51 protein-coding genes and 1 tRNA gene (1 of these 52 only partly in view) are annotated in these 57,671 nt (G+C 63.8%); 31 read left to right on the top strand and 21 right to left on the bottom strand.

Annotated elements, in window-relative coordinates; all coding sequences use genetic code 11:
• The first annotated feature begins 5 nt into the window (after window positions 1-5).
• A tRNA-Thr gene (locus tag NKH42_RS03825) sits at window positions 6-81 on the top strand.
• A 192-nt stretch (window positions 82-273) separates the two neighbouring features.
• Here the strand turns inward: NKH42_RS03825 and NKH42_RS03820 are convergent.
• From NKH42_RS03820 to NKH42_RS03800, 5 genes are all read right to left on the bottom strand, one after another.
• Window positions 274-1,863: an indolepyruvate oxidoreductase subunit beta family protein gene (locus NKH42_RS03820; RefSeq protein WP_352752114.1), complete on the bottom strand. Its 1,590-nt coding sequence runs from the start codon at window positions 1,861-1,863 to the stop codon at window positions 274-276.
• A complete protein-coding gene (locus tag NKH42_RS03815; RefSeq protein ID WP_352752113.1) occupies window positions 1,856-4,009 on the bottom strand; it encodes a thiamine pyrophosphate-dependent enzyme in 2,154 nt (717 codons plus the stop codon). Before NKH42_RS03815 ends, NKH42_RS03820 begins: the two co-directional genes overlap by 8 nt.
• A 42-nt stretch (window positions 4,010-4,051) precedes the next feature.
• The gene (locus NKH42_RS03810) at window positions 4,052-4,531 is read right to left on the bottom strand and encodes a MarR family winged helix-turn-helix transcriptional regulator (protein ID WP_352455076.1); all 480 of its coding nucleotides are present in this window, start codon (window positions 4,529-4,531) and stop codon (window positions 4,052-4,054) included.
• Entirely contained in the window at window positions 4,531-6,102 is a 1,572-nt protein-coding gene (locus NKH42_RS03805; protein ID WP_352752111.1) for a phytoene desaturase family protein, read from the bottom strand. Before NKH42_RS03805 ends, NKH42_RS03810 begins: the two co-directional genes overlap by 1 nt.
• A gap of 306 nt (window positions 6,103-6,408) precedes the next feature.
• The gene (locus NKH42_RS03800; RefSeq protein ID WP_254816222.1) at window positions 6,409-7,200 is read right to left on the bottom strand and encodes a cyclase family protein; all 792 of its coding nucleotides are present in this window, start codon (window positions 7,198-7,200) and stop codon (window positions 6,409-6,411) included.
• A gap of 117 nt (window positions 7,201-7,317) precedes the next feature.
• Between NKH42_RS03800 and NKH42_RS03795 the strand changes: the two genes are divergently transcribed.
• The 16 genes from NKH42_RS03795 (at window position 7,318) to NKH42_RS03720 (ending at window position 24,280) form a co-directional block, all read left to right on the top strand.
• On the top strand, window positions 7,318-8,892 hold the full coding sequence (locus NKH42_RS03795) for a phytoene desaturase family protein (protein WP_352752109.1): 1,575 nt from the start codon (window positions 7,318-7,320) through the stop codon (window positions 8,890-8,892).
• A gap of 107 nt (window positions 8,893-8,999) precedes the next feature.
• A complete protein-coding gene (locus tag NKH42_RS03790) occupies window positions 9,000-10,526 on the top strand; it encodes an ABC transporter substrate-binding protein (RefSeq protein ID WP_352476014.1) in 1,527 nt (508 codons plus the stop codon).
• A gap of 64 nt (window positions 10,527-10,590) precedes the next feature.
• Window positions 10,591-11,598: an ABC transporter permease gene (locus NKH42_RS03785; protein WP_352506097.1), complete on the top strand. Its 1,008-nt coding sequence runs from the start codon at window positions 10,591-10,593 to the stop codon at window positions 11,596-11,598.
• Window positions 11,591-12,439 (top strand): ABC transporter permease, encoded by an 849-nt coding sequence (locus NKH42_RS03780; protein WP_352506096.1) that lies wholly within the window; start codon window positions 11,591-11,593, stop codon window positions 12,437-12,439. Before NKH42_RS03785 ends, NKH42_RS03780 begins: the two co-directional genes overlap by 8 nt.
• On the top strand, window positions 12,436-13,326 hold the full coding sequence (locus tag NKH42_RS03775; RefSeq protein WP_352506095.1) for an ABC transporter ATP-binding protein: 891 nt from the start codon (window positions 12,436-12,438) through the stop codon (window positions 13,324-13,326). The genes NKH42_RS03780 and NKH42_RS03775 overlap by 4 nt, the downstream gene beginning before the upstream one ends.
• Window positions 13,319-14,149, top strand: coding sequence for an ATP-binding cassette domain-containing protein (locus NKH42_RS03770; RefSeq protein WP_352506094.1), 831 nt, complete (start codon window positions 13,319-13,321; stop codon window positions 14,147-14,149). Before NKH42_RS03775 ends, NKH42_RS03770 begins: the two co-directional genes overlap by 8 nt.
• Before the next feature lie 80 nt (window positions 14,150-14,229).
• Window positions 14,230-14,829: a VOC family protein gene (locus NKH42_RS03765; RefSeq protein WP_352506093.1), complete on the top strand. Its 600-nt coding sequence runs from the start codon at window positions 14,230-14,232 to the stop codon at window positions 14,827-14,829.
• 143 nt (window positions 14,830-14,972) lie between these two features.
• Window positions 14,973-17,267: a bifunctional salicylyl-CoA 5-hydroxylase/oxidoreductase gene (locus tag NKH42_RS03760; RefSeq protein WP_352506092.1), complete on the top strand. Its 2,295-nt coding sequence runs from the start codon at window positions 14,973-14,975 to the stop codon at window positions 17,265-17,267.
• Window positions 17,264-18,037, top strand: a complete 774-nt coding sequence (locus NKH42_RS03755) for an SDR family NAD(P)-dependent oxidoreductase (RefSeq protein ID WP_352506091.1) — start codon at window positions 17,264-17,266, stop codon at window positions 18,035-18,037. The genes NKH42_RS03760 and NKH42_RS03755 overlap by 4 nt, the downstream gene beginning before the upstream one ends.
• Complete coding sequence (locus NKH42_RS03750) at window positions 18,031-18,501, top strand: MarR family winged helix-turn-helix transcriptional regulator (protein ID WP_254816232.1); 471 nt, start codon at window positions 18,031-18,033, stop codon at window positions 18,499-18,501. The genes NKH42_RS03755 and NKH42_RS03750 overlap by 7 nt, the downstream gene beginning before the upstream one ends.
• Entirely contained in the window at window positions 18,498-19,310 is an 813-nt protein-coding gene (locus tag NKH42_RS03745; protein ID WP_352506090.1) for an enoyl-CoA hydratase family protein, read from the top strand. The genes NKH42_RS03750 and NKH42_RS03745 overlap by 4 nt, the downstream gene beginning before the upstream one ends.
• A 237-nt stretch (window positions 19,311-19,547) precedes the next feature.
• Window positions 19,548-20,696: an acyl-CoA dehydrogenase family protein gene (locus tag NKH42_RS03740; RefSeq protein WP_352506089.1), complete on the top strand. Its 1,149-nt coding sequence runs from the start codon at window positions 19,548-19,550 to the stop codon at window positions 20,694-20,696.
• Between the two features lie 73 nt (window positions 20,697-20,769).
• Complete coding sequence (locus tag NKH42_RS03735) at window positions 20,770-21,165, top strand: RidA family protein (protein WP_352506088.1); 396 nt, start codon at window positions 20,770-20,772, stop codon at window positions 21,163-21,165.
• A 176-nt stretch (window positions 21,166-21,341) separates the two neighbouring features.
• Window positions 21,342-22,133, top strand: coding sequence for an ABC transporter substrate-binding protein (locus tag NKH42_RS03730; protein ID WP_352506087.1), 792 nt, complete (start codon window positions 21,342-21,344; stop codon window positions 22,131-22,133).
• A gap of 108 nt (window positions 22,134-22,241) precedes the next feature.
• A complete protein-coding gene (locus NKH42_RS03725) occupies window positions 22,242-22,916 on the top strand; it encodes an amino acid ABC transporter permease (RefSeq protein ID WP_292656040.1) in 675 nt (224 codons plus the stop codon).
• Window positions 22,917-22,987: 71 nt separating this feature from the next.
• Complete coding sequence (locus NKH42_RS03720; protein ID WP_352506086.1) at window positions 22,988-24,280, top strand: cysteine desulfurase-like protein; 1,293 nt, start codon at window positions 22,988-22,990, stop codon at window positions 24,278-24,280.
• On the opposite strand, the gene NKH42_RS03715 is transcribed toward NKH42_RS03720, so the two are convergent.
• Window positions 24,211-25,083, bottom strand: a complete 873-nt coding sequence (locus tag NKH42_RS03715) for an NAD(P)H-dependent oxidoreductase (protein WP_352506085.1) — start codon at window positions 25,081-25,083, stop codon at window positions 24,211-24,213. The two genes, NKH42_RS03720 and NKH42_RS03715, sit on opposite strands and share 70 nt — an antisense overlap.
• Window positions 25,084-25,176: 93 nt before the next feature.
• On the opposite strand from NKH42_RS03715, the gene NKH42_RS03710 reads away from it, so the two are divergent.
• Complete coding sequence (locus NKH42_RS03710) at window positions 25,177-26,097, top strand: LysR family transcriptional regulator (protein ID WP_352506084.1); 921 nt, start codon at window positions 25,177-25,179, stop codon at window positions 26,095-26,097.
• 22 nt (window positions 26,098-26,119) lie between these two features.
• On the opposite strand, the gene NKH42_RS03705 is transcribed toward NKH42_RS03710, so the two are convergent.
• The 6 genes from NKH42_RS03705 to NKH42_RS03680 form a co-directional block, all read right to left on the bottom strand.
• A complete protein-coding gene (locus tag NKH42_RS03705; protein ID WP_352506083.1) occupies window positions 26,120-26,950 on the bottom strand; it encodes a dipeptide ABC transporter ATP-binding protein in 831 nt (276 codons plus the stop codon).
• Window positions 26,947-27,822, bottom strand: coding sequence for an ABC transporter ATP-binding protein (locus NKH42_RS03700; RefSeq protein ID WP_352506082.1), 876 nt, complete (start codon window positions 27,820-27,822; stop codon window positions 26,947-26,949). The genes NKH42_RS03705 and NKH42_RS03700 overlap by 4 nt, the downstream gene beginning before the upstream one ends.
• Before the next feature lie 4 nt (window positions 27,823-27,826).
• Window positions 27,827-28,744, bottom strand: coding sequence for an ABC transporter permease subunit (locus NKH42_RS03695; protein ID WP_023676823.1), 918 nt, complete (start codon window positions 28,742-28,744; stop codon window positions 27,827-27,829).
• Between the two features lies 1 nt (window position 28,745).
• Window positions 28,746-29,753 (bottom strand): ABC transporter permease subunit, encoded by a 1,008-nt coding sequence (locus NKH42_RS03690; RefSeq protein WP_352506081.1) that lies wholly within the window; start codon window positions 29,751-29,753, stop codon window positions 28,746-28,748.
• 58 nt (window positions 29,754-29,811) lie between these two features.
• Complete coding sequence (locus NKH42_RS03685) at window positions 29,812-31,404, bottom strand: ABC transporter substrate-binding protein (protein ID WP_254816244.1); 1,593 nt, start codon at window positions 31,402-31,404, stop codon at window positions 29,812-29,814.
• Window positions 31,405-31,569: 165 nt separating this feature from the next.
• Complete coding sequence (locus NKH42_RS03680) at window positions 31,570-31,845, bottom strand: hypothetical protein (RefSeq protein WP_352506080.1); 276 nt, start codon at window positions 31,843-31,845, stop codon at window positions 31,570-31,572.
• A gap of 39 nt (window positions 31,846-31,884) precedes the next feature.
• On the opposite strand from NKH42_RS03680, the gene NKH42_RS03675 reads away from it, so the two are divergent.
• Window positions 31,885-33,846 carry a long-chain fatty acid--CoA ligase gene (locus tag NKH42_RS03675; protein WP_352506079.1) on the top strand — a complete coding sequence of 654 codons (1,962 nt, stop codon included), beginning with the start codon at window positions 31,885-31,887 and terminating at the stop codon, window positions 33,844-33,846.
• A gap of 86 nt (window positions 33,847-33,932) precedes the next feature.
• Window positions 33,933-34,589, top strand: coding sequence for a class I SAM-dependent methyltransferase (locus tag NKH42_RS03670; protein WP_352506227.1), 657 nt, complete (start codon window positions 33,933-33,935; stop codon window positions 34,587-34,589).
• On the opposite strand, the gene NKH42_RS03665 is transcribed toward NKH42_RS03670, so the two are convergent.
• The 3 genes from NKH42_RS03665 to NKH42_RS03655 all read right to left on the bottom strand — a co-directional run bounded on the left by NKH42_RS03665 (window position 34,573) and on the right by NKH42_RS03655 (window position 37,193).
• Window positions 34,573-35,295, bottom strand: coding sequence for an HAD family hydrolase (locus NKH42_RS03665; protein WP_352506078.1), 723 nt, complete (start codon window positions 35,293-35,295; stop codon window positions 34,573-34,575). The two genes, NKH42_RS03670 and NKH42_RS03665, sit on opposite strands and share 17 nt — an antisense overlap.
• A gap of 5 nt (window positions 35,296-35,300) precedes the next feature.
• Window positions 35,301-36,944, bottom strand: coding sequence for a glucose-6-phosphate isomerase (gene pgi / locus NKH42_RS03660; RefSeq protein ID WP_352686912.1), 1,644 nt, complete (start codon window positions 36,942-36,944; stop codon window positions 35,301-35,303).
• A 93-nt stretch (window positions 36,945-37,037) separates the two neighbouring features.
• Window positions 37,038-37,193, bottom strand: coding sequence for a hypothetical protein (locus NKH42_RS03655; RefSeq protein WP_254816186.1), 156 nt, complete (start codon window positions 37,191-37,193; stop codon window positions 37,038-37,040).
• A 5-nt stretch (window positions 37,194-37,198) separates the two neighbouring features.
• Here NKH42_RS03655 and pdxR point away from each other — a divergent pair, with 5 nt between their 5' ends.
• Window positions 37,199-38,692, top strand: a complete 1,494-nt coding sequence (gene pdxR, locus NKH42_RS03650) for a MocR-like pyridoxine biosynthesis transcription factor PdxR (protein ID WP_352506076.1) — start codon at window positions 37,199-37,201, stop codon at window positions 38,690-38,692.
• 191 nt (window positions 38,693-38,883) lie between these two features.
• The gene (locus NKH42_RS03645; protein ID WP_352506075.1) at window positions 38,884-40,473 is read left to right on the top strand and encodes a trimethylamine methyltransferase family protein; all 1,590 of its coding nucleotides are present in this window, start codon (window positions 38,884-38,886) and stop codon (window positions 40,471-40,473) included.
• A 3-nt stretch (window positions 40,474-40,476) separates the two neighbouring features.
• Here the strand turns inward: NKH42_RS03645 and chrA are convergent, their stop codons facing one another.
• The 4 genes from chrA to NKH42_RS03625 all read right to left on the bottom strand — a co-directional run bounded on the left by chrA (window position 40,477) and on the right by NKH42_RS03625 (window position 46,197).
• Window positions 40,477-41,865 (bottom strand): chromate efflux transporter, encoded by a 1,389-nt coding sequence (gene chrA / locus NKH42_RS03640; protein WP_352506074.1) that lies wholly within the window; start codon window positions 41,863-41,865, stop codon window positions 40,477-40,479.
• Window positions 41,862-42,701 (bottom strand): chromate resistance protein ChrB domain-containing protein, encoded by an 840-nt coding sequence (locus NKH42_RS03635; protein WP_352686918.1) that lies wholly within the window; start codon window positions 42,699-42,701, stop codon window positions 41,862-41,864. Before NKH42_RS03635 ends, chrA begins: the two co-directional genes overlap by 4 nt.
• A 271-nt stretch (window positions 42,702-42,972) precedes the next feature.
• Window positions 42,973-44,778, bottom strand: coding sequence for an IlvD/Edd family dehydratase (locus tag NKH42_RS03630; RefSeq protein ID WP_352506072.1), 1,806 nt, complete (start codon window positions 44,776-44,778; stop codon window positions 42,973-42,975).
• 234 nt (window positions 44,779-45,012) lie between these two features.
• Window positions 45,013-46,197 carry an Mrp/NBP35 family ATP-binding protein gene (locus tag NKH42_RS03625; protein ID WP_352476039.1) on the bottom strand — a complete coding sequence of 395 codons (1,185 nt, stop codon included), beginning with the start codon at window positions 46,195-46,197 and terminating at the stop codon, window positions 45,013-45,015.
• A gap of 196 nt (window positions 46,198-46,393) precedes the next feature.
• Between NKH42_RS03625 and NKH42_RS03620 the strand changes: the two genes are divergently transcribed.
• Window positions 46,394-46,771: a VOC family protein gene (locus tag NKH42_RS03620; RefSeq protein WP_352506071.1), complete on the top strand. Its 378-nt coding sequence runs from the start codon at window positions 46,394-46,396 to the stop codon at window positions 46,769-46,771.
• A gap of 41 nt (window positions 46,772-46,812) precedes the next feature.
• Here the strand turns inward: NKH42_RS03620 and NKH42_RS03615 are convergent, their stop codons facing one another.
• Both NKH42_RS03615 and NKH42_RS03610 read right to left on the bottom strand, forming a co-directional pair.
• A complete protein-coding gene (locus NKH42_RS03615) occupies window positions 46,813-47,817 on the bottom strand; it encodes an inorganic phosphate transporter (RefSeq protein WP_352506070.1) in 1,005 nt (334 codons plus the stop codon).
• Window positions 47,817-48,458: a DUF47 domain-containing protein gene (locus NKH42_RS03610; protein WP_254816177.1), complete on the bottom strand. Its 642-nt coding sequence runs from the start codon at window positions 48,456-48,458 to the stop codon at window positions 47,817-47,819. The genes NKH42_RS03615 and NKH42_RS03610 overlap by 1 nt, the downstream gene beginning before the upstream one ends.
• 193 nt (window positions 48,459-48,651) lie before the next feature.
• Between NKH42_RS03610 and NKH42_RS03605 the strand changes: the two genes are divergently transcribed.
• From NKH42_RS03605 to NKH42_RS03570, 8 genes are all read left to right on the top strand, one after another.
• Window positions 48,652-49,551, top strand: coding sequence for a LysR family transcriptional regulator (locus NKH42_RS03605; RefSeq protein ID WP_254816176.1), 900 nt, complete (start codon window positions 48,652-48,654; stop codon window positions 49,549-49,551).
• 133 nt (window positions 49,552-49,684) lie between these two features.
• Window positions 49,685-50,164: a formate dehydrogenase subunit gamma gene (locus tag NKH42_RS03600; protein ID WP_352506069.1), complete on the top strand. Its 480-nt coding sequence runs from the start codon at window positions 49,685-49,687 to the stop codon at window positions 50,162-50,164.
• Window positions 50,161-51,717: a formate dehydrogenase beta subunit gene (locus NKH42_RS03595; RefSeq protein WP_352506068.1), complete on the top strand. Its 1,557-nt coding sequence runs from the start codon at window positions 50,161-50,163 to the stop codon at window positions 51,715-51,717. Before NKH42_RS03600 ends, NKH42_RS03595 begins: the two co-directional genes overlap by 4 nt.
• Window positions 51,718-51,730: 13 nt before the next feature.
• Entirely contained in the window at window positions 51,731-54,643 is a 2,913-nt protein-coding gene (fdhF, locus tag NKH42_RS03590; protein ID WP_352506067.1) for a formate dehydrogenase subunit alpha, read from the top strand.
• Window positions 54,644-54,646: 3 nt separating this feature from the next.
• A complete protein-coding gene (gene fdhD, locus NKH42_RS03585; protein ID WP_352455049.1) occupies window positions 54,647-55,477 on the top strand; it encodes a formate dehydrogenase accessory sulfurtransferase FdhD in 831 nt (276 codons plus the stop codon).
• On the top strand, window positions 55,467-55,775 hold the full coding sequence (locus tag NKH42_RS03580; RefSeq protein WP_352506066.1) for a formate dehydrogenase subunit delta: 309 nt from the start codon (window positions 55,467-55,469) through the stop codon (window positions 55,773-55,775). Before fdhD ends, NKH42_RS03580 begins: the two co-directional genes overlap by 11 nt.
• Before the next feature lie 105 nt (window positions 55,776-55,880).
• The gene (locus NKH42_RS03575; protein ID WP_352686927.1) at window positions 55,881-57,434 is read left to right on the top strand and encodes an alpha/beta fold hydrolase; all 1,554 of its coding nucleotides are present in this window, start codon (window positions 55,881-55,883) and stop codon (window positions 57,432-57,434) included.
• Between the two features lie 111 nt (window positions 57,435-57,545).
• A protein-coding gene (locus NKH42_RS03570) for a carboxymuconolactone decarboxylase family protein (RefSeq protein ID WP_352506919.1) crosses the window boundary here: on the top strand, window positions 57,546-57,671 show its beginning. 348 nt of this gene lie beyond the right edge of the window; only the first 126 of its 474 coding nucleotides appear in the window; the start codon lies at window positions 57,546-57,548; its stop codon lies beyond the right edge, outside the window.

Genomic DNA, 57,671 nt, shown 5'->3' with positions numbered 1-57,671 from the left:
CCCGGGCCGCTTTAGCTCAGTTGGTAGAGCACATCATTCGTAATGATGGGGTCGCGTGTTCGAGTCACGCAAGCGGCACCAGTTATCCTTGGAATTGCCGGCAAATTTAGCCTGTCTGTTAGAAAGTTATTTGGACGCAAGCCCAAATAAGCGAAATCCATGTCCGTAACCGACACGTCGGGCAGTCCGGATTTCCAGGGTGCCCTTCGTAGACTGCCGCGTCGAAGGCGACATGGACGACAGACTGAGTTGCAGCCGGGTCGAAGGAGCGCCTCACCTCACCGGATTGTCGCCCAGCGACGCCACGGTCTTCAGCGCGCCGTCGAGCATGTCGCCCTTCTCGTCCTTCAGCGCCGCTTCGCGCAGGCGCCGGATCCAGTCGGCGGCGTCCGGGCGGCCCTTGACCAGGTCGAGCGCCGACAGCACCCGGTCGAATTTCGACTGCGCGCGGGCGTGGGTGTCGCTGTAACCCTTGATCAGCCGGCGGCAGTTGAGGATCTCCGTACCAAGCGCGTAGTCCTGGCCGACTTGGCCCAGCGCCAGCGCATACCAGCGATCGAGATGCGCGGTCTCGACCTTGTGGCGCAACAGGCGGCGGCGCCAGCGGCGCAGGCCGCCGATGAACCACAAAGCGGCAAAGCCGGCGAAACTGTCGGTGCGGATGTGGCGGCCGCGATTGATGCGGCGGTCGAGAAAGGCGGCGAGCTTCGGCCGGTCCTCGATGTAGCTGCCGAGCCCGGCCGGCAGCGTGCCGCAGAATTCCTCGATGCGCGGATGGAAATATTCGGTCACCTGCAGGACTGAGCCTTGCTTGACACCGACTTCGCGGCGTACGCGCTGGTCGCGCGTCGAGCGTGTCTTCAGATCGGCGACGCGGATCATGTCATCGTAGCACATGGCGTTGGCCAGATGCTTGGCCGCGGCGATCGACAGCACGTAGTCATGTTCGGCATTGTCCAGGACGACCGCCCGGTCGAGCCGGTCGAGATACTCGCCGCCATAGGCGATGTCCTGGTAGTCGACGACTTTTTTCAGGCCGCGAAGCGCCATGTCGTGCACGGGTAAAGGCAAAGCAGCGACGCGCGCCGCCAGTTGTTGCCAGCCCTTCAACAGGCTTTCCGGGCCGCTGACATTTGTCGCCGCGGCCGAGCGGGTTTCAGCGGCCGCCGGCTGTGCAGTCTTGTCGCCCGAAGGCGCACTCGCGATGGCGCGCGCCCGATCGTAGGCGGCGGCGAAGGCGGCGAGGCTTGCCTTGACGCCGCGGCCGCCGGCGCCGATGGCCTGCTCATAGCTCTCGCGTGTGAACGGCAAGGCATCGGACCCGGCCAGCGCGCCGAGCAGGCTGGCCGAGATCATCGAGCCGTTATCGACGGCGATCTTCTCCATGTCGAAGGCGATGAAGCGCTTGGCCGCGGCTTCAGCCGTGGCGTGCACCTTCGAGGACGATGCGCGGCCGTCGCCGGGTTCGATCTTCTCGGAGACCGCTGCGATGCGGTGCGACGAGGCGATCAGCGCGGTGCGCTCCGGCGTGACGAACCCGCGGATGATGGCGCGGCCGGCTTCCATCAGTTCGGCGGCGATCAATATATCGACGTCGCCCTGCGACGGCGACAGCGCGAAGACCGGCAGCCGGCCGGTGTCGCGGCACATTTCGACATAGTAGATGGTGGCGCCGGTGCGCTGGGCGACGCCGGCAACCGAGGTCGATTGGGCGACGTAGCCGTTGCGCTCGGCGACGTCGGTGATCCAGTCGGCCAGCACGCCGCCGCCCTGGCCGCCGACCGCCAGCACGGCAAGCTTTATGACGCGCCCGTCGTCCAGCGCGCCGGCCTTGGAACGGGTTGATGGGACAGCGTCAAGCATCGGCAAATATCAGCCGCCGGCTTTCGCGGCGGCGCTGCAAGAGGCGGATCGTGGCGCGCCGCGCGGCTTCAAGCAAACGGTCCCAGCGGCTTGGATTATGCACCACGTCGGCGCGGTAGAAGGATGGGCACAGCACCGCCGCATCGGCAACCTCGCCGCAATTGCCGCAGCCGACGCAGCTCTGGTCGATATGCGCCACCGGATCGTCGCGCAGCGGGTCATCGAGCGACTTCACCGAAAGCGACGGACAGCCGGAGAGCCGCATGCAGGCATGGTCGCCGGTGCAGATGTCCTCGTCGACGCCGAATTTCGGCTTGACGACCCGCTCACCGCCCTTGATCGCCTTGTCGACCAAAGGCTTCTCGCGACGCTGGCGGTTGAGCATGCATTCGGACGAGGCGACGATGACCTTCGGGCCCTTCTCGTCCGTCGTCAGCGCCTCGCGCAGCGTGTCCTGCATCCTGGTCACATCATAGGTGCGGTCGATGTGGCGCAGCCATTTGACGCCCATGCCTTTCACCGCCTCGGTGATCGGATGCTTGGTCGACTTGGTCTTGTTGCCGGCGCGGGAGGAAAGGATATCCTGCCCTCCCGTCGCCGCCGAATAGAAATTGTCGACGATGACGATGACGCCATCGTTCTTGTTGAACACGGCATTGCCGATCGAGGACGTCAGGCCGTTGTGCCAGAAGCCGCCGTCGCCGACGAAGGAGATCGAGCGGCGCTTGGCATTGGGCGAGTTGAACGCCGAGGCCGAGGCCGGCCCCAGCCCGTAGCCCATCGTGGTGGCGCCGAGCTCGAAAGGCGGCATGATCGAGAACAAATGACAGCCGATGTCGGAGGCGATGTGGTGCTTGCCCAATTCCTGCTCGACCAGCTTGGTCGCGGCGAAGATCGGCCGCTCCGGGCAGCCGACGCAGAAGCCGGGCGGGCGGCCCGGGACGACGTTGATCAGGTCGGCGGTATCGAGCCCGTCGCCGATCTTGTTGGGCGCGCGGACCTCGCTTGGCAGCAGATGCGGGATGGTGGCGCGCAGGAACGATCCGATGCCGTCGAGCATCACCTGGCCGGTGTATTCGCCGGCCATAGGCAGATGTTCCTTGCCGACGAGCTTGGTGCCGCGGCCGGCCTTGTGCAGCATCGCGGCAAATGCCTGTTCGATGTAGTTGGGCTGGCCTTCCTCGACGACGAGGACGGCGTCCTTGCCTTCGCAGAAAGACAGGAACTCGTCATCGACTAAGGGATAGACGGCGTTGAGCACATACAGCGGCACGTCGGTGTCGCCATAGGTGTCGGCGAGGCCGAGCCGCTGCAGCGCCCGGATGACCGAATTGTACATGCCGCCCTGCATGACGATGCCGACCGAGCCGTGCTCTGGGCCGAAAAACTCGTTGATCTTGTTAGTGCGGATGAAGTCGACCGCCGCCGGCCAGCGTTTCTGCACCTTTTCCTTCTCGTGCAGGAAGGACGCGGGCGGCAGCACGATGCGGCCGGTGTCGCGGCGCGGCGCCTCGAGCGCATCGGCCACTGTCATTGCCGGGCGCTTGTTGTCCTTGGCGATGAAATGGCCGTGGACATGGCAGCAGCGAATGCGGACCTGCAGCATGACCGGCGTGTTGGAAACCTCGGACAGCTCGAAGCCGTCCTCCACCGCCTTGACGATCGACGGCAGGTTCGGGCGCGGGTCGAGCAGCCAGACCTGGCTCTTCATGGCGAAGGCATGGCTGCGCTCCTGCATGATCGAGGAGCCCTCGCCGTAATCCTCGCCAACGATGATCAATGCACCGCCGGTGACGCCGCCGGAAGCGAGATTGGCGAGCGCGTCGGACGCGACATTGGTGCCGACCGTCGACTTGAAGGTGGCCGCGCCACGGATCGGATAGTGCACCGATGCCGCCAGCATGGCGGTGGCGGTGGCTTCCGAGGCGCTTGCCTCGAAATGCACGCCGAGCTCGCCCAGAATATCCTGCGCGTCGGCCAGCACGTCCATCAAATGGCTGATCGGTGCACCCTGATAGCCGCCGACATAGCCGACGCCGCATTGCAGCAGCGCCTTGGTGATGGCGAGAATGCCTTCGCCGGAAAACTCCTCGCCGGCGCCGAGCCTGAGCTTTTCGACTTCCTTGGCAAAAGACCGTTCGGCCATTTTGGGCTCCTTCCGTTACCGCCCCGATGGCGGCGCGTAAGATCAGATGTCGTGCTTGCGAATGTTCTTCAGCATCTTCTGCAATGTCGCGATCAGCGCCGCGTATTCGGCATCGTCGACATCGTCGAACATTGCCTCGAAAGCATCGTGCATGGCCGGCCAGGCGCGCGCGAACTCGGCGCGGCCATCGTCGGTCAGGAACACATGGCGGATACGGCTGTCGGTGACCCCCTGCTCGCGCCGAACAAACCCTTGTCCCTCCAGCGTGTCGAGCGTGCGGCTCAAGGTCGACTGCTCGATGACGGTATAGACCGAGAGATCATTGACGGTGACGCCATCGGTGACCGACAACACGGCCAGCGTGCGCACCTGCGGAATGGTCAGGCCTTGCTTGCGGAAATTGTCGCGCAGCGTGGCGTTGTAGCGGCCCATGATGCGGTTCATCAGATAGGGCGCGAATTGCTGCAGGCCGATCTGGCCCAAAGTCGAGATGCGCTGGCGTTTTTCAACCTTCTGTTCCATCACAGCCTCCCCGCCAGGAGAAAGCCGGAGCCGCCGCCCAAGCCAGCACCCGGATGGGTCGAGGCGCCGATGTGGTAGAGACCCCTGACCCCGGTTTCGTGATTGCGGCTCGTCTTGAGCGGCCGCCACAGAAACGACTGGTCGATGGTCGAGGAACCGCCATAGGGGTCGCCGCCGACCAGATTGATGTTCATCGCTTCCAGGTCGGCCGGCGAACAGGCGCGGCGTGCGATGACGCTATTCTTGAACTCATCGATATGGCTGGCGAGGATCGCTTCGGCACGGTCGGCATAGGCTTCGCGCAGCGCCTCGGTCCAGCGACCGTCTGCCGGTGTTTGCAGTTTGCCGGCGGCATCGCCCTTGATATGGCGTGGCGCCTCGGGCAGTTGCAGCCACAGGACCGCCTTGCCGTCCGGGCAGCGCGATGGGTCGAGTACGTGCGGCTGGCCGACGCAGATGGTCGGCACCTCCGGCAGCATGCCGCGCACGGCTTCGTTGCAGGCCTTCGAGACGCCGTCGAGCCCCGGCGTCAGATGCAGCAGCGCGACCTTGTCCAGGCCCTCGCCGCGCCATGCCGGCGGCTTGTCCAAGGCATAGTGGATCTGGAAATTGCCCTTGCCATAGCGGTATTTTTGCGCTGCCTCGACGTCGGCTTTCGGCGCCGCGTCGCCGAGCAGCCGCCCGTAGAGCTGGGTCGGCGTGACCGAGCAGATGACGCTCTTGTTCACGCTGATCGTTTCGCCCGAAGCCAGCCGCACGCCGGCGGCGCGGCCTCCGCTTTGGACAATAGCCGCGACGTCGGCGCCGGTGCGGATTTCGCCGCCACGTTCCCTGATCAGGGCTTCGAACGCGGACAGCAGATTCCTGGCACCGCCCTTGACGATCGGCGCGCCGGCCGCTTCAAGCGCGAAGGCGATGACCTTGGCGATCTGGCCGGAGAACGCGTCCTCAGGCCCGAGGCCGGCATGCAGCACCCAGGGCGCCCACAGCGCGCGCATCGTTTCCGACCGGTAGGTGCTTTCCAGCCAACTGCGCGCCGGCACCAGCGCGCTGCCGACAAAGGCGGCAAGGCCGCGCGGGCCGCGCCGCCAGGCCTCGCCCGCCAGCAGCCTGGCCGTCGGGTAGGACCACAGGCTGCCGCCGAGCAGACCGAACAGCAGACCGGCGTTGCGCTCGATCTCGCCGACATCGTTTGCGTGCCGGTCGCCGTCACCCGCGGCAAGCGCATTGGCCGCCGTGACATTGGCGATACGATCGGTGCGCAGGATGGCGTGGCTGTCGTCCGGGCGCAGCACGCCTGTCGGCGTGGAGGTGTTGCAAAACTCCAGGCCGTGCCGCGCCAGATCCTTGCCCAGCGCCGCATAGGCCGGTGAGGTGATGAACAGGACGAAGGTCGTCGCCATCACGTCGTGGATGAAGCCGGGCGCGGTGATCTCTTCGGTGCGCATGCAACCGCCGATGCGGTCGTTGCGCTCGAGCACCAGCACCTTCGCCCCCTTGCCGCCAAGCATCGCCGCGCAAACCAGCGCGTTGATGCCGCTTCCGACGATGATGTGATCGATATCGCTCATCGAGGGTTGCTCCTAACCGGCAGGAGTCCAATTGCAGAGATTGGCGCTCTACGGCGCCCCCCTCTGTCCTGCCGGACATCTCCCCCACTTGGGGGGAGATCGGCTGTCACCGCGGCCTTCGCCACTCTCCAACGCCGCAGGAATGAGCGAGGCGCCGAAACTGCCAATCTCCCCCCAAATGAGGGAGATGTCCGGCAGGACAGGGGAGGGCGCCGTAGAGTCGCAGCCTTGCAAGACTGCCGCTCCCAACCCGTCACCACAGCATTGCCTGCAAGCATGATCTTCTCCCGAAGACCGCCAGTTGCCCTATTGTCTCGGCACGAGCGCCAGTGCGCGGATCGGGCTGCCGGTGCCGTGCTCGATCTTGAGCGGTGCGGCGATCAGGATCGCGCCCTTCGGCGGCAGCCGGTCGAGGTTGCACAGGCTGGCGAGCCCATAGCGGTTGGCCTTGTGCATCAGGCTGTGCGCCGGGAATGGCGGCTCCATTCCCCCTGCTTTGCCAGCATCCGTGCCGATCGTCTCGCTGCCCCAGCCCTTGATGTCCTTGCTGATCAGATACTGGATGGCCTCGGCCGTCGGTCCGGGCGTGTGCGGTCCGGTCTCATTGGCGTTGAGGAACTCGGCTTCCGAGCCGTTGCGCTTGTACCAGTCGGTGCGCATCACCACCCATTCGCCCGCGTTGATAGCGCCATGTTCGGCTTCCCAGGCCTTGATGTGGTCGACGGTGAGCAGGAAGTCGTGATCGGCGGCGGCTTGCTTCGAGCAGTCGATGACATTGACCGGGCCGACGAAATTCTGAACCGGAATGGTGTCGGTGGCACCGTCCGGATAATCCTTGCCGGTGATCCAGTGCTGCGGCGCGTCGAAATGCGTGCCCGAGTGTTCGCCGAGCTTCAGCCAGTTCCAGGCCCACCACGGACCGTTCTTGTCATAGTGGGAGATGGCGTGGATCTCGACCTTCGGCGTGTCCACCGCCAGCTCCGGCGGCAGCTTGATCAGCGGCGTGTTGGGTCCGAGCGGCGCCGTCAGGTCGACCACCTGGATGGCGCCTGAAAGAAGCTGGCCGGCGACGTCGCCGAGGAGTTGTTGTGTGTCCATGGTCTCTGTTCCCTCTTTCTCAATGGTGCTGAAGGCTCTCGCGGCCCTTAATATCCTACTAGACGAAAACATATGCATCTGCAATTATCTTTAAGCATAAAGGAAATGGGACGGGGCGTGAGCGAGTTCGACGCCATATTTGTCGGGGCAGGCCACAACAGTCTGGCATGCGCCGCGCATCTGGCGTTCAAAGGCTGGAAAACAGCGGTTTTCGACCGCAATCCAACGATCGGCGGCGCCGTCCAGACGCGTGAATTCACGCTTCCAGGCTTCCGGCACGATTTCGGCGCAATGAATCTGGGCCTGTTCGCCGGCTCGGCCTTTCACAGGAAATATGCAAATGAATTGAAAACCCACGGGCTGGAATTCGTGCCGGTGGCCGACTGTTTTGCCAGCGCCTTCCCCGACGGTCGCTGGTTCGGCGTCAGCAGCGACCTGGAGAAGACCACTGGACGGATGACCGCCTTCTCCGCGACCGACGCAGCCACATGGCGCCGTCTGGTTGCGGCATTCCCGGCGGAGGCCGAGCATCTGTTCCGGCTGCTGGGCTCGCCGATGAGTGGGCGTGCGCTCGCCGGCACGGCCTGGAAGCTCTGGCGCAAGAAGGGTATTGGCGGCGCGCTCGATACCGGCCGATTACTGCTTTCCTCACCCCGCGCGTGGCTCGAGCAGACTTTCGAGTCACCGCATGTCAGGGCGACGCTGGCCACCTGGGGCATGCATCTCGATTTCGCGCCTGACATCGCTGGCGGCGCGGTATTTCCTTACCTCGAATCGATGGCCAACCAGTGCTTCGGCATGCTGCTCGGCAGAGGCGGCGCCGACACGATCATCCGCGCTTTGTCGGGCATGCTCACGGCAGCCGGCGGCAAGATCGTCACTGGGGCTGATGTCGCCGAGATCACGGTTTCGGCCGGCAAGGCGACCGGCGTGCGGCTCGCTTCCGGCGAGACTCACACCGCCACCAGGGCCGTCATCGCCGGTGTCGCACCCAAGGCGCTGACCGGGAAACTGTTGCCCAATGGATCGGGCGACGCCGGCTTCGACACGGCCATGAAAAAATTCCGCCACGCGCCGGGCACGATGATGATCCATCTGGCACTCGACGATTTGCCGGACTGGCGCGCCGGCGCCGAGCTTCGGCAGTTCGCCTATGTGCATCTCTCGCCGTCGCTCGACGCCATGTCGCGAACCTATCAGCAGGCGATGGCAGGCATGCTGCCGGAAGAGCCGGTGCTGGTCGTCGGCCAGCCGACCGCGGTCGATCCGTCGCGCGCGCCGGACGGCAAGCATGTGCTCTGGGTGCAGGTGCGCATGCTGCCGGCCGAGATTGTGGGCGATGCGGCGGGCATGATCGCGCCGGCCCACTGGGACGAGGCTAGGGAGCACTACGGCGAGCGCGTCCTCGACATTATAGAGCGCTATGCGCCCGGCCTTCGCCGGAAGATCCTCGGCCGCGCCGTGTTCTCGCCCATCGACCTCGAACGCGAGAATCCCAACCTGGTCGGCGGCGACCAGGTCTGCGGCAGCCATCATCTGGCGCAGAATTTCCTGTTCCGGCCGGCGCGCGGTTACGCCGGCTGGAACACGCCGATCGGCAATCTGCACCTGACCGGGGCGGCAACATGGCCGGGCGCCGGCACCGGGGCGGCGTCAGGCTTCATGCTCGCACAACAACTTGGCGGGAGGTAGGCTCCATTTTTCATCCAGGGTGAAGGAGGACAAGGCGCGGTTGCCCAAGGAGCCTGAACCCACCGATTGACAACGACACCGCGCATAAAAGCAACAGGGGAACGACCATGACAATCAACAGACGAGAATTGCTCGGATACGGCGCGGCCGCACTTGGCGCCACGGCGCTCGGCCTGCCGCAAATCGCCAAGGCTGCCGGCGAACTGACTATCGCCTACAACGTCAACCTACCGTCCTGGGACCCGACCACCGGGCCTTCGGCGGTCAACCCGACCATCCAGGGTCTCTACCAATCGGTGTTCGACCAGTTCATCCCGCAGAAGCCGGACCTTTCTTTCGCACCCGGCCTGCTCACCGAATGGGGCTGGAACGAGGATCGCAGCAAGATCATGATGACGGTGCGCGAGGGCGTCACCTGGCATGACGGTTCGCCGTTCACGGCCGAAGACGTGGTCTGGTCGCTGCAGCGGGCGGGCGATGAAAAGACCGGCAACCCGATCCAATTCGTCTGGAAGAACGTCAACAACTTCAAGATCGACGGCAACAAGATCACCGGCGACGTCGTGCAATTCGACCCGGTGTATTTCAAATGGATGTCGTTCCTCACCGGCTACATCATGCCGAAGGCCTATTACGAAAAGGTCGGCGCCGAGGGTTTTGAGAAAGCCCCGATCGGCACCGGGCCCTATATGGTCGACAAATTCGAGCGCAACGCCTTCCTGCGGCTCAAGGCCAACCCGAACTACTGGGGCGGCAAGCCGGCCTTCGAAAACGTAACCATCAAGTTCGTCACCGATGCGGCGAGCCGCGTCGCCGAGATCGAGTCCGGCTCCTCGCAGGTGACTCTCGAAATCCCCTATGAGGAATATGACCGCCTGATCGCCAAGGACGGACTTACCGGCTCATGCAAGAATGTTTCCGACATCGGCATGATCTTCTTCAACGACATCGACGTGATGCTGGACAAGAACGTGCGCCAGGCAGCGGTGATGGCGGTCGATAAAAAGCTTTTGGTCGACCGGCTGCTGCGCGGTTACGGCCAGCCCATCGATACGCTGGAGACGCCGGAATACGCCGCCTACGATGCGTCGATCAAGGCCGAACATAACCCGGAAAAGGCCAAGGAATTGCTGGCCGCCTCCGGCTATTCGCCGGAAAAGCCGGTCAAGTTCACGATACAGACGACCAAGGGCTTCAAGCCCAAGGACTACGAGATGATCCAGGCGATCGTAGGCATGTGGCGCAAGGTCGGCATCGAGGCGACGATCGAGGTCTACGAGATCGCCAAGCACTATGAGTTGCGCGCCGCCGACAAGCTGGCGCCGGCCGCCTTCTACAATTGGGGCAACGCCATCGGCGACCCGACCACCTCGACCGGCTTTGCCATGTATGGCCCGAGCCCGCATTCGGTGTGGGACAGTCAGGATCTGATCGACATGATCAACCCGCTGTGGGGCGAGAAGGACGAGGCCAAGCGCATTGCCGGCTGGAAGGCCGTCGACAAGTACATTGCCGAGCAGGCCTATGTCCTGCCGCTGATCCAGTATGCGCAGCCGATCGTGCATGCCAAGGGCGTCAATGTCGTGCAGCATGTGTCGGGCGCGCTGTTGCCGGCGCTGATGAGCCCGGCCTGAGACAGTCTTCGGCTTGCCGCGCGCCGTCCGGAATGACGGCGCGCATTTTCTGTCACGGGCGACCATGCTGCTGCAAAGATTCCTGATCCGTCTTCTGACGATGGCGATCACGCTGTTCGGCGTGGCCGTCGTCGTCTTCGTCGTCATCCGTGTCGCGCCAGGCGATCCGATCGCGATGATGCTGCCGCCCGGTGCAACCGATGCCGACATCGCGCGTCTGCGCGCGCTTTACGGGCTGGACAAGACCATCGTCCAGCAATTTTTCATCTGGCTGGCAGGTGTCGTCAGGGGCGATTTCGGCACCTCGATTTCGCTCCGGCAGGATGTTCTGGGCCTGGTCCTCAACCGCCTGCCGGCGACGCTGGAACTCGCGATCGTCGCGCTCTTGATGGCGCTGGCAATCGGCGGCACGACGGCGATCCTCGGCGCGCGCGAACGCGGCACCGCAGTCGAGGCTGGCATCGACATCGCCAGCGGTGCGGCGCTCTCGATTCCCGATTTCCTGTGGGGTTTGGTGCTGATCCTTCTGTTCGGCGTGCTGGTGCCGGTTTTCGACATTTCCGGCCGGGTGTCGCCGCAGCTCGATCTGCCCTTCGTCACGCAGTTCTATTTGTTCGAGAGCATCGTGCGGCTGCGCTTCGACCTGACCAAGGACCTGCTGGCGCATATGCTGATGCCGGCCGTGGCTTTGGCGCTGCCACTCGCCGCAATCATCTCGCAGCTGCTGAAACAGTCGTTGAAGGAAGTGCTCGACCTCGACTATGTCGTGTTGGCGCGGGTAAAGGGCTTTTCGGAAACGCAGGTCATCCTGCGCGAGGCGTTGAAGAACGCCGCCCTGCCGACGCTCACTCTGGTCGGCGTGCAGTTCACCTTCCTGATCGGCGGCACGGTCATCGTCGAGCGGCTATTTTCCTATGAGGGTCTCGGCAACATGGCGATCGATGCCGTCATCAACCGCGACCTGCCGCTGATCCAGGGCATCGTGCTGGTGTTCGCGCTGTTGTTCGTGCTGATCAACCTCAGCGTGGACATGATATATGCGCTGCTTAATCCGAGGCTGCGCCGTGGATGAGGCCCGCATTTCAAGACATGGCTCGCGGGCACGCCTGTGGCTGGCCGGCGGTTGGCTGCTGATTGCGCTGCTGGCCGCGATTTTTGCGCCGTTGGTCGCGCCGCAGGACCCACTGGCGCAGGATTTGATGCTGGAGCGGCTGCCGCCGTTCTGGCTGAGCGATGCTGAGCCCGGCTACTGGCTCGGCACCGACAGCCTCGGCCGCGATCTTCTGTCACGGCTGATCTTCGGTGCCCGCATCGCCTTCATCGTCGCCTTCGCGGCAGCCCTTGCCGCCTGCCTGGTCGGCTCGACGCTGGGGCTGATCGCCGGCTATTTCGGCGGCTGGGCCGACCGCATCATCTCGCGTATCGTCGATGTCTGGATGGCGTTTCCCCCGGTGCTGTTTGCCATCCTTCTGGTCGCAGTGCTCGGCACCGGCTTGAGCTCGGTTATCATTGCCATTGCCGTCATCGACTGGACGCGCTTCTGCCGGGTGATCCGCGCCGAGACGATGGGCCAGTCGCGCATGGACTATGTCGAGAACGCCCGCATCGCCGGTTACGGCCGCATCGGCATCATGCTGCGCGAAGTGCTGCCCAATGTGGTGCCGTCGATCGTGGCGCTGCTGTCGCTGGAGATGGGCATTGCCGTCATCGTTGAGGCGATCCTGTCCTTCGTCAATCTGTCGATCTCGACCGACGACCCGACCTGGGGCGGCATCATCGCAGAGGGTCGCTTGTCGGTCCATCAGGCCTGGTGGGTGCTGGTGTTCCCGCTGGTCACCCTGATCCTTACGGTGCTGTCGTTCAGCCAGTTCGGCGAAGGTCTCAGGGCACGTTTCGATCCGGTGCTGCGATGAACGCGCTGGCGAAATCCTGCCTCGACATACGCGACCTTAGCGCGGTGCTGCCTAATGGCTTGCGCGTGTTGCGCTCGGTATCGCTTTCCGTTCAACCCGGCGAGGTCCGCGCGCTGGTCGGCGAGAGCGGCGCCGGCAAGACGATGATCGGCAAGGCGGTGCTCGGCGTGCTGCCACCCAGCGTGCGCATTGTCGAAGGCGACATGCTGCTCGAGGGCGAGGACCTCGGCAAGCTTCAGCCGAAGGCAAGGCGCCCGTTGATCGGCGCGCGCACCGCGCTGATCCCGCAGGACCCGCTGACCGCGCTCAATCCGTCACGGCGAATCGGCCCACAGATGACCGACCGGCTGGTGCGCATCCTCGGCTGGAGCGGTGAGAAGGCCGATACACGCATCCGCCAATTGCTGGACGAGGTGCAGATCCGCGACCCCGAGCGTGTCCTCAAATGCTATCCGCACGAGCTGTCCGGCGGCATGCGCCAGCGCGTGCTGATCGCCGCGGCGTTCGCAGCCGAACCAAGGCTGATCGTCGCCGACGAGCCGACCACGGCGCTCGACGTGACCGTGCAGAAGCAGATCTTGCGGCTGATCGCGCAATTGCAGCGCGAGCATGGTACGGCGATCCTGTTCGTTACCCACGATCTCGGCGTCGTCGCCAAGATAAGCCAGAAAGTTTCAGTGCTCTACGCCGGCAAGGTGGTGGAGGAGGCCGAGACGGCTGCTCTCTTCGCTGCCCCGCAGCACCCCTATACGCGGGCGCTGATGGCCGCGACGCCGCGCTACACCGATCCCCTCGCTTCGCTGAAACCCGTGGACGAGGCGGTACTGGCCGGGCTAGCCGCGGAGATCGCCGCCGCCGATCAGGCCTGGAGGCACCCGCATGGCTGAGCCGCTGTTTTCCGTGCGTGGGCTGAAGGTTGCCTTACCCGACATGACGCGCAAGCCGTTGTTTGGCCGCGCTCCGCTGGCCGAGATCCTGAAAGGCCTGGACTTCGATCTGCCCAGGGGATCGGTGACCGGCATCGTCGGCGAATCCGGGTCGGGGAAATCGACGCTCGGCCGCGCGCTGGTGCGTCTGCTGGAGCCCAGCGCCGGCAGCGTCAGCTTCGACGGCCGCGACATCACGCATCTGCCTGAGGCGGAGCTACGGCCCGTCCGCCGCGATCTGCAGATGATCTTCCAGGACCCGATGTCGTCGCTTAACCCACGCCGCACCATCGCCAGCATCATCGCCGCACCACTCAAACAGAATGGCCTCGGCGACAATCTGAAAGCCCGAGTTGCTGAAGCGCTTCAGCGCGTCGGCCTGCCTCAAGGCTTCGCCAGCCGCTATCGTCATGAATTGTCGGGCGGCCAGCGCCAGCGCGTCGGCATTGCCCGCGCGCTGGCGCTGTCGCCGAAATTCGTGCTGGCCGACGAAATCGTCTCAGGCCTCGACGTGTCGACGCAGGCACAGATCCTGACGCTGCTGGAAAAACTCGCCGCCGAGATGGGCCTGACCGTTGCGTTCATCAGCCATGACCTGTCAGTGATCCGGCGGCTCTGCCGGCAAGTGATCGTCATGCGCGAAGGCGCGATCGTCGAAGCCAGTGCGACGGATACTTTGTTCGAGAAGCCGCAGCAGGCTTACACGCGCGACCTCCTCGCCGCCATTCCGCTGCCCGAGATCGATGACGCCTGGCTGCTTCCCGCCGCAAAGGCGCCGGCATGAACACATTCCTACTCGCACGCCGAAGAGCGGGCCCCCGACGTGCGCCGACAAGTCAGCTCGCGAAACGGAGGAGAACTGGAATGAAATACGCAATCAGAAACACGATGCTTGCGGCCGCTCTGGCCGGCTCGATGGGAGCAGCCTCGGCTGATTCGATACCCGGCATGCGTGGCCACGACCACACCGGCGTCACCGTCCCCGACATGCAGCAGGCCGTCGAGTTTTTTATCAAGGTGGTCGGCTGCAAGAAGGCGATGTCGTTCGGCCCGTTCGCCGACGACAAGGGCACGTTCATGCAGGATCTGCTGGGCGTCGATCCTAGGGCAGTGATCGAGGAGATCACCCTGGTCCGCTGCGGACACGGGTCGAACATCGAGCTGTTCAAATACACCGCGCCGGACCAGAAGGACCTGACGCCTCGCAACAGCGACATAGGCGGCTTCCACATCGCCTTCTATGTCGACGATATCGCCGCCGCAAAAGCCTATCTTGACGGCAAAGGCGTCAAGACGCGGATGGGGCCGCTGCCGGTTACCGAAGGCCCGGCCGCCGGCCAGACCATCCTCTACTTCCAGGCGCCCTGGGGCTTGCAGTTGGAAGCGATCAGCTATCCCAATGGCATGGCCTATGAAAAAGATGCGGAGACGGTGCTGTGGAGCCCGAAGAACCCGGAGAAATAGCCCGGAGCTTCCCTGGCCAGCGCAAGCCGACTGCCGGCAAGCTTGGTTTCTGAGGCGGATTGTTTCAATCCTGAAACTTCAAGGTTGAATTAATCTGCTTCAGGCGTAAACTCGACAAACAGAAGCGAAGAGGAGATCGCACGATGAAAGTTGCGGTTCTCGGTGGCGGACCAGCCGGGCTCTACTTTGCAATCTCGCTGAAGCTCAGGGATGCCGCGCATGAGGTCACGGTATTCGAGCGCAACCGTGCCGATGATACGTTCGGCTGGGGCGTCGTGCTGTCGGCCGAAACGCTGGAGAACCTGACCAAAAACGACCCGGTCAGCGCCGTCTGGATCCGCAAGCATTTCGCCTATTGGGACGACATCGCCGTCATCCATGACCGCGTGCGAACGGTCTCGACCGGTCATGGCTTTTGCGGCATCGGCCGCAAGCGGCTGCTCACCCTGCTGCAACGGCGGGCGCGCGAGCTCGGCGTCAAGCTGGTCTTCGAAACCGACATCGCCGATCCAAAGCCGTTTATGGAGACGCACGACCTGGTTGTCGCCGCCGACGGGCTGAACTCGAAAGCGCGGGGCACCTTCGTCGACGTGTTCAAGCCCGATATCGACATCCGTAAATGCAAGTTCGTTTGGCTCGGCACCCACCAGAAATTCGACGACGCCTTCACGTTCATCTTCGAGAAAACCGAGCATGGTTGGGTGTGGGCGCATGCCTACCAGTTCGACAGCGATACCGCGACCTTCATCGTAGAATGCAGCGAGCAGACCTGGCAGCGCTTCGGCTTCGGCGCGATGTCGCAGCAGGAATCAATCGCCGTCTGCGAGCGCATCTTTGCCCGTCATCTCGGCGGCCACGCGCTGATGACCAACGCCAATCATATCCGCGGCTCGGCGTGGATCAATTTCCCGCGCGTCTTGTGCGAACGCTGGTCCTACAAGAACCTGGCGCTGATGGGCGACGCGGCGGCGAGCGCGCATTTCTCGATCGGTTCCGGCACCAAGCTGGCGCTGGAAAGCGCGGTGGCGCTGGCCGACTATGTCGAGTCCGAACCGGACCTCGAAGCAGCCTTCCGCAAATATGAGGACGCCCGCCGCACCGAAGTGCTGAAGCTGCAGTCGGCGGCGCGCAATTCGCTCGAATGGTTCGAAGAGGTCGAGCGCTATCTCGGCCTCGATCCGGTGCAGTTCAACTATTCGCTTTTGACGCGTTCGCAGCGCATCAGTCACGAGAATTTGCGGCTGCGCGATGCCGAATGGCTGGCCGGCGCCGAGGAATGGTTCCAGCGTCAGGCCGGCGCCGGCGGCAACAATCTGCGTCGCGCGCCGATGTTCGCGCCGTTCCGGCTGCGCGGCATGGCGCTGCAGAACCGCGTCGTCGTCTCGCCGATGGCGCAGTACAAAGCGGTCGACGGCTGTCCGACTGACTGGCATTTCGCCCATTACGCCGAACGGGCCAAGGGCGGCGCCGGTCTCCTCTACATCGAGATGACCTGCGTCAGCGCGGAGGGCCGCATCACGCCTGGCTGCCCCGGTTTCTATGCGCCCGAGCATGAGGTCGCCTGGAAGCGGCTGGTCGAGTTCGTCCATGCCGAAACCGAGGCCAAGATCTGCGCCCAGATCGGCCATTCCGGTGCCAAAGGGTCGACCAGGCTCGGCTGGCAGGGAACCGACGTGCCGCTGCCCTCAGGCAATTGGCCGGTCATGGCAGCCTCTTCCGTGCCGTGGTCGCCGGAAAACCAGGTGCCGAAGGCGATGGACCGCGCCGACATGGATATGGTGCGCGACCAGTTTGTCGCTTCGGCCGAGATGGCGGCGCGGTGCGGCTTCGACATGCTCGAAATCCACGCCGCGCACGGCTATCTCCTGTCCTCCTTCATCACGCCCTTGACCAACCGGCGCACCGACTCCTATGGCGGCTCGCTGGAAAACCGCATGCGCTATCCCTTGGAAATCTTTCATGCGGTGCGCGCCGCATGGCCGGCCGAGAAGCCGATCTCGATGCGCATATCCGCCAATGACTGGCTGGGTATCGAAGGCGTGACGCCGGCCGACGCCGTAGAGATCGCGCGGCTGCTGCATGAGGCCGGCGTAGACATCTGCGACGTATCGGCCGGCCAGACTTCGGCCGTGGCAAGACCGGTCTATGGCCGCATGTTCCAGACGCCGTTTTCCGATCGCATCCGCAACGAGGTCGGCATGGCGACGATGGCGGTCGGCAATATCTATGAGCCGGACCACGTCAACTCGATCCTGATGGCGGGCCGCGCCGATCTCGTCGCACTGGCTAGGCCGCATCTTGCCGATCCGTACTGGACACTGCACGCGGCCGTCACGCTTGGCGACCGCGGCGTCAAATGGCCGGATCCCTATCTGCCCGGCCGCGACCAGCTCTACCGGCTGGCCGAGCGCGAAGCGGCAGCGGGGTTGAAAGTATGAGTGCCGTGGCGATGATTTCGGGACGTCATGCGCTGGTCACCGGCGGCGGCTCCGGCGTCGGCCGCGCGATCGCGCTGGCGCTGGCCGGCGCGGGCATTAACGTGACCATCTGCGGCCGGCGCGTGGAGCCGCTTGCCGAGGTTGCCGCCGAGAACAAGCGCATCTTCGCAGTTGCCGCCGACGTCACCGACGAGGCATCGATGACGGCACTCTACGAGGCCGCGGAAGCGGCACACGGAGCGTTCGACATCGTCGTTGCCAATGCCGGAATGTCCGGCAGTGCTCCGGCGCAGCGGACCTCGCTGGCAGACTGGCAGCGCACGCTCGACGTCAACTTGACCGGTGCGTTCCTGACGGTGAAGCCGGCGCTGGCCGGCATGGCAGTGCGCAAGACTGGCCGTATCATCTTCGTCGCTTCCACCGCCGGACTGAAAGGCTATCCCTATGTCGCAGCTTACGTTGCCGCCAAGCATGGCGTCGTCGGCCTGATGCGGGCACTCGCCGTCGAGACCGCCAAGTCCGGCATAACAGTGAATGCCGTGTGCCCAGGGTTTGTCGAAACCGAGATGCTGGAGAGCACCGTCCAGCGCATCGTCCAAACGACCGGCCGCTCGTCCGAGCAGGCACGGACAAGCCTAGCCGCGACCAACCCGCAAGACCGCTTCATCCAGCCGGAGGAAATTGCGGCCGCGGTACTTTATCTGTGTGGCGACGCCGCCCGGTCGATTACCGGGCAGACGATTTCGATCTCCGGAGGTGAGACATGGTAGCCGGTCCCCTACCCGCCCCGTCCGGACCCGGCAAGGACCGCCTGCGGCTGTGGATTCGCCTGCTGCGCGCCTCGCGCACCATCGAGGCCGAACTGCGCGAACGACTGCGGCAAGAGTTCAACACAACGCTGCCACGCTTCGACGTGATGGCCGCGCTCTACCGCGCGCCGGAGGGCATGCTGATGAGCGATCTTTCGCGCTTCCTGCTGGTGTCCAACGGCAATGTCACCGGCATCATCGACCGGCTGGTCTCGGAAGGGCTGGTGATGCGGGCCCGACGCAATGGCGACCGCCGCACTTCGATGGTGCGGCTGACGGAAGAGGGATCGAAGACTTTCGCCGTGATCGCCGCCGCGCATGAAAAATGGGTCGGCGAGTTGCTGGGCAATGTGAGCGAGGACGAGGCGCGCCGGCTGACCGGCATGCTGACCTCCTTCCGCAGCAATTGGGAGGGACGGGAATGACGAAGCTGGCCGGCCGCAAGCCGAAGCATTTCCTCTGGCAGGTCGAAGGCAAGATCGCAAAGATCCGGCTCGATCGACCGGAGCGCAAGAACCCGCTGACCTTCGACGGCTATGCCGAATTGCGCGACATATTTCGCGACCTTGTCTACGCCGATGATGTCGATGCTGTGGTGTTCCTGCCCAATGGCGGCAATTTCTGCTCGGGCGGCGATGTCCACGAAATCATCGGCCCACTGGTCAAGATGGACATGAAGGCGCTGCTCGCCTTCACCCGCATGACCGGCGATTTCGTCAAGGCGATGCTGAATTGCGGCAAGCCGATTATTGCGGCGGTCGATGGCGTGGCGGTCGGCGCCGGCGCGATTATCGCCATGGCCTCCGATATTCGCATCGCCACGCCCCAGGCCAAGACAGCATTCCTGTTCACCCGCGTCGGCCTTGCCGGCTGCGACATGGGGGCCTGCGCGATCCTGCCGCGCATCATTGGCCAGGGCCGCGCCGCCGAGCTGCTCTATACCGGCCGCACGATGAGTGCCGAGGAAGGCGAGCGCTGGGGCTTCTACAACCGGCTGGTCGATACCGCAACGCTTGAGGCCGACGCGCTCGACATGGCCGCGCGCGTCGTTTCCGGCCCGACCTTCGCCCACGGCATGACCAAGACGCAGCTGAATCAGGAATGGTCGATGGGGCTTGACCAGGCTATCGAATCGGAAGCGCAGGCGCAGGCGATCTGCATGCAGACACGCGATTTCGAACGGGCGTACGAGGCTTTCGTCGCCAAGGAAAAGCCGGTGTTCGAGGGGAATTGAGGATGTTTTCTTCGATAAAGACCGACAGGTTCGCGGGACAGCGCCCCCCTCTGTCCTGCCGGACATCTCCCCCTCAAGGGGGGAGATCGACTTTGGTTCCCACCTTAGCCAATCGCAACCGCCGCAAGATGCGGGCGGACGCCGGAGCTGCCAATCTCCCCCCTAGAGGGGGAGACGGCCGGCAGGCCAGAGGGGGGCGCCGTAGAGCGCGAGGCCCGAAGCATAGCGGAGGCAGAAATGCCTGACCGCTCTTTCCTCAACTGGCCGTTCTTCGAGGACCGCCATCGTGAACTGGCCGAGCGGCTGGACGCATGGTGCTCCAAGACCCTGCCGGTCGCCCATGACGATGTCGACGCCGCTTGCCGCGAGCTGGTGGCCAAGCTCGGCCGGGACGGCTGGCTGAAGCCGACGGCGCTCGACACCGAAAACCCCTCGCCGCTCGACGTGCGCACGCTCTGCCTCACGCGCGAGACGCTGGCCCGGCATGATGGGCTGGCCGATTTCGCCTTCGCCATGCAAGGGCTCGGCACTGGCGCGCTCAGCCTGTTCGGCTCGCCCGACCAGCAGAGCTGGCTGGCGAAGACACGGGCCGGCAAGGCGATTTCGGCTTTCGCGCTGTCGGAGCCGCGCTCGGGCTCGGACGTCGCCAATATGGAAATGACGGCCATGCGTGACGGCGACAGCTATCTCCTATCCGGCGAAAAGACCTGGATCTCCAACGGCGGTATCGCTGACTTTTATGCTGTCTTTGCCCGCACCGGCGAAGCGCCCGGCGCCAAGGGGCTTTCCGCCTTTGTCGTGCCTTCCGACACCGAGGGGCTGATCGTTGCCGAGCGGCTGGAGGTGATCGCGCCGCACCCGCTCGCCCGGCTGTCCTTCGACAATGCACGCATTCCAGCCTCGGCGCTGATCGGCAAACCCGGTGACGGTTTTCGCATCGCCATGTCCGTGCTCGACGTGTTCCGTTCGACCGTCGGCGCAGCGGCGCTCGGCCTTGCCCGGCGCGCGCTGGACGAAAGCATCACAAGAGTGGCCGAGCGCAAGCTGTTCGGTGCACCGATGGCCGAGCTGCAGATGGTGCAGGGCCATATCGCCGACATGGCGCTGGATGTCGATGCCGCCGCCTTGCTGGTCTACCGCGCCGCCTGGACCAAGGACATGGGCGCGGCCCGGGTTACCCGCGAAGCCGCCATGGCCAAGCTGTTCGCTACCGACAAAGCGCAGGAGGTGATCGACAAGGCTGTACAGCTGCATGGCGGCGACGGCGTCCGCAAGGGCCATATCGTCGAAAGACTGTATCGCGAGATCCGGGCACTGCGCATCTACGAGGGAGCGTCCGACGTGCAGAAGGTGGTGATTGCACGGCAGGTGATGGGGGCGGCCTGAGACGGAGTTGTGTGGAAGAATTGATTGTCTTTGAGTTTTAAGCGACCGGATTTGAGCATTGGGAGGTTTTGACATGCACACCATCCTGCAGCCGGAAGGCTGGGCGAAACCCGTCGGCTACGCCAATGGCGTCGCCGCGCGTGGACAGCTTGTCTTCGTCGGCGGGCAGGTCGGCTGGAACGGACAGGGCCGCTTCGAGACGGATGATCTTGTCGGCCAGGTGCGGCAGACGCTGGCCAATATTGTCGCCGTGCTCGCCGAGGCCGGCGCCACGCCTGAGCATATCACCTCGATGACCTGGTACTTTACCGACAAGGCGGAATATCTGGCCAATCTCAAGGGGATCGGCGAGGCCTATCGCGAGGTGATCGGCCGGCATTTTCCGGCGATGGCCGCTATCCAGGTGATGGCGCTTGTCGAGGACCGCGCCAAGGTTGAGATCCAGGCCACGGCGGTTATTCCGGAGTGACGGCAACACGCGGCAAATTTTTTAAGCTTAAAACTTTCGCCTTGAAAAGCGCGGTACTTTGGATAGCATCCGATCTTACGACTGCCGTGCCGGGAGGGCTTTCCGGCAGTCCGGTCACTTGGCGTATCAAAGCCGTGCGGGGCCAACCCGTCCGATCACAACCAGAGGGAACGAAAATGAACTTCACCCGTCGCAACCTGCTGCTTCTTGCTGCCGCCATCGGCATCGCCGGCGGCCCGGCCTATGCCGAAGGCACGCTGAATGTCGGCGCCTATCCGACCAATCCGCCTTTTGAATACAAGAACGAGAGCGGCACGTTCGAGGGTTTCGAAGTCGACATCATCAATGAGGCGGCAAAGCGTATCGGCATGACCACTGATATCGCCGACCTCGGTTTCCAGGCGCTGTTCGCCGCCACCACCTCGAAGCGCATCGACGTCGCCATCTCGTCGATCACCATCACGCCGGAGCGGCTGAAGTCGCAGTCGTTCACGCAGCCCTACTATGATTCCGACATGGGCATCGCCGCGAAGGCCGACAGCCCAATCAAAGCCGAGGCCGACCTCAAGGGCAAGATCGTCGGCGTGCTGTCCGGCTCGACCGGCGAAGCCTGGGTCAAGGCCCACCAGGAAGCGGACGGGTTCAGTGACGTCAAAGGCTACGACACGCAGCAGAATTTGCTGCTCGACCTCAGCTCCGGCCGCGTCGATGCGGCGGTCAGCGATATTCCGGGCCTGGAATATTCTTTCACCAGGATGAAGGATCTCGCCGTAAAAGAGCGCATCAAGACCGGCGAGCAGTACGGTCTGATGATGACCAAGGACCACCCGCTGCTCGGCAAGCTGAACGACGCGCTGACCGCGATGAAGAAGGACGGCACGCTGGCCGCGATCCACAAGAAGTGGTTCGGCAGCGACGCACCGGCCGATTCCTCGACCGTCAAGGACATGCCTATGCCGAAGGCCTGAGCGGCAGTTCGCGCTTAAATGTCGTGCCGGCTTTCGTGCCGGCACGATTTCGGATTTCGGGCTCGGGCTCGAGCGTCGCGGGACGCCAAACGTTTCGGGAATGCTGCGATGTCGCTGCTGGACACCTTCTTCAACGCCGACGTCATGGTCTCCAGCCTGCCGGCGCTGCTGCGCGGTTTCCTGAACACCCTGCTGCTTGGAATCATGAGCATCGGCATCGGTATTCCCGTCGGCCTCGCGATCAGCCTAGTGCGGCTCTATGCGCCAAAGCCGCTTCGGCTGCTGGCTGTCGGCTACATCGACATTTTCCGGGCGATGCCGGTGCTGGTGGTGCTGATCCTGATCTACTATGCGCTGCCGTTCCTCGGCATTCGCCTGTCATCGTGGACTTCCGCGGTGATGGCCTTCGCCATCATCATGGCGGCCTATTCGGCCGAGGTGTTCCGCTCCGGCATAGAGAGCATTCCGCGCGGCCAGTTCGAGGCGGCGCAGGCGCTCGGCCTGCCGTTCTTGCTGACCTTGCGCAAGGTAGTGCTGCCGCAGGCGATCCGCGTCGTCATTCCGCCAATGACCAGCAATTGCGTGTCGATGTTCAAGGACACCTCGCTCGCCTCCACGGTAGCATTGCCTGAACTGCTGAAGGAAGCGACCAACGCGCAATCGCTCTATGCCAATCCCTCACCGCTGATCGGCGCGGCGCTGGTCTATCTGATCTTTCTCTGGCCGATGGTCCGACTCGTCAGCCTCCTGGAACGCCGCTTCCAGACCGAAAAGACCCGCTGAGGTCGCCAACGATTTCCGTCCGCCAATTCCCCGAATATCAACTTCCGTTAGGCACTTCGCAGGAGACGAGCTTGAACCAGCATCAGATTTCGAAAACCGGCGATGCCGCAGCTTTCCCGGTCGAGACGATCCGCGCCATGTTTCCCGCCTTGCAGCAAGCCGGAGACTTCGTCTTCATGGACAATGCCGCCGGCGCGCAGATCCCGCAAAGCGTGCTCGATGCGGTCACCAACCATTTGGTCGCGCATAATGTGCAGCGCGGCGGCCGCTATGGCCGCAGCGTCACCGTCGATCAAGCAGTGGCCGGCGCGCGCGAAAGCGTGGCCTTGCTGATCAACGCTACCAACCCGGCGGAGATCTGCTTCGGCATGAACGCCACTTCGTTCATCCGCCTGGTCAGCCTCGGCATCGGCCAGATGCTTTCCGAGCGCCCAAACGGGGAGCGTGACGAGATCGTCATCACCGACATGGATCACGACGCTAATATCGCGACGTGGCTGGCGCTGGCGCCCGCCGGCGCCAAGTTCAAATGGTGGCGGATGCGCGAGGACGGCAATCTGCATGTCGACGATTTGCGCCCGCTGGTCTCAGAGCGCACCCGGCTCGTCGCCTGCACGGTGACGGCGCATTCGATCGGCTCGATTGTCGACGTTGCTTCCGTGGCTAGGATTGCGCATGCGGCAGGCGCCGAAGTGTTCCTAGACTGCGTGCATTACGGCCCGCACGGGTTGATCGATGTGCAGGCCTGGGATTGCGATTATCTGGTCTGCTCCGGCTACAAGAATTTCTCGCCGCATATGGGCTTCCTGTGGGGCCGCTTCGAAACACTGAAGCGCTTGCCGACCTTCCGCGAGGATTTCATCCCCGACGAGCCGCCTTACAAGATCGAGGCCGGTACCTTCATTTACGAGAACGTCTCCGGCATGGATGCCGCGGTGCGCTATCTCGAGTCGATCGGCCGCAATTTCTTGTCCGAGAATAACCGGTCGCGTCGCGACAACATCGTCGCCGGCATGAATGCCATCCGCGATTACGAGCAGGTGCTGGCGCGCGAAATGCTGGCGGTGCTCAAGGGTTGCGGCGCGACGATCTATGGTGTCGCCGACGAAGCACGCCTCAGCGAGCGCGTGCCGACTTTCTGTTTCAACATCGGCACGCTGTCGCCGCAGAGGATCGTCGAGGAAATGGCCGAGATGCAGATCGGCATTCGCGACGGCCATATGTATGCGCCGCGCCTGATGAAGCGGCTCAACTTAAGCATGGACAGCGGCGCCGTCCGCGCCTCGCTGGTGCATTACAATACGATTGAGGAAGTTCGGCGTTTCGGCGAGGCGCTGCGTACCGTCATCGCCCGGCTGTCCTGATCGGGCTGTCCGGCTGCGCTTGCGCCGTTCTGGTGGAGCGCGAAAGCGGTTGCACCCGGGCTCTCCAGGCCGGGGCGCAACTGCATGCTTGGGATCAGGTAATCGCCGCCATTCTGCTGCCGATAAGGAATGGGCCGGATTGTCTCGAGCGTCCGCATCCTCTCGCGCAGCCGCTCCGCGACAGGCTCGAAATCGGCTTCCCCAAAACGGTCCACCCTGTAAACCACGAACGGCGGAAGCACGTCGTAGCCCGGATAATAGAGAATTCCGTGATTGATCGGGAACAGCACGTCGTCGATCGGGCCGTTGACGCCGCGGGCAGAATAATGCTCCTCCCAGCCGCCGGTGGTCACGATCAGCATTGCGCGCTTGCCGGCGAGCGTTCCCTCACCAAAGCGGTCACCCCACCGCTTGTCGCTGTGCTCGCCAACGCCATAGGCGAAGCCGTAGGCGTACACGCGATCGACCCAGCCCTTGAGGATCGCCGGCATGGCGTACCACCACAGCGGGAACTGGAGGATCAGGGTGTCGGCCCATAGCAGCTTGTCGATCTCGGCTTTGACGTCATCGGTCAGAGTGCCGCTCGCAAAAGCTTTTTTGGAGGCGCCGGCCGGCAGGAAACGTGCTTCCGGCGGCCACGACGGAAAGTCGGCACGGTCCACCTCGGATTTCCAGCCATCGGCATAGAGGTCGGACACCCGCACCTCGTGGCCCTGGGCCTGGAGTTCCCTGATGGCGACGTCACGCAGCGCGCCGTTGAGCGAACGCGGCTCAGGATGAGCAAAAACAAGCAGGACTTTCATGGGTCTACTCCGAAGAAGGACGATAGACACCAAAGATAGCCAGCCGCGGGCGGATCCACTATATGTAGGAAATGTATAAGATTATGCCGAATAATGGATAGATCGGACGTCACTCTCGAGCGCATGCGCACCTTCGTTCGCGTCGCCGAGCGCGGCAGCCTCTCGGCGGTGGCGCGCGAGCTCGGAGTTGGGCAGTCGACGGTCACACGGCATTTGCGAGAACTCGAGGAGGCCGTCGGCGTGCCCTTGCTCAGCAGGACCACCCGGCGTGTGACGATGACCGATGAAGGCAGCCGTTACTATGCCGACAGCGTCCAGATCCTGCGCCTCGTTGAGCAGGCCGGCGATGAGGCGCGGGGCACGCGCGGCGCGTCGGCCGGCACGATCCGGATATCCTGCACGGCGGCGCTCGGGGTCTTGCACGTCAGCCGGTTGATCTTCGCCTTTCAGGACCGCTATCCCGATATCGGCATCGATCTTAGCCTCACCGACGAGCGCATCGACCTTGTGCGGGAGGGCGTCGACATTGCGCTTCGCCTGGGTCCGCTCACCGACAGCTCGATGAAACTGCGGGCGCTCGGGCAATCCCGGCGTCTGCTGGTGGCGGCGCCGGCCTATCTGGCGGCGCGGGGCAGACCGGCTGTCCCGCAGGGTCTGCCTGGCCATGAAGGCATCCGGATGTCGAACATCGCGGGAAGCGACACACTCACCTTGCAGGGGCCAGGCGGCGAGACCTTTGCGGTGCCCTTTGGCGGTCGATTTCGAGTCGACCATGGGCTTGCCGCGCGCGAAGCCCTTGTCGCCGGACGCGGCATCGCACCCGCCCACCATTGGCTTGTCGACGATCTCCTGACGGCCGGCCGGCTGGAAGTGGTCCTGCCGGGCTGTTTTCCGCCCCCCGTCCCGCTGAGCATGCTGATCGTCCCGGAACGCGCCGGCATTGCCCGGGTGCGGCTGCTGGTCGACTTTCTCGTCGAGCAGATCTCCAGCATTCCGGGGATCGAGAAGCCGTAGCCGGCCGGCAAACCTCGCCGGATCAGGCGGCCTTCTTTTTCGCCAACCTTGCCTTGATGCTGGCGACGTCGGCACGCGGCGTCGCCGCGAACAGCGTCCTGGTGTAGCTGTGCTTGGGGTCGGCGAAGACCTCGTCGCGCGAGCCGTATTCGACCGCCTCGCCGAAATACATCACCATCACGTCGTCGGCGATATAGCGTACCACCGACAGGTCGTGGCTGATGAAAACATAGGTCAGCTGAAACTCATCCTGCAGGTCGGCGAGCAGGTTCAGCACCTGCGCCTGCACCGAAAGATCAAGTGCCGAGACGGGCTCGTCCAGCACCAGAAGGCTGGGGTTGAGCATCAGCGCGCGGGCAATGGCGATCCGCTGGCGCTGGCCGCCCGAAAACATATGCGGGTAGCGATTATAGTGCTCGGGGCCAAGACCGACCTTCTTCAGCATCTTCATGGCGAGATCGCGCCGTTCGTCGGCCGTGCTGTCGGTGTTGATGAGCAGCGGCTCGCCAAGCACGTCGCCGATCTTCTGGCGTGGATTGAGCGAACCATAGGGGTTCTGGAAGACGATCTGCACCTTGCGGCGCATTTCCTTCGACAGACCATCCCTCGCGATGTCGACGTTCTTGCCGTCGATGAAAAGCTCGCCGGAGGTCGCCGGGTCGATCAGGGTGATGATGCGGGCGAGTGTTGACTTGCCGCAGCCGCTCTCGCCGACGATGGCCAGCGTCTTGCCCTTGTCGACGCTGAACGAAACACCCTTGACCGCATGAACCGTACGGGAAGGGCGGAAAAGCCCGCCGCCGACATGATAGTCGCGCACGATGTTCTTGCCTTCGACTACCGTCACGCTCATGAGGCGGTTCCTCCTGCGGATCGGGCTGCGACTACAGATGGGGCCGGCTCGAACAGCATGTCGGAAACAGTCGGCAACCGGTCGCCGACGGCGTTTTCCGGCAGCGCCGACAGGAGCGCGCGCGTGTAATTGCTCCTGGGGGATTCGAACAGCGACAGCACGTCGGCCTCTTCCATCTTGCGGCCCTTGTACTGGACGATGACACGGTCGGCGGTCTCGGCAACCACCCCCATATTGTGGGTGATCATGATCAGGCCCATGCCGTATTTGGCCTGCAGGCCGACCAGCAGATCGAGGATCTGCTTCTGGATGGTGACGTCGAGTGCCGTGGTTGGCTCGTCGGCTATCAAAAGCTTCGGATTACAGGCGATGGCGATGGCAATCATGACGCGCTGGCACTGGCCGCCCGACATCTGATGCGGGAACGAGCCCAGCCGTTCCTCGGGGTCGGCGATGCCAACGAGCTTCATCAGTTCAATGGCGCGCGCCCGGCGCTGAGCACGGTCCATGCCCATATGAAAGCGCAGCACCTCCTCGATCTGGAAGCCGACGGTGAAGCATGGGTTGAGGCTGGCGACCGGTTCCTGGAAGATCATCGAAATGTCCTTGCCGACGATCTTGCGCCGCTCGGATGGGCCGAGCTTTAGCAGGTCGATGCCGTCGAAGGCCATGCGGTCGGCCCTCACCGTCGCCGTGTTGGGCAAGAGCCCCATCACCGCCAGCATCGCCACCGATTTTCCGGAACCGGATTCGCCGACGATCGCCAGCACCTCGCGCGGTTCGACCGACAGGTCGATGCCTTGTACCGCCATGAATGGTCCGGCGGCGGTGTCGAAGGAAACGGTCAGGTTCTTGATCTCGAGAAGAGGCATTGGATCATGACCTCTTCAGCTTGGGGTCGAAGGCATCGCGCAGGCCGTCGCCGATCAGATTGATTGCAAGCACAGTGATCAGGATGGCAAGGCCGGGGAAGGTCACCACCCAAGGCGCGCGCAGGATGAATTCGCGCGCCGAAGCGAGCATCGTGCCCCATTCCGGCGTCGGCGGCTGCGCACCGACACCGAGGAAGCCGAGCGCCGCAGCCTCAAGAATAGCGTTGGAGAAGGACAGCGTGGCCTGCACGATCAGCGGTGCCAGGCAGTTCGGCAAGATCGTCCTCACCATCAAGCGAAGATGACCGGCGCCGGCCACCTTGGCGGAGATCACATATTCGCGGTTCTTTTCGGCCATCACGGCGGCGCGGGTGAGGCGTGCGAAATGCGGCTGCAGCACCAGTGCGATCGCCAACATGGCATTGAACAGGCCCGGGCCGAGGATCGCCACCAGCACCAGCGCCAGAAGCAGCGACGGGAAGGCCAGGATGATATCCATGATGCGCATGATCAGCGTGTCGACCCAGCCGCGGAAATAGCCTGCGAGCACGCCAAGCACGATGCCGCTGGTGAGTGAGAAGACGACGACCACCAGGCCGATGAAAAGAGAAAAACGTGCCCCGAAGATCAACCGCGAAAGCATGTCGCGGCCGACGGCATCGGTGCCGAGCAGGAACATCGATTTGCCGCCTTCCTGCCAGGCAGGAGGCGCCAGCAGTGCATCGCGAAACTGCTCGTCGGGCGAATGCGGGGCGACGAACGGCGCAAAGATCGCGACCAGCACCAGCGCCGAAAACACGACAAGACCGATGACGGCCCCGGTGTTCATCGAGAAGTAATGCCAGAACTCGGCAAACGCCCTTTGCCTGCCGCCTGTCGGGATGGAGGCAGCGGTGGCTTCGGCGGCGGATTCGTCGGTCATCTCACTGCACCCGGATGCGCGGATTGATGACCGCGTAGAGCACGTCGACGATCAGGTTCACCGCCATGACGATCAGCGCGATGATCAGCAATCCGCTCTGCACGACGACATAGTCGCGCTTGCCGATGGCGTCGATCATCCATTTGCCGATGCCTGGCCAGGAAAAAATGGTTTCGGTCAGAATGGCGCCTGCCATCAACGTGCCGACCTGCAGTCCAATGGTGGTGACCACCGGGATCAGCGCGTTGCGAAAAGCATGCAGCCCGATGACACGGCGCGGCGCCAGGCCCTTGGCACGCGCGGTGCGGACATAGTCCTCGCCCAGCACCTCAAGCATCGCCGAGCGCGTCTGGCGCGCTATGACGGCGAGCGGGATCGTCGCCAGTACGATCGATGGCAGGATCAGATGGCTGACGGCGGATTTGAAGGCGCCGCTCCTGCCGGAGATCAGGCTGTCGATGAGCATGAACCCGGTCGTGGGCCTGAAGAAATACTGCAGGCCGATACGGCCGGAAACCGGCGTCCAGCCGAGATAGCCGGAGAAGAAGATAATGAGCAGCAGCCCCCACCAGAAGATCGGCATCGAATAGCCGGTCAGCGCGACACCCATCGTCGCCTGGTCGAACCAGGAGCCGCGCTTGACCGCGGCGAAAATGCCGGCGGGGATGCCAAGCAGGATGGCGATGAGCAACGCCACCGTCGCCAGTTCCAGCGTGGCCGGAAACAGCGCCTGGAATTCGCCGAGCACTGGCCGCTTGGTGGCAATGGATATGCCGAAATCGCCGGTGAGGACCCTGCCGATATATTCCAGGTACTGGATGACATAGGGCCGGTTGTAGCCAAACTGCTCGATGAGCTGGGCGTAGCGTTCGGGGCTGACGCCGCGCTCGCCGGCCAGGGCCAGGATGGGATCGCCGGGCAGAAGCCGGACGAAAGCGAACGCCGCCAGCGATATGCCGAACACGGTCGGGATGATCAAAGCGAGCTTGTGGAGGAGATAACGGAGCATCTTGCTTCATAGAACGGCGGCGCGGGAAGTCCAGCGCCGCCGTTCAATTTCTCAGGACTTATTCGGTGACGTCGACGCCGTCAAACCGATGAATGCCGAGCGGGTCCATAACGAAGCCCGACACCTTCTTGTTCATCGGCATGAAGACCTTGGAGTGGGCGATGGTCAGCCACGGAGCCTCACGCTTGAATACCACCTGAGCTTCCTCGTAGATCTTGGTGCGCTCGGCGACGTCCGTCGTTGCCTTGCCTTTTTTCAGCAAGGCTTCAAATTCCTGGTTGCACCAGATCGCATAATTGGACTGGCCGATGGCATCGCAACCGAGCAGGAAAAAGAAGTTGTCCGGATCGCCATTGTCACCGGTCCAGCCCAGTTGGAAGGCGCCATCGCGATCCTTGGCCTTGCCGCGCTGGCGATACTCGGTCCATTCGTAGCTGACGATCTCCGCCTTGACGCCGACGGCGGCATAGTCGGCCTGGATCAACTCGGCAACGCGCTGGGCGTTCGGGTTGTAGGGGCGGCTGACTGGCATAGCCCAGATCTTCATCGACAGATCCTTGACGCCGGCGTCGGCCAGCATTTTCTTGGCCGCCTCTGGATCATAGGGATCGTCCTTGATGTCCTTGTTATAGGACCACATGGTCGGCGGGATCGGGTTGATGGCCGGCGTGCCGGCACCCTGATAGACCGCGTCGATGATTGCCTTCTTGTTCACCGCCATGTTGAGGGCCTTGCGGACCTCGACCTTATCGAAGGGCGGCTGCGTTGTGTTATAGGCCATGTAGCCGATATTCAGGCCTTCTTGCTCATCGACCTTGAGGTTCGTGTCGGCCTGCAGTCCGGCAATGTCGGCTGGCGCCGGGTACGACATGATATCGCATTCGCCCGCCTTCAGCTTCTGCGCGCGCACGGCGGGATCGGGCGTGATGGCGAAGATCAGATCGTCGATCTTCTGGCGGCCGCCATAGTAGCCGTCCCATGCCGCGTAGCGGATGACCGCGTCGACCTGGTAGTCGACGAACTGGAACGGACCGGTGCCGACCGGCTTCTGGGTGAACTGCTGCCTGGTGCCGGCCTTGTCGAGCTGGTCGGCATATTCCTTGGAAACGATCGAGGCGAAATCCATGCCGAGGTCCGGCAGGAACGCTACTTCAGGCTTGTTCAGCACGAATTTCACCGTCAGGTCGTCGACCTTGACGATTTCCTTCAGGAGATCGGGGAAGCCCATGCCGGTGAAATATTCCCAGCCGGTGCCTTCCAGATAGCTGTACCACGGGCTTTCTTTCTTCCACTGGCGTTCGAAGGAAAAGATCACGTCGTCGGCGTTGAGGTCGCGCGTCGGTGTGAAATAATCGGTCGTCTGGAATTTCACACCCGGGCGAAGCTTGAAGGTGTATTCGAGACCGTCGTCGGAAACCGTCCAGCTCTCTGCCAGGCCGGGCGAGATGGTGGTCTTGCCATGCTCGAACTCGACCAGGCGCGAATAGATGGTGCGCGATGAGGCGTCGAAGTCGTTGCCGCCGCTCCATGGCGACGGGTCGAAGCCGGCCGGCGAAGCCTCCGAGCAATAGACCAGTTGTTTTGCATTGGCCATGCCGCCGAGGACGCTTGCAGCCAGCAACGCGGCTGCAAAAGTCAGTTTCTTTTTCATTGAGCACTCCCTGATGTTCTTCCAAGCCCCTCTATCAGGCTCGCGAAGGCCGCATATAAGCACCGTTTTTCTAGCTTTGGAACTGCTTGTTTGCCTAACCCACGGGAAGCAGAAAAAAATTCCGGCACGCGGCAAATTGTGGAAAAAACGAGCCGAATCCGCAGATCACGACATTATTAGCGACTTCAATTTTTTGTTGATCGGCGATGCCGCCAATTGTGGGAATCGAGCCTTTCGGTTCAAGAGACCCGCGTCCGAAAACCGGTCGCGGCCTAGAGGTTTGACGGCAAGTCTTACCGCACTCCTGGTGGCGAAGGCTTGCATGGCCGCCGCTTGTGGCAATACATAGATAGATGGGCAGCGTGCCGGATTTTCCCGGGTTTCGGGCATCGCGGCAAGCGTTGGGATATCTTTGTTGATCAGGGCGGTGGTGGCGCGCAAGCATGCCGAAACAATAAGAAACGATTGAGGGAGCGACAGGTGGCAAAACCGGCAAAGACAACCAGCGCGGCGAAAGCAAAGGCCGAGGCAACATCGAAAGCAGTCAAGTCAAAAGCGGCCGACGCCAAGCCGGCGGCTACCGCGAAGGCAAGCGCGAAGCCGGCGGCGAAGACCACGGCTGGAACGGCTGCTAAACCGGCAACCCGCAAGATGGCGCCTGCTGCAAAGTCTGCCGCCAAGCCGGCGGCGAAGGCAGTGCCGACAGCGCCCCGACCGTCGGCAGGTCCGGCCAAGAGATTACCAAAGGCGATCATGTCGCTGGCCGCCGGCCTGCCGGAAAAACCGTGGCTCAAGAGTTATCCAAAGATCGTGCCGGCCGAGATCGGCGCTCTGCCCTCCAGCTCGATCGGCGACTTTCTCGTCACCGTGTGCAAGCAGTTTGCGAATCGGCCGGCCTTCGTCTGCATGGGCAAATCGATCACCTATGCCGACCTCGAGCGACAGTCGGCCGCCTTCGGCGCCTATCTGCAATCAACGGGGCTGCAGAAGGGCGCGCGCGTCGCACTGATGATGCCGAATGTGCTGCAATATCCGGTGGCGATCATGGCAGTGCTTCGCGCCGGCTATGTCGTGGTCAACATCAATCCGCTCTACACGCCGCGCGAGCTGGAGCACCAGCTCAAGGATTCCGGCGCTCAAGCCATTGTCATCCTCGAAAATTTCGCTTGCACCCTGCAGGCGGTGATCGCCAGGACCGCGGTCAAGCATATCGTGGTCGCCTCGATGGGCGACATGCTCGGTGGGATCAAGGGACCAATCGTCAACTTCGTTGTACGCCGCGTCAAGAAGATGGTGCCGGCATGGTCGCTGCCCGGCCATGTCAAATTCAGCGCCGCGCTGAAGGCAGGCGCCGGCATGGCCTTCAGGCCCGCAAAGGTCGCGGCCGACGACATCGCCTTCCTGCAATACACAGGCGGCACGACCGGCATCTCCAAGGGCGCGATGCTTTTGCACAGCAACATTTTGGCGAATGTCGCGCAGAACGCGCTGTGGGCCGAAGACGCCTTTACCGTCAAGCCTAAGCCGGCGCATCTGAACTTCCTCTGCGCGCTGCCGCTCTATCACATTTTTGCGCTGACGGCGAACGTGCTGGTAGGCATGCAGCAAGGCGCACAGAATGTCCTCATCCCCAATCCGCGCGACATTCCCGGCTTCGTCAAAGAGCTGCAGAAATACCCGATCCACATCTTTCCGGGCCTCAACACGCTGTTCAATGCGCTGCTCAACAATGAGGATTTTCGCAAGCTCGATTTCAAGCCGCTGATCCTGACGCTGGGTGGCGGCATGCCGGTGCAGAGGGCCATCGCCGAACGCTGGAAGGCGCTGACCGGCTGCCCGATCAGCGAGGCCTACGGGCTTACCGAAACCTCACCGGGGACAACCATCAACAAATTCAGCGACGGCGTTTACACCGGCACGATCGGCCTGCCGCTGCCCTCGACCGAGATCGCCATCCGCGACGACGACGGCAACAATTTGCCGCTCGGCGAAGTCGGCGAAATCTGCATCCGCGGACCGCAAGTGATGGCCGGCTACTGGAACCGGCCGGACGAGACCGCCAAGGTGATGACCGAGGACGGCTTCTTCAAGTCGGGCGACATGGGCTTCATGGACGAGCTTGGCTATACCAAGATCGTCGACCGCAAGAAGGACATGATCCTGGTTTCCGGCTTCAACGTCTATCCGAACGAACTCGAGGAAGTGGTGGCGCAGCATCCGGGCGTACTCGAAGTGGCGGCGATCGGCGTGCCGGACGAGCATTCGGGTGAAGTGCCGAAGCTGTTCGTCGTCAAGAAGGACCCTGGGCTGACCGCCGAAGTGCTGGCGGCTTATTGCAAAGAGAACCTGACCGGCTACAAACGCCCCAGGCATATCGAGTTCCGCACCGAGCTGCCCAAGACACCGGTCGGCAAGATCCTGCGACGGGCGTTGCGGGGCTAAGGCGCAGCTTGAGCGATTGCATCGCCGGCGCCAACGTGGTGGGCATAGGTTCGCGCCCAGACCCGGCAGAGTTCATCCGGGCGAACATGCGGGTCGCGGCAGTACCTGCGATTCCCGAAATTCGGCTTTACACCGCCCATCCGGAAAGCGGGCTCAGGCGGCTTGTCGAGTGGAACCAACACGCTACCGAAGAAGACGGACCTGAACCGGAGCCACCGTATTGGGCCTATGTCTGGGCCGGCGGCGCGGTGCTCGCCCGCCATATTTTCGACCGGCCGGAGACCGTGACCGGCCGTCGCGTGCTCGACCTCGGCGCCGGCTCGGGCCTCGTCGGCATCGCAGCGGCAAAAGCCGGCGCAAGCGCGGTGATCGCGGCCGAGATCGACCGCAACGGCGTTGCCGCGATCGGCCTCAATGCGATGGCGAACGGCGTTGTGATTGCGACGATCGGCGGGGACATAACCAGCGGTCCGCCGCCACCGGTGGATGTCGTGGTGGTCGGCGACCTGTTTTACGCCCATGATCTTGCCGGCCGGGTCGTTCCCTTCCTCGACCGCTGCCTCGCTGCCGGCATCGAGGTGCTGGTCGGCGATCCGGGCCGCGCCTATCTGCCCCGCTCGCGGCTTCGCCTGCTGGCCGAATACGAGGTGCCGGATGTCGGCGAAGGCAGGAATGCGGCGATGAAACCGAGTGGCGTGTTCTCGTTCGGACAGTTTAGCTGCGAGTCTAGACCGTCTCGCTGACTCGGGCCGCAAGAAAATCGGGCAGATCGGCAACTGAATCGAGGATGACGTCGGCGATCTGCGACAGCGATTCCCGTGTGCCGGTGCCGGACAGCACGCCGATCGCCAGGCCACAGCCGCCGGCCCGCGCCATCTCCAGATCGTGGCGATTGTCGCCGACCATTGCGATCGTCGCCGGCCTGAGCCCTGTCAGATCCGAGAAGGCAAGGATCGTATCCGGCGCCGGTTTTGGATTGGCCACCGCATCGTAACCATAGGCGGCGTCGAAAAGCTGCGCGACGCCCAGAGTGACCAAGGTCTTTTCCGCGCCGCTGGTCGAGTCGTTGGTGGCGACGCCAAGCCGGTAGGATTTTCTGTGAAGCAGGCCAAGCGTCTCGACCACGCCCGGTAGCGCCACTGCCATTGCCGATCCCTGCGCCGAAGTGATGGCGTTGAAGCGGGCGACGGCAAGCATCTGGTCCTCGTCGGACAGCCGTGGAAACCACAGCTCGACGACGTCCATGTTGGTCCCCGAGGCAAAAATCGAATCCGGCTTGAAGCGCTTGCTGGCGAAGTCGAAGCCCGCCGCCGCAAGCAGCCTGTCTGCTTTCCAGCGATCGCCTTCGGCCGCATCCATCGCCATGAAGTCGGCGATGCCCAGCCATGTCGCGTTGAAATCTACGAGCGTGCCGTCCTTGTCGAACAATATTCCCTTGATGTCCGCCAAGCTTTTCACTCCAGGCCGCGCAAGCGGTGGATGTATTCCACCAGTCCGGCAGTCGAGGCGTCCCGCTTTGCGGCGTTCTCCTTGCCTTCAACGACGGGCAGCAGCCCGGTCGCCAGTTCCTTGCCGAGTTCGACGCCCCATTGGTCGAAGGAGTTGATGTTGAACAGCGTGCCTTCGACGAAGACGCGGTGCTCGTAGAGCGCAATCAGCCGTCCGAACGTGTGGGGGTCGAGCTTTCTGTAGAGGATCGTCACCGAGGGGCGGTCGCCGGAGAAGACGCGGTGCGGAGCAATCCTGTCGACATCAGCCGGCTTCATGCCTTTCGCCAGCATCTGTGCGCGGGCTTCCTCCAGCGTGCGGCCCTTCATGAAGGCTTCCGACTGCGCCAGGCAATTGGCAAGCAGAAGGTCGTGGTGATGCTTCAGTTCCGGCTCGTGGCCTACGGCAGCGGCGAGGAATTCGACCGGAATGAAATCGGTGCCCTGATGCAGAAGCTGGAAGAAGGCGTGCTGGCCATTGGTGCCGGGCTCACCCCAGACCAGCGGGCCGGTCGGCGTCGTCACAGCGCCGCCGTCCAGGGTGACGCTCTTGCCGTTCGATTCCATGTCGAGCTGCTGCAGATAGGCCGGGAGCCTGGACAGACGCTGATCGTAAGGGATGACGGCGCGAGCGGGGTATTTGCAGATCACGCGGTGCCACCAGCCGATCAGCCCCATCAGCGCCGGCAGGTTCCTCGCCAGCGGCGCGGTGCGGAAGTGCTCGTCCATTTCATGGGCGCCTTCGAGAAAGGCGCGAAAATCCTTCGGGCCGATGGCGATCATCACCGGCAGGCCGATCGCACCCCAGACGGAATAGCGGCCGCCGACCCAGTCCCAGAAGCCGAAGACGCGATCGGGCGCGATGCCGAACTTGGCGACCAGGTCGAGCGCCGTCGAGACGGCGGCGAAGTGCTTGCCGACCGCTTCCTTGCCGAGCGCCTTCTCGACCCATCCGCGCGCGGTCTCGGCATTGGTCATAGTCTCGACCGTGGTGAAGGTCTTGGAGGCGATGATGAACAGGGTGGTTTCGGCGGAAAGTCCCTTCAGCGTGTCGTGGATATGCGCACCGTCGATATTGGATACGTAATGCGCGCGCGGCCCGTCATGATAGGGCGCCAGCGCCAGCGTCGTCATGGCAGGGCCGAGATCGGAGCCGCCGATGCCGATGTTGACGATGTCGGTGATCTTCTTGCCGGTCGCGCCGGCCGCCTTGCCGGAACGCACCGCGTCGGCGAAGGCACCCATCGCGTCGAGTACGGCAAGGACTTCCGCCTTCACGTCCTGGCCGTCGAGCACGATGCCCTTGCCGGTCAGGTTGCGTAGTGCCGTGTGCAGCACGGCGCGGCCTTCGGTGACATTGATCTTCTTGCCGGCAAACATCGCGTCGCGCCGGCCTTCGAGGTCGGCGGCCTCGGCCAGCTTCTCCAGCAACTCCATCGTCCGCGCATCGACCGCACATTTCGACCAGTCGAGCAGCACGTCGCCGTCGCTGGCGGAGAATTTCTCGAAGCGCTGCGGATCGGCGGCGAAAGCCTCGCGCATCGAGCCCGATTTGGCCGCACGATGATCGCGCAACGCGCCGAGCTGCTTTTGAAAGGACGGTTGATCCACTGCCTCGCTCCGGTTCTTGAGGTGCATCTTATCAGGCCGGATGTTTCCGGCGCGTGTCGTCGCGGCAAACTATCGGGTCGAATTCCATCTGTTTCAATGCGCAGCGATGCCGCAGCGCAGCGCGGGCCGGCGCAAAGGATCACTGGCATAAATCCCAGCGATCAGAAAAATTGATTGGCGCAACACCTTGTGCCACCGGTACATTCGACTGGTCCAGCCAAGTGAAAAAAGCTGGCCATCGAGGAACATCTCCCATGCCACAGCGAAACGACACGGCCATATGGTCCGGCCTGTTCCGGATTTCGGCGGACTCCGGTCAGACCCTGCAGGCGCAGATCCGCCAGGCGATCGTCGCCGCCATCCTCGACCGGCAGATCGCGGCTTCGATGCCGCTTCCGTCCTGCCGGATTCTTGCGGAAAAACTCGGCGTAGCGCGCGGCACCGTGGTGCTGGCGTTCCAGCAGCTGGTCGACCAGGGCTTTCTGGTGGCGCGCGAGCGCCGCGGCCATTTTGTCAATCCCGAGGTGCTGGCGACGCCGGCCAAGCCGCACCAGAAGGCGCCCGACCAGGCCAACGAGATCGACTGGAAGGCGCGCCGGCAGATCGCAGCGAGCGACATGCCACCGCCGGCCAAGCACGACAACTGGATCAAGTCGTCCTACCCCTTCGTCTACGGCCAGTTCGACCCGGCGCTGTTCCCGACCGCCGAATGGCGCGAGTGCAACCGCATGGCGCTGGCGGTGCTCGAAATCCGCAACTGGGCATCCGACATGGTCGACCGCGACGATCCGCTCCTGATCGAGCAGATCCAGGCCCGGCTGCTGCCGCGGCGCGGCATCTTCGCCAATCCGGACGAGATCATCGTGACGCTGGGCGCGCAGAACGCGCTTTACATGCTGGCCACGCTGTTGATGACCAAGGGCTCCAAGGTGGCGATGGAAGACCCCGGCTATCCCGATGCACGCTCGATCTTCCGGCTGGCCGGCGCCGATATTCAGCCGGTTCCAGTCGACCACTCCGGCATCGTAACCTCTGCTATTCCCACTGATTCCGGCTTCGTCTTCGTCACGCCCAGCCACCATTGCCCGACCATGGTGCCGCTGTCGGCGGAGCGGCGGCAGGATCTTCTGGCGCGCGCCAACCGGCACAACCAGATCATCATCGAGGACGGCTATGACAGCCAGCTCCTGGACGAGGCGCCGCAGCAGGCGCTGAAGAGCCTCGATCGGTCCGGCCGCGTCGTCTACGTCGGCTCGATGTCGAAGACGCTGGCTCCCGGCCTCAGGCTCGGCTACATCGTCGCCTCGGCCGGGCTGATCTCCGAGCTTCGGGCGCTACGCCGCTTCATGCTGCGCCATCCGCCGGCCAACAACCAGCGTGCCGTGGCGCTCTTCCTGTCGCTCGGCCATCACGAGGCGCTGGTGCGACGGCTGTCGAGCGCCTTCGACGAGCGGCGCAAGCGTCTGGTCCATGCGATTTCCGCCTTCCTGCCTGAGTGGCGCTCGACCGATTCGGCCGGCGGTACGTCGCTCTGGCTCGAGGGGCCGCGCGGCACCGATTCGCGCGGACTGGCGGAGGCCGCGGCCTCGCGCAGCGTCATCATCGAGCCCGGCGACCGCTTCTTCGACCGCACCGAAAAGCCTTCGCGTTTCATGCGCTTGGGCATTTCATCGATCGCGCTGCAGCACATCGAACCCGGCATCCGCGAACTGGCGACGGCAGCTGGACGCAGGCCGGCAGCGGCTTGATCACCCTTCCCCGACCGGAGCCGGCGCATGTGGCGCGGCTCCGGTTCTTTAGCACCTTGGCATATGCGACGGGATCGGCTGGCACATAGGCTGTGCCAATGCCGGCGGCATAGTCGGAGTATAGGGGACGAAGCAGGCAGATGGTGGACCAACCGCCGCGCCCGCTCCGCAGCTAAAGTTGGAGTGCCTTCATGCCAATGGCCCATGAGAAGCAGGACGTGTCCGCAGACCAGCGTTCGCGGCGGTCCGGCGGGCGCGAGGCGCGCCGCGCCATGCGGGCGGCACCGCTTGCCGACGACGTCAAGCCGGTGCGCGCCGGCCTCGAAGGCGGGAGCTACAGCCCGCTCAGCGGCAATGATTGCGAACGTATCCACGAGGCCGTGCTTACCCTTCTGGAGACGGTCGGCTTCGCTAATGCCATCCCCTCCTGCATCGAGGCACTGACCAAGGCGGGTGCGACCCTCGGTGAGGACGGCCGCCTGCGCTTTCCTCGCGGCCTTGTGCTCGACACCATCAAGAAAGCGGCGCGGCATTTCACCCTGCACGGCCAGTATCCGAAGCACGACATGGTGATCCAGGGCAAGCGTGTGCATTACGGCACGGCTGGTGCTGCGGTGCATCTGGTCGATGTCGAAAAGCGTGAGTATCGCGAGTCGCTGCTGCAGGACATTTACGATGCCGCGCGCCTGGTCGAAGGGCTCGACAACATCCATTTCTTCCAGCGGCCGATGGTGCCGCGCGACATTCCCGACCCGCTCGATATGGATTTCAACACGCTCTACGCCTGCGTCTTGGGTACGTCGAAGCATGTCGGCACCTCGTTTACCGTGCGCGAGAACGTCAAGCCGGCGCTCGATATGCTCTATGCGATCGCGGGCGGCGAAGCGAATTTTCGCGCCCGGCCTTTCGTCTCCAATTCGAACTGCTTCGTCGTGCCCCCAATGAAGTTTGCCGAGGACGCCTGCGGCGTTCTCGAAGCCTGCGTCGAGGGCGGCATTCCGATCCTGCTGCTGTCGGCAGGACAGGCGGGTGCGACGGCACCGGCGGCGATTGCGGGCGCCGTGGTGCAGGCAGTCGCCGAAGTGCTCGTCGGCCTTATCTATGTCAACGCGATCAAGCCCGGCCATCCGGCGATCTTCGGCACCTGGCCGTTTGTCTCGGATCTCAGGACCGGCGCCATGTCGGGGGGTTCGGCCGAGCAGGCGGTGCTGACCGCGGCCTGCGCGCAGATGGCGCAATTCTACGACCTGCCGGGCGGTTCGGCCGCCGGCATGACAGATTCGAAACTGCCTGACATTCAGTCCGGCTACGAAAAGGGCATAACCGACGTGATGGCCGGTCTCGCCGGCCTCAACCTGGTCTATGAGTCGGCCGGCATGCATGCCTCGCTGCTCGGCTTCTGCCTGGAGAGCCTGATCATCGACAATGACATGCTCGGCCACTGCCTGCGCTGCGTGCGCGGCATCGAAGTGACGGACGAGTCGCTGTCGATCGACACCATTGCCGATGTCTGCCTGAAAGGGCCGGGCCATTATCTGGGCAACGAGCAGACGCTGCGGCTGATGCAGACCGAATATTTCTATCCGGCCGTCGGCGACCGCTTTTCGCCGAAGGAATGGAATGAGAAAGGCAGGCCCGATATCCTGCAACGGGCGATCATCGAGAAGAAACGCGTGCTTGCCGAACGCTTCCCGCGCCATGTGCCAAAACCGGTCGACGACAAATTGCGCGCCCGCTTCGGCGATATGATCAAGCTGCCGCGCGACAGAATGGGCGGCTGAGCGTTACCCGCTCGCCGCCAGCAACAACACACCGGCCAGCGCCGATCCGGCAAGCGTCGGCAGCATGCCGATCTTCAGCTTCAGGATGGCGATCATCGAGGCACAGGAAAGCAGCGCCGCGCGCCAGTCTATCGATGAAAGCACCGGCACGTCCATTCCAAGCCCGACATTGCGCACTTCGCCGAAGATGACGTGCAAGCCGAACCATAGAGCGAGGTTCATGATGACGCCGACGACGGCGGCGGTGATCGCACCGAGCGCCGCCGACAGTGCCTTGTTGCCGCGCAGCGCTTCGATGTAAGGCGCGCCAAGGAATATCCACAGGAAACATGGGGTAAACGTCGCCCACAGCGTAAGCAGCGCTCCAAACAATCCGGCAAGAAGCGGCGCGAGCGCGCCGGAGTGGCGGAAGGCGGCGACGAAGCCGACAAACTGCAAGACCAGGATCAACGGGCCGGGCGTGGTTTCGGCAAGCCCAAGGCCGTCGACCATTTCACCGGGTGCCAGCCAGCCGAAGGACTCGACCGCTGCCTGCGCGACATAGGCAAGCACGGCGTAGGCCCCACCAAAGGTGACGACCGCCATGACACTGAAGAAGCCACCGATTTGCGTCCAAACGCTGGCAGGGCCGGTGACAGCCCAGACGAGCAGAACAGGCCCGAGCCAGATCGGCAGCCAGATCGCCAAAGTGCGCGGCGCATGCCATCGCGTCGGCCTGACGTGGGTCAGTTCGCCGCGCTCGAACATCAGATCGACCGCGCCCTTGATGTCGGGAACATCGCCCTTGCCCTGTGGTGCGCCGGAAAAAAATGCCGGCGCACTACGGTTGCCGATCCAGCCTGCCAGGCCGGCAAGCAGCACGATCAGCGGAAACGGCACGTTCAATGCGTAGATGGCGATGAAGGCGGCGAGTGCGATCGACACCATGACCGGGTTTTTCAGCGCGCGTCTGCCGATCCGGATCACCGCCTCGATGACAATGGCGAGCACGGTTGCCTTGACCCCGAAAAACAGCGCCGCGACGAGTGGTACATCGCCATAGAGCGCATAGAGGCTGCTCAGGACGAGCATTACAAGCGCGCCCGGCACGACGAAGAGAATGCCGGCAACAAGGCCGCCGACCGTTTCGTGCAGCAACCATCCGATATAGATGGCAAGCTGCTGGGCCTCGGGGCCAGGCAGCAGCATGCAGTAGTTCAACGCATGCAGGAAGCGCTGTTCGCCGATCCAGCGCCGTTCCTCGACCAGTTCCTTGTGCATGAGCGCGATCTGCCCGGCCGGGCCGCCAAAGCTGAGCACCCCGATTTTCGCCCAGACCTTCACGGCCTGCCGGAAGCTCGGCACAACCGGCTCCCGGATCTCCGCCGGCTTTTTCGAAAGGACGGCGCTCACGATGGTTTGCCCTTGCCGAGACTGACTGCGCCGGCGGCCGGCCAGTTATGCGTCTCCTCGGTGGCATCGCGGCACCAGCGGAAGAACGCATCGTAGAGCAGCATGCCGGCCTCGAGCTGCTCCAGATCGTCGCGAAACATCCGTGACAGGCCAAGCGAGGCGGCCAGGAACCCGGCCGCCTGTGGAACAAGATCGAGGCTCGCAGTATCGGCAGCGCGTATGATCGTGGCCAGGCGATCGAGCGCTTGGGATTTAAGCCCGAACTCCTCGATCATGGTGTCGAAGGTGCAGCGTTCGCCGCGGTGGCTCCAGAACACGTTCTCGATGTCGAAAGGCACGGCCTGAAAGCGATCGGCGACGGCCGACACTTCAGCCGGCTCGACGAAGAGAAAGACCGCGTGAGGATCGATGAAGCGCCGGATCAGCCAGGGGCAGGCGATGCGGTCGACCTTCGGGCGCGTACGCGTCACCCAAACGGTGCGGCCCTTGGCGTCGGCGGGCGGTATCTTGTCGGCGTGAACGAGAAGGCCCTTGGCATCGCGCCATGCTTCAAACCCGCCGTCGAGCGATTCGGCGGCTATGCCCTCGTGGCGCAGCCATGCGGCCACGCCTTGCGAGAGCTTTTTCCCCTGCTGGCAGACGACTGTCACTTGCCTGCCGGCGAAGTCGGCAGCCCAGTTCGAGACAGTCCTGAAATCACGCCAATCCGACCCCGGCAGCAGGCGCGGATCGGCGTTGTAGTCATCATCGATGCGGACGTCGATGATTGCGGGTGCACCCGGCAGCCCAATCAGACGGGACAGTTGCGATACAGTGATAGCGGTTGTTGACGGCATGGCGTCCACCTCCTTGAAAGAGAAGCTTGGACGCGAACGTTGGGCTGACGCCTCACGGGGTCGTCGCGATGCACCCCTTGCGATGATCGTGGATTTGTCACGCTCGCTTGTCAAGCATTTGTCCCTGCTATCGCAGGACAATCGTTTTTGACAAACGATCGCGTCCAACTCTGTGCCGGGCATTTCTCCCCGTTAGCGGGCTGTTAACGGGGAGAAATGAGGAGACCGCAACACCGGCGACCTGACGGCTGGCCCGTGCGATGGACCCTGGTCAGTGATTGTCCCTCGGCACGCCGCTTGTATGAGCCACATCCTGGTATTTCACCGCCGGCTTCAGCACCATGCCTTCGGAAAACTGGTCGACCATGCCGCGCTGGATTTCCTGCCAGGGCGTCTGGTGCTTCGGATAGTGATAGCCGCCATTGTTCTGCAGCTCGGCGCGGCGCCGCGCGATCTCGTCGTCGCTGACGAGGATGTCGGCGGTGCCCTTGCGCAGGTCGATGCGGACGCGGTCGCCGGTCTTCAGCAGCGCCAGGCCGCCGCCGATGGCGGCTTCCGGCGAGGCGTTGAGGATCGACGGCGAGCCCGACGTGCCCGACTGACGACCGTCGCCGATACAGGCCAGCGCGTGGATGCCCTTTTTGATCAGATAGGCAGGCGGCTGCATGTTGACGACTTCGGCGCCGCCGGGATAGCCGATCGGACCGGCGCCGCGCATGAACAGGATGGTGTGCTCGTCGATGCCCTGTGCCGGGTCGTCGATGCGGGCGTGATAGTCCTCGGGGCCGTCGAAGACCATGGCGTTGCCCTCGAAGGCTTCGGGGTCCTTCGGGTTCGACAGATAGCGCTCGCGGAACTCGGGCGAGATGCCGCTGGTCTTCATGATCGCCGAATCGAACAGATTGCCCTTGAGATTGATGAAGCCGGCATTGGCTTTCAGCGGCTCGGCAACCGTGCGGATGACGTCGAGGTTCTCGTTAACGGCGCCGCGGCAATTGTCGCCGATGGTCTTGCCGTTAGCGGTCGTGGCTTCCGGATAGGGCAGCAGACCGCCCTTCATCAGTTCGGCGATCACGGCCGGCACGCCGCCGGCATGGTGATAGTCCTCTCCGAGATATTCGCCCGTCGGCTGCAGATTGACGATGAGCGGTATGTTGAGGCCGACCTTCTGCCAATCGTCATTGTCGAGCGGCACGCCGAGATGGCGGGCGATGGCGTTGAGGTGGATCGGCGCATTGGTCGAGCCGCCGATCGCCGAGTTGACGACGATGGCGTTCTCGAAAGCCTTACGGGTCATGATGTCGGAGGGCTTCAGATCCTCATGCACCATGTCGACGATGCGCTTTCCGGTCTCGTAGGCGATCTGGCCGCGTTCGCGATAGGGGGCGGGGATAGCGGCCGAGCCCGGCAATTGCATGCCGAGCGCCTCGGCCAGCGAATTCATCGTGGTGGCGGTGCCCATCGTGTTGCAATAGCCGGTCGACGGCGCCGAGGAGGCAACGATATCCATGAACTCGTCATAGCCAATCTCGCCGGCCGACAGGCGCTGGCGCGATTCCCAGACGATAGTGCCGGAGCCGGTGCGCTTGCCCTTGTGCCAGCCGTTGAGCATCGGCCCGACCGAAAGCGCGATAGCCGGGATGTTGACGGTGGCCGCGGCCATCAGCATGGCCGGCGTCGTCTTGTCGCAGCCGATGGTGAGCACCACACCGTCGAGCGGATAGCCGTAGAGCACCTCCACCAGGCTGAGATAGGCAAGGTTGCGATCAAGTGCAGCAGTCGGCCGTTTGCCGGTCTCCTGGATCGGGTGGCAAGGGAACTCGAAAGGGATGCCACCCATCGAGACAATGCCTTCGCGCACGCGCTTGGCCAGTTCGATGTGGTGGCGGTTGCAGGGCGACAGGTCCGAGCCGGTCTGCGCGATGCCGATCAGCGGCTTGCCGGACATCAGTTCGGCCCGCGTCAGCCCGTAATTCAGGTAACGTTCCAGATAGAGTGCCGTCATGCCCGGATTGTCGGGATTGTCGAACCACTCCTGCGAGCGAAATTTTTTCTTGCTGGTGGGGGCGCCTGCCATCGTGGTCTCCGTATTTGTATGACAAATCGATATGACAACGCGCGGGAGCAGGCAAGGGGCACGCGCCATCCGAATCCGCACTTTGGTGCGATAGACACACATCTGCCTCCGCGCTAGTCGGGATCGTGGTTTGTCAGCCCGCTATCCCGGAAAAGCTGGAACGTGTCGCCGCGGACCTACCCGGCCGTTCCGGCCGCCCTCCCCTCAAGGTCCCCTTGGGGGAGGACATCCGCATCACTCGAACACGATGCTCGGCACTGCAGCCTCGGCCGCGCCGCGCTCTTCATTGACGCGGTCCCAAACCTTGGCGGCGATGTCGCGGTAGATTTTCGCCTCGGCGCCATCGGGTTTCGAGACCACCACCGGCGTGCCAGCATCCGAGCTTTCGCGGATGCCCATCTCGAGCGGCACCTCGCCAAGGAAGGTGACCCCGAGACGCTCGGCCTCGCGGCGCGCGCCGCCATGGCCGAAGATGTCGTAGCGTTTTCCCGTATCGGGGGCGAGAAAATAGCTCATATTTTCGACGATACCCAATAGGGGCACGTCGACCTTTCTAAACATGTTGAGGCCTTTGCGCGCATCGATCAGGGCCAGGTCCTGTGGCGTCGAGACGATGACGGCGCCGGCCAGCGGCACCTGTTGGGCCATGGTCAGCTGGGCGTCGCCGGTGCCGGGCGGCATGTCGACGACGAGCACATCGAGCGGTCCCCATTCGACCTCGCGCAGCATCTGCGTCAATGCCGACATCACCATCGGCCCGCGCCAGATCATCGGCGTCTCCTCATCGACGAGAAAGCCCATCGACATGACCTTGAGGCCATAATTCTGCATCGGTTTCAGGATCTTGCCGTCGACGGTCTGCGGCCTGCCACGAATGTTGAGCAGACGCGGCATGGAAGGGCCATAAATATCGGCATCGAGCACGCCGACCCGCAGCCCGTTGGCGGCAAGCCCAAGGGCGATATTGACCGCGGTGGTCGACTTGCCGACGCCGCCCTTGCCGGAAGCGACGGCGATGATGGCCTCGATGCCGGGTACGCCGCGCTTGCCCTGGCTGTGCGAGGCAGGCGCCTGTGGGGCGGGACGGGCAGGTGCGGCTGGTGGAGCGGGCCTCTGAGCCGGTCTTTGCGGAACCGGCGCCTCCATGCCGCCGCCCTTCTTTTCCGCCGTCAGCGCGACCACGGCGCCGGCGACACCGGGGATCGCCTTGACGACACGTTCGGCCGCCGCACGCAGCGGCTCCATCTCCTGGGCACGGGCAGCGGGAACGGTGATCGAGAAGAACACCTTGGCATCGGCAATGAAAATCTCGGAAACCATGCCGAGATCGACGATATTGCCGGTGAAATCCGGCCCATTGACCGTCTTCAGGCGCTCGATAACCATTTCCTTGGTCACGTTTTCATGGGCGGCGGGCATGAGTTTTTCCTCTACTTTTCCGCTCCAGATAATGCAGTTCCGGAACAGAACCAAGCGATGGACCAACAGTTGCAGCGGCGTATTGGGGGAGGAAGCGACCATACGACAGCATTTCCAGCGGGAGTGGCCGTCGCCAAATCGTCAACGCAACCTATTTCAGTGGACATGGAATGACCGCCAGGGAAGGAGACGAATCATGCTCGCAAACAGCAACGCAACGGCCAATCTCGCTGTGAAGGACCTGGCCAAGGCCAGGGCTTTTTACGAAGGAACGCTCGGCCTGAAAGAGGTGCACAATGAGGGTGGGGAACTGATCGTCTATGAAAGCGGCGATACCGCCATCAACGTCTACCGTTCGAACTTCGCTGGGACCAACAAGGCCACGGCTGTGACCTGGACGGTCGGCGACGAACTCGGCAAAATCGTCAAGGCGTTGAAATCGAAGGGCGTCGCCTTCGAGCACTACGATATGCCCGGCCTGGCGCTGGAGGGCGATGTCCATGTCGGCCAGGGCATGAAGGTCGCGTGGTTCAAGGATCCGGACGGCAACATCCTGAACCTTGTGGACAGGTAGTCGCCGCGCCAGAGGCGGCTCCAGGCGCTGGCCCGTTCGCATCACTTTGCCAGGCCGACCGCGAGGTAGGTGAGAGCCGCGATGGCCGCGGTTGCCGGCAAGGTGACGATCCATGCCACCACGATGTTGCCGGCAATGCCCCAGCGAACGGCGGAGACGCGGCGGGCGGCGCCGACGCCGATGATGGCGCCGGTGATCGTGTGCGTGGTCGATACAGGAATACCGAGCCAGGTGGCGGCGAACAGGGTAATCGCACCGCCGGTCTCGGCGCAGAAACCCTGCATCGGGTTCAGCCGGGTGATCTTAGAGCCCATGGTGTGGACGATGCGCCAGCCGCCGAACAATGTGCCCAGCGCCAGCGCCGACTGACAGGTGATGACGACCCACAGCGGCACGTAAAAATTCGCGCCGAGCATGCCTTGCGAATAGAGGAGCACGGCGATGATGCCCATGGTCTTCTGCGCGTCGTTGCCGCCATGGCCGAGCGAATAGAGCGAGGCGGAAAAGAACTGCATGACGCGGAAGGTGCTGTCGACGGCAAACGGTGTCTGCCGCAGGAACAGCCAGGAGACCGCGAGGATCAGGACGAGCGCCAGCAGAAAGCCTGCCGCCGGCGATAGCACGATCGCCGCCGTGGTCTTGCCCAACCCGGCCCAGACGATGGCGCCGGTGCCTGCCTTGGCGACGCCGGCGCCGACCAAACCGCCGATCAGCGCGTGCGAACTGCTGGACGGGATGCCGACGAGCCAGGTGACGATGTTCCAGACGATGGCGCCGACAAGTGCTGCGAAGATCACTGCCGGCGTGACGATGCTGGCGTCGATGATGCCGGTTCCGAGCGTCTCCGCCACGTGGAGACCGAAGAACATGAAGGCGATGAAATTGAAGAAGGCCGCCCAGAACACCGCATAATGCGGCCGCAGCACCCGGGTGGAGACGATCGTGGCGATGGAGTTGGCGGCATCGTGCAGGCCGTTGAGGAAATCGAAGAACAGCGCGACGACGACAAGGCCGACCAGCACGGGAAAGGCTATCGCGGCTTCCACTATACGTTCTCGATGACGATGCCGCTGATTTCGTTGGCAACGTCCTCGAAGCGGTCGACCACCTTCTCCAGCTGGCCGTAGATCTCGCTGCCGATCAGATAGGCCATCGGGTCGCTGCGGCCATGCCGCTTGAACAGGTCCTTCAGGCCTTGCTCGTGCAGGTCGTCGGCCCGGCCTTCGGCGCGCATGACTTCCTCGGCGATGGCATTGAGGCGCACCGTGTGCGCCCCGACCTTGCCGAGCAGCGGGATCGCCTCGGCCACCAACTTGGCGGCCTCGACGATGACGCCTCCCATTTCCTGCATCAGCGGGTCGAATTCCTTCTTCTCGAACAGCCTTACGGTCTTGACGGTCTTGTGCATCATGTCGATGGCATCATCCATCGACTGGATCAGGTCCTTGATGTCGCCGCGATCGAAGGGCGTGATGAAGGAGCGCCGCACCGCAAGCAGCACCTCCGCGGTGATCTGATCGGCTTCGTCCTCGAGATCGATGATCGTCTGACACCAGCGGTCGATGTCGTTGCCCTGCAGAAGCTGCTGCAGTGCCTCGGCGCCACCGACCACGGTGCGGGAATGCCGCTCGAACAGGTCGAAGAAGCGATCTTCGCGCGGCAAAAGCTTGCGGAACCAGCCCAGCATGTTCGGTCTCCCGTCGTGTCCAGTCCACGACCCCGTCTGATCCACATAGCGCCGCATTCCATTGCGGGAAACAGTAAGCCGGCTGAAAGATGTGGATGCGGACGATTTACACAGGCGGCTTGCGGCCGAAGGCGATTTCCACGACCTTGCGCGCTACGACAGGACATATCGTCCGTGACAGGCTCCCGACGGCATGATCGACAAGCTGGAATTCTTCATAGCACTTGCCAAGGAAGAGCATTTCGGCCGGGCGGCCGAAGTATGCGGCGTCACCCAGCCGACACTTTCGGCCGGCATCAAGCAGCTGGAGGGCCAGCTCGGCGTGATGCTGGTGCTGCGCGGCTCGCGCTTCCAGGGGCTGACGCCGGAAGGCAAACAGGTGCTGGTGTGGGCGCGCCGCATCGTCGGCGACAGCAGGACCATGCGCGAGGAGATGCGGGCGGCGCGTCACGGCCTGTCAGGGCGTATCCGCATCGCGGCGATCCCGACGGCGCTGGCCATGGTGGCGCGATTGACGACGCCGTTTCGGGCAAAACACCCCGGCGTCACCTTCTCGGTGCTGTCGCGGACCTCGATCGAGGTGCTGTCGCTGCTCGGCAATTTCGATATCGACGCCGGCATCACCTATCTCGACAACGAGCCGCTCGGACGCGTCACCAGCGTGCCGCTCTATGACGAGCGCTATCAGCTGATCACCGCCGTCGGGAACCCGTATTTCGACCGCGACAAAGTGACATGGGCCGAGCTCAGTCAGCTGCCGCTCTGCCTGCTGACGCCGGACATGCAGAACCGCCGCATCATCGACCAGCATCTGGCCGAAGCCGGCGTGCAGGTGCGGCCGACATTGGAATCCAACTCGATGATCGTGCTGTTCTCGCATATCCGCACCGGCAAATGGTCGTCCATCATGCCGCTTAACCTTGCGGAAACGTTCGGCTTTTCCGAGCCGATCCGGGCTATCCCGATCGTCGAGCCGGATGCCAGCCACACCGTCGGGCTGGTGGCGGCGCCGCGCGAACCGCACACGCCGCTGGTCTCGGCGCTGTTGGACGAGGCAATGGCGCTGGCGGACGATTTCCGCACCCGTCGCTAGGCTAGACAATGCTGGTGACCGCGAACGATAGAAAATTTCTATCGAGCAACGGATCGGCTTTATTGATTTAACGGGTTTCCTCTGATTTCCTAAGCACTTAGCGGAAGACCGCCACGACCAGGGAGGGCGCTGCATGACGATGCAGCCTGCAAGTACCGAGATCGCATCGCGCACCGCGGCGATCATCCACGAGCTGAAAGGCCTCGAAGGCCCGCTGTTGCCGATCCTGCACGGCATACAGGAAGAGTTCGGCTATGTGCCGCAGGGTGCGCTGCCGGTCATCGCCGAGGCGCTGAACATCTCCAGGGCCGAGGTGCATGGCGTCGTCACCTTCTATCACGATTATCGCAGCCAGCCGGCCGGCCGGCATGTGCTGAGGCTCTGCCAGGCGGAAGCCTGCCAGTCTATGGGTTCGGATGCGATTGCCGCCAGGCTCAAAGCATTGCTGGGCATAGGCTTCCACGAGACAACCCGCGACGGTTCGGTGACGCTGGAGCCGGTCTATTGCCTCGGCCTTTGCGCCTGCTCGCCGTCGGCGATGCTGGACGGCGAGGTGATCGGGCGGCTCGACGACGAAAAGCTCAATGAAATCGTTGCCGAGGTGCGCTCATGATCCCGCGTATCTATATTCCCGGCGATTCCGGCGCGCTGGCGCTGGGTGCGGAAAAGGTTGCCAAGGCGGTTCGGGCGGAATTGGCCGAGCGCGGCATCGAGGCCAAGATCGTGCGTAACGGCTCGCGCGGTGCCTATTTCCTCGAGCCGATGGTCGAGGTGGCAACGGCCAATGGCCGTGTCGCCTATGGGCCGGTGAAGCCATCCGACGTCAAAAGCCTGTTCGACTGCGGCTTCCTCACCGGCGGTCACCACAAGCGCTGGCTCGGCGCTCCCGACAAGATCCCATTCCTGGCGAGGCAGACGCGGCTGACCTTTGCGCGCTGCGGCGTCACCGATCCGCTGTCGCTCGATCACTACAAGGCGCATGGCGGGCTGAACGGCCTGCAGAATGCAGTGGCGATGACGCCGGCCGAAATCGTCAAGCAGGTGACCGAGTCCGGGCTGCGCGGTCGTGGCGGCGCCGGCTTCCCGACCGGCATCAAATGGAAGACGGTGCTCGATACGTCGGCCGACCGCAAATATATCGTCTGCAATGCCGATGAAGGCGATTCCGGCACGTTCGCCGACCGCATGATCATGGAAGGCGACCCTTTCGTGCTGATCGAAGGCATGGCGATCGCCGGCATCGCCACCGGCGCGACCAAGGGCTTCATCTATATCCGCTCCGAATATCCGCATGCGGTGGCGGTGATGCAGAAGGCCGTCGAGATCGCCCGCAAGGCCGGCGTGCTCGGCGTCAATGTGCTCGGCTCGGCCAATTCATTCGACATGGAAGTCCGCGTCGGCGCCGGCGCCTATGTTTGCGGCGAGGAGACGGCGCTGCTCGACAGCCTCGAAGGCAAGCGCGGACAGGTGCGGGCCAAACCGCCACTGCCGGCGCACAAGGGCCTGTTCGGCAAGCCGACGGTGATCAACAACGTCATCTCGCTGGCCTCGGTGCCGGTGATCATGGACAAGGGCGCCGCCTTCTACAAGGATTTCGGCATGGGCCGTTCGCGCGGCACCATCCCGATCCAGATTGCCGGCAACGTCAAATATCCCGGTCTCTATGAGGCGGCGTTCGGCATGACGTTGGGTGAGATAGTCGACGATATCGGCGGCGGCACGGCGACCGGGCGTCCGGTCAAGGCTGTGCAAGTGGGTGGCCCGCTCGGCGCCTATTTCCCGCGCGCCCTGTTCGACACGCCATTCGACTACGAAGCGTTTGCCGCCAAGGACGGGCTGATCGGCCATGCCGGCATCGTCGTTTTCGACGACAGCGCCGACATGCTGAAGCAGGCACGCTTTGCCATGGAATTCTGCGCTATCGAAAGCTGCGGCAAGTGCACGCCGTGCCGCATCGGCTCGACGCGTGGCGTCGAGGTGCTGGACCGGCTCGCCCAGAACATCGAACCGGAAAAGCAGATCGCACTGGTCACCGACCTTTGCAACACGATGAAGTTCGGCTCGCTTTGCGCTCTCGGCGGCTTCACCCCATATCCAGTGATGAGTGCACTCAACCATTTCCCGGACGACTTTCGGCCGACGCCGGTCGCCGAAGCAGCGGAATAGGAGCGGACAAGGCATGAACGCGGCATTCGACATCAAATCGCTGGTCCAGGAAATCGACTACGGCACACCCGCCTCCGAAGCCGAACAGCAGGTAACGCTGACAGTCGACGGCAAGTCGGTGACGGTGCCGGCGGGCACCTCGATCATGCGCGCTTCGATGGAAGCGGGCGTTGAAATCCCGAAGCTGTGCGCGACCGACATGCTGGATTCGTTTGGCTCCTGCCGGGTCTGCCTCGTCGAGATCGACGGGCGCGGCGGCACGCCGGCCTCGTGCACGACGCCGGTCGGCGAGGGCATGGTCGTGCACACACAGAGCGACCGGCTGAACGCCATTCGCCGGGGCGTGATGGAACTCTACGTCTCTGACCACCCGGTGGCGTGGGGCGAGAAGGCCGGCACCGGCGCCAGCGAGTTCGACAAGGTCGTCAGGACGGTCGGCCTGACCGAGAACCGCTATGGCGTGGACGGGCGCAACCACGTCAAGCAGGAAAACGGCGTGGCGCCCGGCCATGGCTCGCTGACCATCGACTATATCGCCCGCGATGAATCCAACCCCTATTTCACCTACGATCCGGCGCAATGCATCGTCTGCTCGCGCTGCGTGCGCGCCTGCGAGGAGGTACAGGGCACGTTCGCGCTGACCATCGAGGGCCGCGGCTTCGAATCCAGGGTCTCGGCCGGCCTGCACGAGGCGTTCGTCGATTCCGAGTGCGTCTCTTGCGGGGCCTGCGTGCAGGCCTGCCCGACCGATGCGCTGAGGGAGAAGACCGTGCTGGCGAAAGGCCTGCCCGAGCGCTCGACCGTCACCACCTGCGCCTATTGCGGCGTCGGCTGCTCGTTCAAGGCCGAGGTCAAGGGCGACGAGGTCATCCGCATGATGCCCTACAAGGCAGGCAAGGCCAACCACGGCCACTCCTGCGTCAAGGGCCGCTTCGCCTATGGCTATGCGACGCACAAGGACCGTATCCTGAAGCCGATGATCCGCGAGCGGGTCAGCGATCCGTGGCGCGAAGTGTCGTGGGAAGAGGCGCTCACCCACACGGCGAATGAATTCCGCCGCATCCAATACCAGTACGGCCGCACCTCGATCGGCGGCATCACCTCCTCGCGCTGCACCAACGAGGAGACCTACCTCGTCCAGAAGCTTGTCCGGCAGGGCTTCCGCAACAACAATGTGGACACCTGCGCCCGGGTCTGCCATTCGCCGACCGGCTATGGTCTCGGCCAGACCTTCGGCACCTCAGCCGGCACGCAGGATTTCGATTCGATCGAGCAGACGGACGTGATCCTGCTGATCGGCGCCAATCCGACCGATGCGCATCCGGTGTTCGCTTCGCGCATGAAAAAGCGCATGCGCGAGGGCGCCAAGCTGATCGTGCTCGATCCGCGCCGCACCGACATCGTGCGCTCGGCCCACGTCGAGGCGCAGTTCCATCTGCCGCTGAAGCCGGGCACCAACGTCGCCATGCTGACCGCACTTGCCCATGTCATCGTCACCGAGGGCCTGTTCGACGAGGCCTTCATCCGCGAGCGCTGCGACTGGGACGAGTTCCAGGACTGGGCATCGTTCGTGGCGCTGCCGGAAAACAGCCCGGAAGTGATCGGCCAGCTTGCAAATGTCGATCCCGACGACATACGCGGCGCGGCGCGGCTCTACGCCCGCGGCGGTAACGGCGCGATCTATTACGGCCTCGGCGTGACCGAGCACAGCCAGGGCTCGACCACCGTCATCGCCATTGCCAACCTCGCCATGGCGACCGGCAATATCGGCCGGCCGGGCGTCGGCGTGAACCCGCTGCGCGGCCAGAACAATGTGCAGGGCTCTTGCGACATGGGCTCGTTCCCGCACGAGCTTCCCGGCTATCGCCACATTTCAGGCGACGCGGTGCGCGCCATCTATGAGAGCCTGTGGGGCGTCAAGCTCGACGACGAGCCCGGCCTGCGCATCCCCAATATGCTGGATGCGGCCGTCGACGGCTCGTTCAAGGGGCTCTATGTGCAGGGCGAGGACATCCTGCAGTCGGACCCCGACACCAAGCATGTCGCCGCCGGTCTCGCCGCGATGGAATGCGTCGTCGTGCACGACCTCTTCCTCAACGAGACGGCCAACTACGCGCATGTGTTCCTGCCCGGCTCGACGTTCCTCGAGAAGGACGGCACCTTCACCAACGCCGAGCGCCGCATCAACATGGTGCGCAAGGTAATGGAGCCGAAATGCGGCTATGCCGACTGGGAAGCGACGCAGGAGCTCGCCAAGGCGCTCGGCCTCGGCTGGACCTACACGCATCCGTCGCAGATCATGGACGAGATCGCCAAGACGACGCCGAGCTTCGCCGGCGTTTCCTTTGACCTCCTCGACAGAGTGGGCTCGGTGCAGTGGCCCTGCAACGAGAAGTCGCCGGAGGGCACGCCCATCATGCATATTGGCGGCTTCGTGCGCGGCAAAGGCAAGTTCATCCGCACCGAATACGTCGCGACCGACGAAAGGACCGGGCCGCGCTTCCCGCTGCTGCTGACCACCGGCCGCATCCTGTCGCAATACAATGTCGGCGCGCAGACCCGGCGTACCGAGAACGTGGTCTGGCATAGCGAGGACCGGCTGGAGATCCATCCGCACGACGCCGAAAATCGCGGCCTGCGCGACGGCGACTGGGTGCGGCTGACCAGCCGCTCCGGCGAGACGACGCTGCGCGCGCTGATCACCGAGCGGGTGTCGCCAGGCGTCGTCTATACGACCTTCCACCATCCCGACACCCAAGCCAACGTCATCACCACCGACTTCTCCGACTGGGCGACCAACTGCCCGGAATACAAGGTGACCGCGGTGCAGGTGGGCGCATCCAACGGCCCGTCGGAATGGCAGCGCGACTATGACGAGCAGGCAAAGCAAAGCCGCCGCATCGCGAAGTTGGAAGCGGCGGAGTAGTCCTTGACCGCGCGCCGCAAAGCCATTGCGCAGATCTCGCGGCTGGCGCGCCGCGCGGGCGGCACCGCGGCCGCCAACCGGATGGTGCCGGAAGAGACACCGGTGGCGTTCTCCTTTGCCGGCACCACGCATGCGGTGATGATGGCAAGCCCGGCTGATTTCGAGGATTTCGCGCTCGGCTTCTCGCTGACCGAAGGCATCATTGCCTCGCCGGACGAAATCGAAGCGATCGAGGTCGAGGATCACGGTGCCGGCATCGACATCCAGATCCGGCTGAAGGACAGCGCCAACACCCGCTTCGAAGCGCGTCGCAGACGGCTGGCCGGCCCGGTCGGCTGCGGGTTGTGCGGCATCGAATCGATCGAGGAGGCGATGCGCTCGGTAAACCCGGTCGGTGCGTCGCAACTTACACTTCAGGCCGATGACATCGTCCGCTCGGTCAAGCTTTTGTCGAAGCTGCAGCCGCTGCACGCCGAGACCGGTGCCGTCCACGCCGCCGGTTTTTACCTCCCCGGCAAGGGCATCGTCATGGCGCGTGAGGATGTCGGCCGCCACAACGCGCTGGACAAGCTGGCTGGCGCGCTGGCCAAAGCCGGTATCGACGGCAGGTCGGGGGCCGTCGTCGTCACGTCGCGCGTTTCGGTCGAGATGGTGCAGAAGACCGCGGCGATCGGCTCGGCCGTCATCATCGCCGTCTCGGCGCCGACCGCACTTGCCATCCGCACCGCGGACGATTCCGGCATGACGCTGGTGGCGCTGGTGCGCGGCGACGATTTCGATATTTTCACCCATCCTGACCGCGTGGTTTCCGGAGTTGCCAAGCATGTCGCATGACGAGGGCCACCTCATGAGCACCAGCGAAAAGCTGGTTCGCATGGCCAACCAGATCGCCGCCTTTTTCCACTCCAAGCCGCGCGAGCAAGGCATTGCTGGCATCGCCGAGCACATCAACAAGTTCTGGGAGCCGAGGATGCGCCGGCAATTGTTCGAGATGCTGGACAGCGGGCGCGAGGGGTTCAACGAGCTTGTCGTCGCGGCCGCGCCCAGGATCAAGCGGCCGGGTGCGCCGGAGGGCGCAGGTTTCAGCGCTGGCGGAGCGAACACCGAGACGACCGCCGCGTCACAGAAGTAGGCGCCGCGGGCCCACATTCACGCTCTCTAAAGTTTCACCTGCCGCAAGCTGCGCGCCTCTGCTATGATCCGGCGATAAGAAATCGTCGGGTCGGGCGGACAACTCGTGAGGCTGATCGAAACTCGATACGCGCTCAGTGGCGACGTGCGGATCGCCTATCAGGTGGTCGGCCAGGGATCGTTCGATCTCGTCTTGGTGCCGGGCTTCATTTCCAATCTCGATCTGCACTGGGAAGACGAGGGCTACAGCCGGCTGCTGAAGCGGCTTTCCGCGTTCTCACGGCTGATCCTGTTCGATAAGCGCGGCACCGGTCTGTCCGATCGCGTCGATGCCCACCATCTGCCCAGCCTCGAAACCCGCATGGACGATGTGCGCGCGGTGATGGATGCCGCAGGCAGCGGCCGCGCCGCCTTGCTCGGGGCTTCGGAAGGCGCGCCGATGGCAATGCTGTTCGCCGCCACCTACCCGGAGCGGACGCGGGCGCTGGCGCTTTATGGCGGCTATGCGCATTTCCACAAATGGGTGATGCCGCCGGAACGCCTTGAGGCGTTCATCGCGACGGCGGAGACCGCATGGGGCACCGGCGCCACCCTGCCGCATTTCGCGCCCGGCCGCGTCGACGATCCGCGTTTCGCCACATGGTGGGCGCGCTTCGAGCGGCTGTCGGCGAGCCCGACCGCGGCAATCGCCCTGGCCCGCATGAATGCGGCTATCGACGTGCGCGGCGTGCTGGCGGCGATCAGCGCACCGACGCTGCTGGTCCATCGCCGCAACGATGCGCGCGTCGACCCGGAGGCCAGCCGCTTCCTGGCAAGGAAGATCCCGAATGCGCGGCTGGTCGAGGTGCCCGGGCGCGACCACCCGATCTGGACCGGCGATGTCGACCGGGTGGCCGATCTGATCGAGGAATTCCTGACCGGAGCGCGCGCCGTTGCCGAGGCCGAGCGCGTCCTGGCTGCACTGCTGGTCACCCGGATCTACGACACGGCGCGGCTTGGCGACCGCATGTGGAGCGAGCGCAGCCGACGTTTTCAGGAAACATGGCGGCTTACGGTCGGGCGCCATGGCGGCCGACCGGCCGGCACGCATGGCGAGCTGTTGATGGCGCGCTTCGACGGCCCGGCGCGGGCCGTACGCTGCGCGGCGGCGCTGCGCGATGCGGCGCAGGAGATCGGCATCGCCAGCGCGCAGGGCGTGCATGTCGGCGAGGTCGAGTTGCGTGGGCCGCCGACGGGGTTGACGGCTCGCGTGACGATGCAGCTTGCCGCGCATGCCGGGCGCGGCGACATCCTCGCTTCGCGGCTGGTCGCCGACCTCGCCGCCGCTTCAGGCCTTCATTTCAATGACGCCGGGCGCATCGCGCTTGACGAGCTGGATGAGCCGCTGGCGCTGGTGCAGGCGACCTCGGAACAGCACCTGGAGCCGGCCTGCCGGCCGAAGGCCAAGGCTGCCGAGCCGGCCGCACTGACGGCGCGCGAAAGCGAGGTGGTGAACCTGATCGCCGATGGCAAGAGCAATGCCGCGATCGCCGCCGAACTCGGGCTGAGCGAACACACCGTCAAGCGTCACGTCGCCAATATTCTGCTCAAGCTGGACCTGCCGTCGCGGGCGGCGGCGGCGGCGTTCTCGGCCCGGCACGCTGGCCCGCACGGGCCATAGCAGCCATGGCGCTTTCGGGCGAAGCGGCCAGGCATGCGTAAGCGCTATCACTTCGTCCCATGCAGGCCAGGCGGATGTCGCCGGGAAAGGCGCTGCGAAGGGAGGAATAAAATGCTGAAGTCGACACTCAAATCACTGGTGCTGGTGGCAGGCGTTGGCGCGCTGTTGGCGATCGTTCCTGCCAAGGCCGAAGACGCCTCGGCGACGGCTGCCTACAAGGACATCCAGGCAACGCTC

It is taken from the genome of Mesorhizobium sp. M1142, assembly GCF_040318565.1.
Classification (GTDB): Bacteria; Pseudomonadota; Alphaproteobacteria; order Rhizobiales; family Rhizobiaceae; genus Mesorhizobium.
Note: the sequence above shows the minus strand (reverse complement) of the source record. Positions and strands in the feature narration are given on the sequence as shown.

Bases quoted from the DNA above. Each gene is read 5' to 3' on its own strand.
- NKH42_RS03820 (WP_352752114.1), bottom strand. From the start codon at position 1,863: ATGCTTGACGCTGTCCCATCAACCCGTTCCAAGGCCGGCGCGCTGGAC.
- NKH42_RS03815 (WP_352752113.1), bottom strand. From the start codon at position 4,009: ATGGCCGAACGGTCTTTTGCCAAGGAAGTCGAAAAGCTCAGGCTCGGC.
- NKH42_RS03810 (WP_352455076.1), bottom strand. From the start codon at position 4,531: ATGGAACAGAAGGTTGAAAAACGCCAGCGCATCTCGACTTTGGGCCAG.
- NKH42_RS03805 (WP_352752111.1), bottom strand. From the start codon at position 6,102: ATGAGCGATATCGATCACATCATCGTCGGAAGCGGCATCAACGCGCTG.
- NKH42_RS03800 (WP_254816222.1), bottom strand. From the start codon at position 7,200: ATGGACACACAACAACTCCTCGGCGACGTCGCCGGCCAGCTTCTTTCA.
- NKH42_RS03790 (WP_352476014.1), top strand. From the start codon at position 9,000: ATGACAATCAACAGACGAGAATTGCTCGGATACGGCGCGGCCGCACTT.
- NKH42_RS03785 (WP_352506097.1), top strand. From the start codon at position 10,591: ATGCTGCTGCAAAGATTCCTGATCCGTCTTCTGACGATGGCGATCACG.
- NKH42_RS03775 (WP_352506095.1), top strand. From the start codon at position 12,436: ATGAACGCGCTGGCGAAATCCTGCCTCGACATACGCGACCTTAGCGCG.
- NKH42_RS03770 (WP_352506094.1), top strand. From the start codon at position 13,319: ATGGCTGAGCCGCTGTTTTCCGTGCGTGGGCTGAAGGTTGCCTTACCC.
- NKH42_RS03765 (WP_352506093.1), top strand. From the start codon at position 14,230: ATGAAATACGCAATCAGAAACACGATGCTTGCGGCCGCTCTGGCCGGC.
- NKH42_RS03760 (WP_352506092.1), top strand. From the start codon at position 14,973: ATGAAAGTTGCGGTTCTCGGTGGCGGACCAGCCGGGCTCTACTTTGCA.
- NKH42_RS03755 (WP_352506091.1), top strand. From the start codon at position 17,264: ATGAGTGCCGTGGCGATGATTTCGGGACGTCATGCGCTGGTCACCGGC.
- NKH42_RS03750 (WP_254816232.1), top strand. From the start codon at position 18,031: ATGGTAGCCGGTCCCCTACCCGCCCCGTCCGGACCCGGCAAGGACCGC.
- NKH42_RS03745 (WP_352506090.1), top strand. From the start codon at position 18,498: ATGACGAAGCTGGCCGGCCGCAAGCCGAAGCATTTCCTCTGGCAGGTC.
- NKH42_RS03740 (WP_352506089.1), top strand. From the start codon at position 19,548: ATGCCTGACCGCTCTTTCCTCAACTGGCCGTTCTTCGAGGACCGCCAT.
- NKH42_RS03735 (WP_352506088.1), top strand. From the start codon at position 20,770: ATGCACACCATCCTGCAGCCGGAAGGCTGGGCGAAACCCGTCGGCTAC.
- NKH42_RS03730 (WP_352506087.1), top strand. From the start codon at position 21,342: ATGAACTTCACCCGTCGCAACCTGCTGCTTCTTGCTGCCGCCATCGGC.
- NKH42_RS03725 (WP_292656040.1), top strand. From the start codon at position 22,242: ATGTCGCTGCTGGACACCTTCTTCAACGCCGACGTCATGGTCTCCAGC.
- NKH42_RS03715 (WP_352506085.1), bottom strand. From the start codon at position 25,083: ATGAAAGTCCTGCTTGTTTTTGCTCATCCTGAGCCGCGTTCGCTCAAC.
- NKH42_RS03710 (WP_352506084.1), top strand. From the start codon at position 25,177: ATGGATAGATCGGACGTCACTCTCGAGCGCATGCGCACCTTCGTTCGC.
- NKH42_RS03705 (WP_352506083.1), bottom strand. From the start codon at position 26,950: ATGAGCGTGACGGTAGTCGAAGGCAAGAACATCGTGCGCGACTATCAT.
- NKH42_RS03700 (WP_352506082.1), bottom strand. From the start codon at position 27,822: ATGCCTCTTCTCGAGATCAAGAACCTGACCGTTTCCTTCGACACCGCC.
- NKH42_RS03695 (WP_023676823.1), bottom strand. From the start codon at position 28,744: ATGACCGACGAATCCGCCGCCGAAGCCACCGCTGCCTCCATCCCGACA.
- NKH42_RS03690 (WP_352506081.1), bottom strand. From the start codon at position 29,753: ATGCTCCGTTATCTCCTCCACAAGCTCGCTTTGATCATCCCGACCGTG.
- NKH42_RS03685 (WP_254816244.1), bottom strand. From the start codon at position 31,404: ATGAAAAAGAAACTGACTTTTGCAGCCGCGTTGCTGGCTGCAAGCGTC.
- NKH42_RS03670 (WP_352506227.1), top strand. From the start codon at position 33,933: ATGCGGGTCGCGGCAGTACCTGCGATTCCCGAAATTCGGCTTTACACC.
- NKH42_RS03655 (WP_254816186.1), bottom strand. From the start codon at position 37,193: ATGTTCCTCGATGGCCAGCTTTTTTCACTTGGCTGGACCAGTCGAATG.
- pdxR (WP_352506076.1), top strand. From the start codon at position 37,199: ATGCCACAGCGAAACGACACGGCCATATGGTCCGGCCTGTTCCGGATT.
- NKH42_RS03645 (WP_352506075.1), top strand. From the start codon at position 38,884: ATGCCAATGGCCCATGAGAAGCAGGACGTGTCCGCAGACCAGCGTTCG.
- NKH42_RS03635 (WP_352686918.1), bottom strand. From the start codon at position 42,701: ATGCCGTCAACAACCGCTATCACTGTATCGCAACTGTCCCGTCTGATT.
- NKH42_RS03630 (WP_352506072.1), bottom strand. From the start codon at position 44,778: ATGGCAGGCGCCCCCACCAGCAAGAAAAAATTTCGCTCGCAGGAGTGG.
- NKH42_RS03625 (WP_352476039.1), bottom strand. From the start codon at position 46,197: ATGCCCGCCGCCCATGAAAACGTGACCAAGGAAATGGTTATCGAGCGC.
- NKH42_RS03620 (WP_352506071.1), top strand. From the start codon at position 46,394: ATGCTCGCAAACAGCAACGCAACGGCCAATCTCGCTGTGAAGGACCTG.
- NKH42_RS03610 (WP_254816177.1), bottom strand. From the start codon at position 48,458: ATGCTGGGCTGGTTCCGCAAGCTTTTGCCGCGCGAAGATCGCTTCTTC.
- NKH42_RS03605 (WP_254816176.1), top strand. From the start codon at position 48,652: ATGATCGACAAGCTGGAATTCTTCATAGCACTTGCCAAGGAAGAGCAT.
- NKH42_RS03600 (WP_352506069.1), top strand. From the start codon at position 49,685: ATGACGATGCAGCCTGCAAGTACCGAGATCGCATCGCGCACCGCGGCG.
- NKH42_RS03595 (WP_352506068.1), top strand. From the start codon at position 50,161: ATGATCCCGCGTATCTATATTCCCGGCGATTCCGGCGCGCTGGCGCTG.
- fdhF (WP_352506067.1), top strand. From the start codon at position 51,731: ATGAACGCGGCATTCGACATCAAATCGCTGGTCCAGGAAATCGACTAC.
- NKH42_RS03580 (WP_352506066.1), top strand. From the start codon at position 55,467: ATGTCGCATGACGAGGGCCACCTCATGAGCACCAGCGAAAAGCTGGTT.